Here is a 54,603-nt window from a genome sequence, read left to right as displayed (position 1 = left end):
CTGCCGTTCGACGCGGCCAGACAGGTGGTCGCCGAGTACGGGGACCAGCTCGCCGGGAAGACGGTCGTCGACATCTCCAACCCGGTGGACTTCGCCACCTTCGACTCGCTCACCGTGCCGCCGGACAGCTCCGGCGCCCAGCAGATCGCGGAGGCGGCCGCGCCGGGCACCCGGGTGGTGAAGGCCTTCAACACCACGTTCGCGGGGGCGCTGGTCGCGGGCGAGGTCGGCGGGCTGCCGCTGGACGTGTTCATCGCGGGCGACGACGCGGCGGCCCGCGACCAGGTGGCCGAGCTGGTCTCCTCCGGCGGACTCAACCCGGTGGTCGTCGGCGGGCTGCGGCACGCCCGCGAGCTGGAAGGCATCCAGTTGCTGCACATGGCGCTGCAGACCCGCCCCGAGGGGCACGGCTGGATGAGCGCACTCAAGATCGTCACCCCCTGAGCCGGTGCTGTGCCCGGACCGAGAGACGGCCCGTGGAGAAGGCGTGCCGGCCCGTACGGCACCCCCACCCGTCCCGAGGGCCCGTACGGCGCCCCCCGAACCGGTACGAATGGTGACCGCCCCGCAGGACGCCAACCCCCTCACCGCACCCGCTGGTTGATCATTGCTACCGTGCCCGCGTGTCTGACTCCTCACGCGAATCCGCAGAAGGCGCCGGCTGGGGCGAGGCCGAGCGCGGTGCCTATCGCCGGCTGATGCCGAGCCATGTCGAGAAGCTGTTCTGGTTCAACCCAAGGACCATGTGGGCCGCCCGCAACGGCGTGCTGGCGTCCTGGTTCGGCGACCCGACCGGCCGTACCCGCGGCCGCTGGGTGGCGCAGCGGGCGGCCGCCGGGGCAGCGGCCGACAAGGTGATCCGGCGTGCCGAGGCCGACCGGTTCTCGTTCATGGTGATCGGCGACACCGGCGAGGGCGACGACTCCCAGTACGCCGTCGTGCCCGGCTTCCTGAAGGCGAGTCAGGACACCGACTTCGCGGTGATCGCGAGCGACGTGATCTATCCGGTCGGCGCCACCGACGACTACGGCACCAAGTTCTTCCGCCCGTACCAGGAGTATCCGGCGCCGATATACGCGATACCCGGCAACCACGACTGGTACGAGGACCTCGGCGCGTTCATGCGCGTCTTCTGCGACGACGCCCCGCCACTCCCGCCCGAGCCGAAGCCGCGCCCCCTCTCCCGCGCATGGTGGCGTGCCCTGCTGTGGCACCGGCCGAGCCCCGCGGACGAACAACTCCTCGCGGAGGCACGCAAGTTGCGGCCGACGCCGGAACAGCATGCCGTGCAGCCCGGCCCCTACTGGGCCATCGACGCCGGCCCGGTCCGGATCGTCGGCATCGACACCGGTCTGCTCGGCACGCTCGACGCCGAACAGGGCGCCTGGCTGCGGGAGGTGTCCCGCGGGCCGCGCCCGAAGATCCTGGTCACCGGCTCCCCGCTGTACGTGGACGGCGAACACCACCCCTGCCCGATCGACGGCGGCGGCACCGTCGACGACATCGTCCGCGACCCGGCCCACCACTATGTGGCGGCGATCGGCGGCGACATCCACAACTACCAGCGCTACCCGGTCGACGTGGCCGGCCGCACCATCCAGTACGTGGTCGCGGGCGGCGGCGGTGCCTTCATGCACGCCACCCACACCATCCCCCGGGTCTCCGTGGCGAACGTCACCGAGGACGACTTCCGCTGCTACCCGCTGCGCGGCGACTCCCTGGCCTTCTACAGCCGGCTGTACGGCCGCCGGCTGCGCATGCCCCGGTTCTTCACGCTCACCGCGGCGGAGGCGACGGCCGTGATCTCCGAACGCCTCGGCGTCAAGCCCGGCCGCGCGCCCGGCCCGGACACCCGGGTCACCCGCCGCACCCGGCTGGTGGCGAGCCTGCTCGGCGCGGGCGGCCGCCCGGATCGCACCGCCCGCTTCCGGCTGCCGGTGAAGAAGATCTACACCCAGCTGTTCTCCCCGGGCTCGGCCACCTACAGCCCGCCCTTCTTCAAGTGCTTCCTGCGCCTGGACGTGAGCCCGGAGGCGGTACGGCTGCGCTGCTTCGCGGCGACCGGGAACCGTGTGCAGGAGCTGGATCCGCCGGTCGAGGACGAGATCACCATCCCCCTGACCTGATCCGAAGCTGATCACACTCCCGCAATGTTCGGATGCCACAATCGGGGCAGAACTGACGTACGACCGCTGGAGGACCCGTGCCGTCCACCCCCCGCCCGCTGCGCAGACTGGGCTTCCTCACCATCGGCCTGTTCGACGGGGCCGATCCGGGCAAGGGGCACGAGTCCACGCTGGAGATCATCGAGCTGGGCGAGCGGCTCGGCTTCGACAGCGCGTGGGTGCGCCACCGGCACCTCCAGTACGGCATCTCGTCCCCGGTGGCCGTCCTCGCGGCGGCCTCGCAGCGCACCAGCCGTATCGAACTGGGCACCGCCGTGATCCCGCTGGGCTGGGAGAACCCCCTGCGGCTCGCCGAGGACCTGGCGACCGTCGACATCCTCTCCGGCGGCCGTCTCAACCCCGGCGTCAGCGTCGGCCCGCCCATGCACTACGAGCAGATCAGAGAAGCCCTCTACCCGGACACGGCGGACGCCGAGGACTTCAGCTACGAGCGGGTGCGGCGGCTGCTGGACTTCGTGCGGGGCAAGCCGGCCACCGACTTCAGCGGCGTCGAGGGCTTCGAGGTGTTCTCGGACGTGGTCCAGCCGCACTCCCCCGGCCTGGGGCGGCGCCTCTGGTACGGCGGCGGCAGCCTGAGCTCGGCGCGCTGGGCGGGCGAGCACGGCATGAACTTCCTGACCAGCAGTGTCGTCCGGGCCGGGGGCCCGGAGGACGCGAACGACTTCGCGGCGATCCAGCTCTCGCACATCCGTGAGTTCCGGGCCCACCACCCGGACGGTGACGCGGCCCGGGTCTCGCAGGGCCTGGTCGTCATCCCCACCGACTCCGCCACGCCTGAGCAGCGCGCCAAGTACGAGGCGTACGCGGCCACGCGGCTGCCCCGCACCACGGCCCCGCAGGGTCCGGCGCGGCTGCTGTTCGCACCCGACCTGGTGGGCACCTCGGCCGAGATCGCCGAACAGCTGCACGCGCACGCCGCGTTCCGTGAGGTCGACGAGGTGGCGTTCGCCCTGCCGTTCGCGTTCGAGCACGAGGACTACGTGCAGATCCTCACGGACATGGCGAACCACCTCGGCCCGGCACTGGGCCGGCGGCCCGCGGCCGTCTGAGTCACCAGCGGCCCGCCTCCGTGCCGGTGACCGGCTCCGACGGCCTGCCGTCCACGCCGACCGGCACCTCGCCGTGCAGCATCACCCGGTGCATGACCCGGGGGAAGCCGAGGTGGGCGTTGTCACCGGGCGCGAGATGGATGGTGGCCCGGTTGTCCCAGAAGGCGACGCTGCCGGGCTCCCAGCGGAAGCGGACCGTGTACTCGGGCCGTACCGCCTGTTCGAGCAGCATCTCCAGGAGTGCGGCGCTCTCCGGGCGGGAGACGTCGGTGATCTGCTCGACGTAGTAGCCGTTGACGTACAGGACCCGCTCGCCGGTCTCCGGATGGACGCGCACCAGAGGGTGCACCGAGGCGACCTGATGGTCGAGGAGATGGCGGAGGTAGGAGTCGTCGCCGGGCCGCGACTGGTAGCCGACGCCCAGGCGGTGTTCGGCGCGCAGTCCGTCGACGAAGGCGCGCACGGGTGCGGAGAGCCCGGCGTAGGCGGCGGCCAGGTTGGCCCAGGTGGTGTCGCCGCCGTACGGCGGGACGGTCTCGGCGCGCAGGACGGTCGCGGCGGGCGGGTCGACGCGGGCGCCGTGGTCGCAGTGCCAGCCGCGCAGCAGGGTGTGCCGGCGCCGCTGGAGCCACTCCTCGTGCTCCATGCCGAACCGTCCGCCCAGCTCCAGCCGGTCGGCGGTGGTCTCCACCTCGGGGAACCCGGCGGGCGAGGCGCTGCCCCGCCGTCCCGGCACGACCGGCTCGCCGAACCGCCGGGCGAAGGCGACATGCCCGGCGTGGTCCAGCCGCTGCTCCCGGAAGAAGACGACCTTCCAGCGAAGCACCGCCTCCCGGATCAGCGCGACCACGGCGTCGTCGAGGTCCTTGCCGAGGTCTACGCCGGTGATCTCGGCCCCGATGTGCCCGGCGACGGGTTTCACCTCGGCCCCCGCGACGCGCTCCGCCTGCTCCGCCGTGCCCCTGTCCGCCGTCATGCGTGCTCCGATGCTCGCCGGTACCGCTTTCCCCGAAGATCGTGACAGCCCGGCGCACCCGGCGACAGCCGTCACGGAGACCGGGGTACTGCCGTCGGTGAACCAGGTGGAGCTGCATCCGTTCCTCCCGCAGGAGGAGCTGCGCGCCTTCCACGCCGGGAAGGGCATCGTCACCGAGAGCTGGAGCCCGCTCGGCCGGGGCGACCGGCTGCTCCGGGACCCGGCCGTCGTCGGCGTGGCGGAGGCGCTCGGGGTGACGCCCGCGCAGGTGATCCTGCGCCGGCACGTCCAGCTCGGTGCCGTGGCCATCCCGAAGTCGGCGGACGCCGAGCGGCAGCGGGCGAACCTGGACGTCTTCGGCTTCCGGCTCGGTGCCGCGCAGCTGGCGGCGGTCTCCGAACGGCCCCACCAGCGCCTCGGCGGCGATCCGGACAGCCGCGAGGAGTTCTAGCCGCGCGGGTACTCGGGGCGTACCTCCGACGAAGGGAGCCGCGGTGGGTACCGACGAGCGGCTGCGCACGTACCGTGACAAGCGTGACTTCGGGCGGACCCGGGAGCCGTCGGGGCAGCCGGGGCCGGGCGGCGGGCGGCCCCGGTTCGTGGTGCAGATCCATGACGCGCGCCGGATGCACTTCGACTTCCGTCTGCAGGTCGACGACGTCCTGAAGTCCTGGTCGGTGCCGAAGGGCCCGTCGGCCGACCCCGGCGACAAGCGGCTGGCCGTGCCCACCGAGGACCATCCGCTGGAGTACGAGGACTTCGAGGGCGTGATCCCTAAGGGCGAGTACGGCGGCGGCACCGTGATCGTCTGGGACCACGGCTGGTACGAGCCGCTCAGCCACGACCGCAAGGGCCGGCCGGTCGGCTTCGCACCGTCGCTGGAGCTCGGGCACGCCACGTTCCGGCTACACGGCTCCAAGCTGCGCGGCGAGTACGCGCTGACCCGGTTCAGGGGCGGCCACGGCGAGGACGCCTGGCTGCTGGTGAAGAAGGGGACCGCGCGGTCGGGCGGCCACGGCACGCCCGATCCCCGGCGGGCCCGCTCGGTGACCTCCGGCCGCACCCTCGCCCAGGTCGCGGCGGACGCGGGCGCGGGGTGACGGGCGGGCCGTACCCGGTCTCCGTCCTCGCCTGCCGGGGCACCTGGTCCGACGGCCCGGAGAGCGCGGACCGGTGCACCGGGATTGCGGCGTTCCCGCCCCGGGCGACCCCGTGGGGGCCTATGTTCACGGAGGTACTCGATCTTCGGCTCAGGAGGCCCTCCGTATGCGCACCGCGCTCCGTACCGCGCTGGCCGGGGCGGTCGCCGCCGGCACTCTGCTGACCTGCGGCACCGCCTACGCCACCCCCGCCGGGCCCGGTGTGACCGGCCGGGTGATCAGCCAGACCACGATCGGCGGCACGGACTACGTGCTCCGGGAGATCACCGTCCCGCCCGGCCAGACCACCGGCTGGCACTTCCACGACGGCCCGGTCTACGGATACGTCCACAAGGGCACGCTCAGCCACTTCCACTCGGACTGCGCGGCGGACGGCGTCTACCGGCAGGGCGGCACGGTGTACGAGCCGGGCGGGGCGGGCGATGTGCATCTGCGCGCGAACCTGGGCGACACCGACCTCGTCCTGGACGTGCTGTACATCCTCCCGCACGGCTCGCCGTACTCCGAGTCGGTGCCGAACCCGGGCTGCGACTTCGAGTAGACCGGCTGCCGCGTCAGGCGTCGATGACCGGCAACGACCCTTCGGGCAGCGGCTGTTCGGCCCAGATGGTCTTGCCGGTGCAGGTCTGGCGGCTGCCCCAGCGCTGGGTGAGCTGGGCGACGAGGAGCAGGCCGCGGCCGCCCTCGTCGTAGGCGTGCGCGCGACGCAGGTGCGGTGAGGTCGAACTGCCGTCGGACACCTCGCAGATGAGCGCGCGGTCGCGGATCAGGCGTAGCTGGATGGGCGGTTCGCCGTAGCGGATGGCGTTGGTGACGAGTTCGCTGACGACGAGTTCGGTGACGAAGGCGGCCTCGTCCAGGCCCCAGGCGGCCAGGCGTTCGGTGGCCGCCTGCCGGAAGTGCGCGACCTCGGCGGGGTCGGGCGGGACGTCCCAGGTGGCGACCCGGTCGGCGCCGAGGGCACGGGTGCGGACCAGCAGCAGGGCGACGTCGTCGGAGGGCTGTTCCGGCAGGACGGCCTTGATCACGTTGTCGCTGAGGGCCTCCAGTGAGTCGGCGGGCGCGCTCAGCGCCCGGCACATCTCCTCGATGGCGCGGTCCACGTCCCGGTCCCGGTCCTCGACCAGGCCGTCCGTGTAGAGGGCGACGACAGCGCCCTCGGGCAGGTCGAGCTCCACCGCCTCGAAGGGCAGACCACCGACCCCGAGCGGCGGTCCCGCGGTCATCGGGACCAGCTCGGCCTCGCCGCCGGGCAGCACCAACGCGGGCGCCGGATGGCCCGCGGTGGCGAGGGTGAGGCGGCGCGAGACCGGGTCGTAGACGGCGTACAGGCAGGTGGCGCCCAGTTCGGCGACCTCCTCGCCGCTGCCGTCCGCGGCCAGGTGGGTCACCAGGTCGTCGAGGTGGGTGAGGAGCTCGTCGGGGGGCAGGTCGACGTCCGCGAGGGTGCGGACGGCCGTGCGCAGTCGGCCCATGGTGGCGGAGGAGCGGATGCCGTGGCCGACGACGTCGCCGACGACCAGGCCGACCCGGCTGCCGGAGAGCGGGATCACGTCGAACCAGTCGCCGCCGATGCCGGCCAGTGATCCGCAGGGCAGATAGCGGTGCGCCACCTCGACGGCGGCCTGACCGGGCAGGCCGCTGGGCAGCAGGCTGTGCTGGAGCGCGAGGGCGGTGGAGCGCTCGCGGGCGAAGCGGCGGGCGTTGTCGATGCAGACGGCGGCACGGCTGCCGAGTTCCTCGGCGAACACGGTGTCGTCGACGGCGTAGTCGTCGGGGTGGCGCATGCGCACGCCGACGACCACGCCGAGCAGGACGCCCCGGGCCCGCAGGGGTACCGCGACCATGGAGTGGACGCCCTGACGGTACCTGCGGCCCTGGGGCGCTCGGGCGTTGCGCTCCGCGACCCAGCGGCGGAACTCCGGCTCGCCGGCCTGGCTGACCACCGCGCGCCCCTCCCGCAGCGCCCGGGCCGGCGGTGACGACGCCAGATGCACCTCCGTCCCGCCCAGCCGTACGGCCGCCTCGGGGGTGCCCTCGTTCGCCGAGCCGTGGGCGACGCGCCGCAGTTCGATGTCCCCCTCCGGGATGGTGGGCAGTTCCTCGGCGGAGAGGACCCAGTCGAGCAGGTCGACGCTGGCGAAGTCGGCGTAGCGCGGGACGATGAGTTCGACGACCTCCTCGGCGGTACGCACCACGTCCAGGGTGGTGCCGATGGAGGTGGCCGCCTCGTTGAGCAGGGCGAGCCGCAGCCGGGCCAGGTACTGCTCGGTGCTGTCGAAGGCGGCGATGGCGACGGATGTCAGCTCGCCGACCTGGTCGTGCAGGGGCCACATCTCGATGCTCCAGGCGTGGTCCCGGTCCAGGGCCGGGGCGGCGGTGAAACTCTCGTAGCGGGTGGGCCGGCCGGTCTCGACGACCTGACGCAGGTGGCTCAGGAAGCCCTGGCTGTGCGGGACGTCTTCGATGGTGTCCAGAAAGAAGCGGCCGCGCAGGGCCTCCTCGGGGACGCCCATCACACGGCAGGCCTCGTCGTTGGCGCGGAGGTAGCGCTGGCGGACGTCGAAGACCGACATGGACATGGAGGCCTGCTGGAAGGCCTGTTCGGCCAGGGTGGGCTCGGCCTGCCGGGGCGGGTCGGCGGTGAGGACGTATCCGGTGGTCTGACCGTCGGAGCCGAGGACCGGGCAGGCGGTCAGGGCGATCTCCGTCCGGTGCCCGTCGGCGTGACGCAGGGCGACGGTCCCGGAGCGGGCGGCGAGCACCGCCGCCGGGACCGCCTCGGCGAGCAGGTCGGCGGCGGGCCGGCCCACGACCTGCTCCGCCGGCCGGCCGGTGAGTACCCGCGCGCCTTCGCTCCACCCCGTCACCCTGCCCAGGGCGTCAATGATCGCCGCGGCCGCGACACGCTCCATACGCCCCAGGATGGGACCTGTGTCCCACCGCATCAAGCGCGGGGACGGGCTGTCTCAGCCCTGCTGACCGCGCAGTGCGGCGAGCGCCCGGTCGGCGTGCGTGTTCATGCGCAGTTCGCTGCGGACGACCTCCAGGACGGTGCGGTCCTGGGCGATGACGAAGGTGGCCCGCTTGGTGGGGGCGAGCGCGAATCCGCGCTTGACGCCGAACCGCTCGCGGATCGTGCCGTCGCTGTCGGAGAGCAGCGGCATGCCGAGCGTGTGCTTACCGGAGAACTCCTGCTGGCGCTCGACGCTGTCCCCGCTGATCCCGACCGGCCGGGCGCCGGCGGCGGCGAACTCGGCCGCCAGGTCCCGGAAGTGACAGGCCTCGGTGGTGCAGCCGGGCGACAGCGCGGCCGGGTAGAAGAAGAGCACGACCGGCCCGTCGGCCAGCAGTTCCGTGAGCGTCCGCGTAGTGCCGGTCTCGTCCGGCAGCGCGAAGTCCTCGACCTTGCTTCCGACCTCGACGGTTCCCGCCATTTATCGGCCCTCCTCGTTGTGCGCGACGTTGTGTGCGACACCGCGTGCCCACAGCACCAGAGGGATCTGGAGCGGCAGGCGGACGAGGGCCGCGGTCCTGAGCGGCTCGGGCCGCTGCTGCCAGTCGACGGCCATCTGCACGTTGGCCGGGAAGACGGCGACGAAGAAGGCGGCGGCCGCCCGGGCCGCCGCCTTGCGGGTGCGCGGCAGGGCGATCCCGGCCGCCAGCGCGAGTTCCACGGCCCCGCTGCCGTACGTCCAGGCCCGGGGTGAGCCCGGCAGTGCTTTCGGGATCGTGGCGTCGAACGACTTCGGCGCCGCGAAGTGCGCCGCTCCGGCGGTGGCCAGCAGCCCCGCCAGCAGCAGGGGTGAACGTTCGGACCGGGCCACGCCGCCTCCTCTGAAGACCTGGCGCCGCATATTACCGGGCGGTACCGGCCCGCTCCCCGCCGGGGCGTGCGTGCACGCCGTGCACTCACACGGCGCGGCCCGAGGACACCGACTCGCCGGGCTGCGGACCCGGCTCGTCCTCGACCGCGTAGGCCAGGAAGTCGTCGACCATACGGTGGAACAGCGTGGCCAGCTGCCGCAGCTCCTCCGGCTTCCACTCGCCCAGGGCCAGCTGCATCCCGCGCGCCCCCGCGTCCCGGACCCGGTGGACGGCCTCCCGTCCGGCGTCGGTGAGCTCGATCCGCTGGGCGCGGCGGTCGTCGGGATCGGGGACCCGGGTGACATGGCCGGATCTCTGGAGCTGCTGCACCGTGCGTGTCACATGGGACGCCTCGACACCGAGCCGTTGGGCGAGTTCCCCCGGGCGCAGCGGCTCGGAGTCGGCGACCTGGCGCAGCAGAGCCACCGCGGCGCGGTCCAGCGGGACGCCGGCGAGGGCCATCAGCCGCTCGTGCTGCCGGGCCCGGGTGCTCAGGTACGTGATGCGCGTCAGCGCACGCTCGATCTCGACGACCTCCGGGGTGGCGGCGGGGACGGCCGGCAGGGGTTCTGTGGACATACCGACCAGTTTACCATATCGTTGCGTAACTCAAGTAAGTTGCGGTGTGCGTTCACGCACCGTACTGCGCGGCATGCACGGACCGGGCCCGCGTGATCGTCTCCCAGGACGCCTGCGGGCCCCGCCCCCGGCTCACACCGGTACTGCCACACCCAGCCGCTCCGCCTGTTCCGTCAGCTCCCGCCACACCTTCGGCGTCACCGGAATCCCCTTCCTGCCCCGCTCCCCGGCCACCGCCGCACTGCGCTCCCCCGGGTAGAACACCCCGTCCGCGCCGTCCGCGACCGGCAGGTCCTTCAGCGTGGCCAGGGTGTCGTCGACCGCCGCCACGAAAGCCTCCGGGTCGCCGAAGGCGGCCGGGTCCAGGGCGATGAGCAGGGCGTTCTGCCGGTGCTTGCGGTCGCCCGCGTGGAAGGAGGCGAAGATCGGCGCCCCGACCAGCACGCTGGTCAGGAGTTCGAAGGCCAGGGACATGCCGGAGCCCTTCGCGCCGCCCAGCGGCAGCGGCATGACCGCCTCTTCCGGGTCGGTCGTCGGAGTGCCGTCCGCCGTCGCGGCCGCGCCCTCGGGCAGCGGGGTGCCGCTCGCCTTCGCCTGGCGGATCCTGCCGAGGGCGATGGTGGCGGTGGCCATGTCCAGCAGCAGGGGGGCGTGTTCGCGGGCCGGTACGGCGATGGCGAGGGGGCTGGTGGCGACGGCCGCGCCCCTGACGCCGGTGTAGCCCATGTTGGGCATGCCGGCCACGAACCCGAGCCCGACCAGGCCCTGGCCGGCGATCCGGGAGACGTAGTAGCCGATGGCGCCGGTGTGCACCGTGCGGCGGACGCCCACCGAGGCGATGCCGGTCTCGCGGGCCCGCCGTACCGCCTCGTCGGCGGCGGCCGTCAGGGCCACCGGGCCGGGCGCACGGTCGGCGTCGAGGACGGCGGCGGCCGGTGCCGTGGACTCGACGGTGAGCCGCGGGTCGGCATTGGCGACGCCCTTGGCGAGCAGGTCCAGGTAGGCGGGGACGCGTGCGGTGCCGTGCGAGTCCACGCCGCGCTGCGCGGCCCAGACGAACACGTCGGCGGTGGTGCGGGCGTGCTCGGCACTCAGCCCGGCTTTCTCCAGCAGGGCGGCGGAGAAGGTGCGCAGGTCCTCGGCGGGCACCAGGATCTCGGGGGGTGTGTCGGACATGGCGGTGAAAGCCTCCTGGGCTACGGCGCGCCGTCAGGGGCGCGGGACTGCGTCGATCCGCGGCTACCGCCGCGCGGGCGCGACCGGCCACGGACGGCCACGGACGGCCGGCGGATTTCGAACGAGGCCTACAGCGGTGCGCTCATCGGGTGACAACGGGGCCTACAGCGGTGCGCTCATCGGGTGACGAGGACGTCGACCACGGCGGTCGTCCCCTCGGCCACAGCCTTCAGCGCGCGCTCCAGCGCGGGCGCGAGTGCCTCCGTCGTGTCCACGGTCTCGGTGTGCATGCCGAACGGCTCGGCGAACGCGGCGAGCCGGGGCAGCCGGTGCAGGTCGGTGCCCAGCCACTCGCCGGTGTCGGCGGCCGCGCCGTCGGGGTAGAAGCGGCGGTGGTTGAGGTTCATCGACTTGTACACGCGGTTGTTGAACACCACGATCAACAACGGCAGTTGGTACGCGTTCGAGGCGTCGTACGACGGGATCACCGGGTTGTAGGTGAAGGCGCCGTCGCCGACGGTGAGGACCACCGGCCGTTGCCTCGCGGCGAGTTTGACGCCGAGGGCGACGGCGATGCCCTGACCGAGTCCGCCCTGGACGTAGAAGTAGGAGTCGGGGTCGGCGACTTGGAGATGGCGCCTGACCACCCGGCTGTGCGTGATCGTCTCGTCCACGACGATCGCGTCCTGCCCGTGCAGCAGCCTGCGCAGGGTGGCGGCGACCAGCACCGGATCGATGCCGGTGGCCTCTTCGGCCCTGGTCTCCGCCGCCGCGATCGCCGACCGCTCGGCGGCGCGCCGTTCCGCCTGCGCCGCCCGGCGGACCTCGACCGCGCGCTCGTCGAGATCCTTCGCCCGCCTGGTCAGCTGGCCCAGCGTGTTGGTGACGCCGCCCTCCAGGTAGGTGTCGGCGAACAGCACTTGGTGGACGAGGTGCGGGCGCTGCGGGACCTCGTCGATGACGACGACCTTCGCCCTGCCGGGGCGCCTGGAGGGCGGGTAGAAGGGGGACCGGCAGTTGACCAGGAGGATGAGGTCGGCCTCGTCCAGCCACGGCCCGATGTCGCTGCCGGCGTGCAGCGGGTGGGTGCGCGGGAAGTTGCCGCACACCGCCGAGTCCGGCTCGACGACCGGGATGTCCCAGGCCTCCGCGAAGGCGACCAGGGCCTCGAAGCCGCCCGTCTCGCGCCCCGCCGTCTCCGTGACGATCACCGGGTTGGCCGCCTCGCGGATCAGCCGGGCGACGGAGTCGACCTCTTCGGGCGAGCTGTGGGTGGAGCCCGGCGCGACGACGGGCTTGGGCTCGCGGCCGTCCCACTCCTCGAGGAGGATCTCCAGCGGGATGTTCAGGTACGCCGGTCCGGCCGGTGCCCGCCGGGCCAGCTCCGCCGCCCGGGTGATCATGGCCGGCAGCGTGTACACACTCGCCGCCTCGGTCGACCACTTGGTGAACGGCTGGGCGATGCCGTGCGGGCCGCCCACAACCGAGAGGTTGCGGTACCACTGGCCGCCCGGGTCGTGCCCGGGAGCGTCGCCGTACGTCGTCGACTCCGAGGAGGCGACGACCATCGGCACGCCGGCCAACAGCGCCCCGTGCACGGCCATCGAGCCCTGGAGCAGACCCGGTGCCGCGTGCAGCAGCACGCCCTGCGGGCGGCGCCTGACCAGTCCGTAGCCGGTGGCCATGCCGGCCGCCACCGTCTCGTGCGTGAGGTCGAGGTACTCCGGCGCGGGTTCTCCGTCGCGGTGACGGCGGGCCAGCGCCTCCCACACCGGGGCCCACTCGGACCCCGAGGAGCAGAAGAGGTAGTCGGCGCCGACGGCGTTGAAGGCGGCGACGAGGGCGTCACCGCCGTCGGTTCCTTGAGTGTTGGTCATCGCCGGTGTCCCTCAGCCCTCGATCGGCCAGTTCAGGACCTCGGAGATACCGCGGCCCAGGATCCACTCAAGTTCCTCGGGCGTGAAGTCCCAGTGCTTGGTGAACTGCTCGATCGTGTCGGTGTAGGTGATGCCGTGACCGAGCAGCCGGGTGATGTCGGTGCCGTAGAAGCAGCGTTGCGGGCCCATCCTGTCGACCATCTCGCGCACGTACTTCTGAATGTTGTCGTTCGGGAAGGGCTGGGTGGAGTAGCCCGGCAGCGCCGACACCTTGACGTAGATGTTCGGGTGGACGTGCAGGTCGGCGGTCTCCTGGACCCAGTAGCCGATCGCGTCGTCGACACAGCGGGCCATGATGCCCATGTGGTCGATGATGATCTTCAGCTCGGGGTGCTTGGCGGCGATCTGGCCCAGCTCCCGCTTCCAGATCGGGGCGTGCACCATGGTCGGGATGCGCAGTTCCTCGGCGACCGGCCAGTACCAGTCGTTGGTGCCGTCGATCATCCAGTTCCGGTCCTGCGGCCGGTGGAAGGTCAGTCGGGTGCCCTTCACATGCGGGTTCTGGGCGAAGTCCCTGAGCATCGCCCTGCCCTCTTCGGGCTTGTTCTGCGGGATCCGGGCCATGATGCCGAACCGGTCCGGGTGCGCCTCGCAGGCCTCCAGGGCGTAGTCGATGCGGTCGCCCTCCCAGGACGGCGGCAGGATCAGCGCCCGGTTCACACCGGCCTCGTCCATCAGCTCCAGGGCCTCCTCGTAGGAGAAGGGTTCCTCGCGGTGGCCGTTGAGCCGGATCCGCTCGCGGGCGCCGGGCACCCAGGGGCGGTCCGGGGTCTCTTCCTTCCAGATGTGGATCTGTGTGTCGACGACGAACATGGCGCGAACTCTTTCTCTAGGAGGGGGGTTCGGGGTGCTGTGGAAGGAACGCTAGGCGGCCGGTGAGCTCTTGCGGAGATCCCGGAGCGCAAGCTGTTGTTGCGCGGAAGTGCGCTGTTCGCGGCGCATGTTCGGGCGCCGCGAACAGCTCGTTCAGGAGTCGCCGAAGACGGCCGCGGTGATGTGTTCGGCGATCGCCATGGAGGCGGTGGCGGCCGGCGAGGGGGCGTTGCGTACGGCCGTGATCCGGCCGACCCGATGGATGCGGAAGTCGTCGACGAGCGTGCCGTCGCGGTCCAGGGCCTGGGCGCGCACGCCCGCCCCGCCGCGCACCACGTCCCGGGCGCCGACACCGGGGACGTAGAGCCTGGCGTCCTTCATGAAGGCGGCGGCGAAGAAGGAGCCGCGGTACTCCTTGACGCCGGTACGCCAGTGCCGGGCGGCCATCTTCCAGGCCCCCGGGTAGGCGGCGAGCCCGACCAGGTCCCGGGGCGAGACCCTGCTGCGCCGGTAGCCCTCCCTGGCGAGGGCGAGGACGGCGTTGGGGCCGACCTCCACGGAACCGTCGACACGCGGGGTGAAGTGCACGCCGAGGAAGGGGTAACGGGGGTCGGGCACCGGGTAGACGAGCCCGCGCACCAGATCCGTCCGGTCCGGTCTCAGCAGCATGTACTCGCCGCGGAACGGGACGATCCGGGGCTCCTGGCTGTCCTGCGCGAGCCGGGCGACGGAGTCGGACTGGAGGCCGGCGCAGAGGATCAGCCGGTCCACGCGCACGCGGTCCTGCCCCGAGGCGACCTCGATGCCGCCGGGCACGGTGGTGATCGAGGTGACCGGGAAGCCCAGTCGTACCTCGCCGCCGGAGTCGGTGATGTCCTCGGCGAAGGCCCGGGCGACGGCCGGGTAGTCGGTGATCGCGGTGCGCGGTGAGTGCAGGGCCGCGATACCGCCGACGTGCGGCTCCAGTTCCTTGATCTCCTCGCGGGAGACCTTCCGCAGTTCCGGCACGTGGTTGTTCCTGGCCCGCTGGTACAGGTTCTCCATCCGGCCCAGCTCGTCCTCGCGGACGGCCACCACCAGCTTGCCGATCTCCTGGTACGGCAGTTGCCGGTCCTGGCAGTACGCGCGCAGCAACGCCACGCCCCGCACACACAGGTCGGCCTTGAGGCTGCCCGGTGTGTAGTAGATGCCCGCGTGCACCACACCGGAGTTGTGGCCGGTCTGGTGCCGGGAGACCTCCTGCTCCTTCTCGAACACCACGACCCGGGTGCCGGGGCGGCTCAGGGCGATCTCGCGGGCTGTGGCGAGACCCACGATGCCGGCGCCGACCACGCCGATCGTCTCGTCAGCCATCGGCGTCCTCCTCTCTCTCGTACGGTGGTCACGTCTCTCCTACGGTGCTCACGCCCCGAAGTGGACGGCCACCGTCTTGACGCGGGTGGAGAACCTCAGGACTTCCTCCCCCTGCTCCTTGTAGCCCGTGCCGGAGTCGTGGAACCCGCCGAACGGCAGGTGGACGTCCCACCCGGTGGTCGTCGTGTTGACGGCGACCTGCCCGCACTCGGCCTCGTCGGCGAAGCGGTACGCCGAGGCGAGGTCGCGGGTGAACACGGCGGCGGCGAGGCCGAAGACGGAGTCGTTGACCGCCGCGACGGCCGCGTCGAAGTCGTCGACCGCGCGCACGGCGAGGACCGGCCCGAAGACCTCCTCGCGCCAGACGGCCATGTCCGGGGTGATGCCGGCCAGGACGGTGGGCTGTACGTAGCAGCCGTGCGGCCGTTCGGTGTCCGGCCCGCCGCCGGTGAGGACGGTCGCACCCTGCTCGACCGCACGGCTCAGGTCGGCGAGGACACGGTCGCGCTGCTTCGGGCTCGACAGCGGGCACAGGGTGGTCGCCGGATCGCTGCCCGGGCCGACCGTCAGCGCCGCCACCTCCGCGACCAGCAACGCGACGAACTCGTCGGACACCGGCCTCTCGACGATCACCCGGCTGGTGGCGGTGCAGCGCTGCCCTGCCTGGCCGAAGGAGGCGGCCACGACGGCCTTCGCGGCGGCCGGCAGACCGGCGTCACGCAGCACCACCGAGGCGTTCTTGCCGCCGAGTTCGCCCTGGAATCGGACGTTGCGGTCGGCCAGGCGACGCCGGATGCGGTTGCCGACGGCGTTGGAACCGGTGAAGGTGATGCCGGCGATCCGGGGGTCGTCGAGGAGCGCCTCCTCGATCTCGGCGGTCCGGCCCGTGACGACGTTGAGGACTCCGGCGGGCAGGCCGGCGTCGTGCAGGGCGCGGGCGAAGTGCAGGCCCGACAACGGCGTCTCGGTGGCCGGCTTGAACACGGCCGCGTTGCCGGCGGCGAGCAGCGGGGCGAGCTTGCGGGCCGGGGTGATCAGCGGGTCGTTCCAGGGGCTGATCACCAGGATCACGCCGATGGGCTCGCGCTGGGTGTGCGTGCGGTGGTTCGGGCGTACGTCGTGCAGGAGGGTGCCGTAGCCCTGGCGGGCCAGACCGGCGTAGTACTCCAGGAAGTCGGCGGCCTTGAGGGTCTCGCCGGTCGCCTCGGCCAGGGTCTTGCCGTTCTCGGCGGTGACGTCGGCGGCGATCTGCCCGGACCGCTCCCGGATCAGCCGGGCGGCCTCGGTGAAGACCCGGGCGCGTTCGAAGGGGCTGGTGCGCTTCCAGCCCGCGAAGCCGCGCTCGGCGTGGTCGTAGGCACGGGTGACGTCCTTGGCGGACAGGGCCGGGACCCGGGCGAGCGGGGTGCGTACGTCGGCGGGGTCGTGGACGTCGATCCATTCGCCGGTCCTCGTCCACTCCCCGCCGGAGAGGGTTTCCAGGGTGCGCATGGAGATCACTTCCTTCGTCGTCCACGGCTCCGCCGGTGCGGGCCGGATGCGACGACACACCATGTGGGAGGGGGTCCACCAGCCCCGCGGGGGCAGGCATTGGTTGCGCCGTGCGCGGGTCGGCGGACGCATGATCCATGCTGGAATCGGCAGACCTGACAGGACCCTGGGAGGAACCGCATGGCATACGCAGTCGTCGCCCGCTACCGCTGCGCACCCGCCGACGAGGCGGCGGTACGCGCCGCGCTGCTGAAGGCGCGGGAGGCCACCCGCACGGAGCCCGCGAACCTGATGTACGAGGTGCACGCCGTGGAGGACGAGCCGGGTGGGTTTCTGCTGTACGAACGGTATGCCGACCGGGAGGGGTTCGAGGCGCACAAGGCGGCCGAGCACTTCAAGGAGATCGTCGTGGGGGTGGTGTGGCCGTTGCTCACCGAGCGCACGGTGACTTTTGCCGAGGTGATTCAGCGTCTGCCGGGCTGATGCGGGTGGAGAAGGCGCGGGTGGTCTGTGGCTGCTCGCGCAGTTCCCCGCGCCCCTTTCAGGGACGCTCTCGTCGACAGCGCCCCGAAGGGGCGCGGGGAACTGCGCGACCGGCCACGACGGAGCCGCAGACGGCAGATCGTGGCACTTCCAGCGGAGCGGAGCGCTCAGAACTCGTTGCCCCAGCAGTACCGGGCGATGGTCTCGACCAGGACCAGTTTGCGGCGCTGGTCCTCTGCGGTCAGCAGTGGCCTCGACGCCACGTTCGCGAAGCCGCGCGACGGCGAAACCGCCCCGTCCTCCAGGTCCTTGACCTCGCCGACCGCGTCGATACGGGACATCACGGTGTCGACGTCCTCCAGCTCCGGTACGGTCGCGTCGACCACGCCCAGGCAGAAGTCGCGGTCGTCCGGTAGCGCCTTGACGAGGTCGAGCTCGGCCGGCGTGCCCTGGTCGAAGGGGAGGATCCAGCGGTCGGCGTCGATTTCGGCGAACAGCCGCTCGGCGCGGGCCCGGACCACCTCGGCGGGGGCGGTCCAGCCGGGTGCCATGCCGATCCGTACGCCCTCGGGGCGCTCGTCCAGGCGTACCGCGAGCGCGTCGACGGCGAGCGCGTCCTCGAAGGAGAGCGCGCCGGGGTCTCCCGGGTCGGTGCTCAACTGGTCGAGGAGGAGCGGGTTGTCGAGCTGGATCAGGCGGACGCCCCGCGCCACCAGCAGCGCGATCTCCGCCCGGACGATCTCCGCGAAGGCCTCGCCCAGGTCACGCGCCGAGGAGACGCCGAGCCCCGGCCGGTAGGTGGTGGCCGCGAGATACGCCGGGGAGGGCAGCGAGGCCTTCGGGGCGATCACCGTCAGCTCGGCGAGCCGGGCGGCCGAGTCGGCGACCAGCGGGCCGTCGGCCTTGGGCAGCGACTCGGCGACCCAGCGCACCAGGCCGTCCGGGCCCGCCTCGTCGGTGCGGCGGAGGCCCGACACACCGTCGAGGACCGCGCTGCGGAAGTCCTCGCGGGGGAAGTCGCCGTCGGTGACGACGGTGGAGCGCAGCCTGCGCTGGTGGGCGACCGCCTCCCGGACCGCCGCGGCCACGGCCTCCGGGTCGTCGGTCGACAGACCGGCCGGCCGGACCAGGCTGCCGTGGTGGTCGATGCGGTAGTTGAACGTGTCCGCCATGGTGTCAGTCCTTTCCGCCGGTGACGCCCCACGCGGCGAACTCCAGCTCGTAGCCGAGGTCCTTCAGGACCTCCTCGGCGATCCGCTGGTCCTCGTCCGCGGTGCCGCCGGCGATGCCGAGGCCGCCGATGATCTCGCCGTCCTTCTTGATGGTGACGCTGCCCTCGGCGGCCATGATCGGGAGAGCGGCGCCGGGGAGCTGGGAGAGCTGGGAGAAGAAGACGGGCTGGCTCTCCTGCCACTTCTTCAGCATGGGGCCGGGGCGCTGCATGACGGCGGCGGTGTAGGCCTTGGCGCGGGCGATGTCGGGAGTGAGCGGCCGGGCCCCGTCGGGGCGGCGGATGGCGACCGGGAAGCCGCCGGAGTCCACGACGGCGACGCTCACCGCCTTGCCGATATCCCGGGCGCGCCGGTGGGCGGCGTCGATGATCTCCTCGGCGGCGGCCAGGGTGAGGCTGCTCATGCTGCTTCCTTCGATGCGGTGAGGGTACGGCGGAGCCGGGCGACGGCCGCGTTGTACGGCTGGGGTGTCTCCCAGTACATGGAGTGCGGGGCGCCCGGGACCATCTCCAGGTGGGAGCCGGGCAGCAGTTCGTGGGCGCGGGTGACGGTCCTGGCGCTCAGGACGGCGTCCTTCTCGCCCGCGAGGAAGGCGACCCTGACGCCGGAGCCCTGGATCTCCTCCAGGGAGGGGCCGTCGGTGTCGAGGTTGCGCAGGTCCTGCATCCTGGCGACGTTGAACGTGCCCATCTGCTGGAACAGGAAGGTGAGATCGGCCCGCTCACGCTGGAACGTCCTGGTGAGCAGCCGGTCGATCACCGGCAGCTGCACGGCCTCGGCCCGGTCGGCGGCGGCCAGTTCCTTCAGCTCGGGGTGACTGATACCGCCGAGGGAGTGGCCGAGGACGACCGCGGAGACCCGCTCGGGGCGCAGCAGGCCGGCGCGCAGCGCGGCGACGGACCCGATGGACTGGCCGACCAGCATGGCGCCGGTGAGGTCCTCCTGGTCGAGGACGGCGACCACGTCTGCGGGGAAGTCCTGGCCGTCGAACTCCCGCATGGCGGAATCGGATTTGCCGAAGCCGCGCAGGTCCACGGTGACGACCGTGAACTCCTCGCGCAGCGCGGCGACTTGCTGCCACCAGGCGGCGTGGTGACCGCCGCTGCCGTGCACGAACAGGATCGCCGGGCCGCTGCCGTGGCGCTCGTAGTAGATGGCGGTGCCGTCGGAGTCGGCGAAGGGCATGGGGTGAACTCCCGTACTTGCGCGTCTAGTTGGGACGGCGGCCGTGGTGGACCAACTCGATCATGGTGTGGTCGGGGTCGTGGATGTAGCAGAACTTGGACTGGTTCTCGGGGCGTTCGATCGGCCGGGTGTGCCGGATGCCCAGCTCCCTGAGGTGGGCGAGGAAGTCGTCCCAGTCGTCGACCTCGACGGCGAAGTGGTAGGGCGCCATGCGCTCCATCTCTTCAACAGGGGTGAAGTGCAGGTCGAAGGTGCCCCGGGTCATGAGGACGACCCGTGTGTTGGACTTGGGCATGATGCGCTTCATCCCGAAGACCTTGGTGTACCAGGCGGCGGTCCGGTCGGGGTCGGTGGTGGGGAAGTTGACGTGGTGGATGTAGCGGGGTTCCGCGCTCATGAGTGGTTCCCTTCCAGGTGTACGGGGTTGGACAGCACGCCGATGCCGCTGATCTCGACGTCCACGGTGTCGCCGGGCTCGATCTGGCAGGTGGATTCGGCGCCCATCCACAGCACGTCCCCGGGGTACAGGGTGATGTGCTTGGTGATCTCGACGATGTGGTCGAAGGGGTCGAAGAGCATGTCGCCGGTCGGGAACGCGGCACGGACCTCGCCGTTGACGCGCAGCGTGGTGGTCTGGGCGAGGGCGTCGACGTCGGTCTCGATCCAGGGGCCCATGGGCTTGAACGTGTCGCTGTTCTTGCTGCGCCAGAAGGTGCGGTCCTGGTGCTGCCAGGTGCGGGCGCTGACGTCGTTGCCGATGCTCCAGCCGAAGACCGACTTCCGGGCGTCGTCGTGGGTCGCGTACCGGACCGTACGGCCGATGACGGCGACCAGTTCCGGCTCGGCCTCGAACCGCCCGGTCACCCCGGCCGGCTTGACGATCGGCGAACGGTGGCCGGTCAGGGCGTTGTTGGCCCGGTAGCCGACCTCGGGACGGTCGGGCGTCGAGGCGCCGGCGTGCTCGATGTGCCGTGGGTAGTTGTGGCCGACGGCGTAGAACACGCCGGGTACGACGGGCGGCAGCCAGCCGGCCTCGGCGACCGGAACGGTGCCGAGGACAGCGGGGTCGGCCGCGAGCGGCGAGCCGGAGAGGAGTTCGACGTCCGTCTCCCCCACCCGGCCCCACACCGCCCGGCCGTCGACGGACACCCGTGCGTACCTCATGGCGTCAGCAGGTGGGAGACGCGCTTGGTGACCAGGTAGGCGTCCAGCGCCTCCGGCCCGCCCTCCCGGCCGTACCCGCTGTCCTTGACCCCGCCGGAGGGTGCCTCGTGCACCGAGCCGCCGCAGTGGTTGAGGGAGAGGATGCCGGCCTCGAATCCGTCCGACAGCTTCTCGGCGGTCGCGGCCGACCTGGTGAAACCGTAGGCGGCCAGGCCGTACGGCAGGGAGTTGGCGACGCCCAGGGCGTCGTCCAGGTCGTCGAAGGGCACGATCGGCGCGACGGGCCCGAACGGCTCCTCGGACATCAGCTCCGCGTCCGGCGGTACGTCGGTGAGCACGGTCGGCGCGAAGAAGTACCCGGGGCGGTCCGGGCGTTCGCCGCCGGTGAGCACCGTCGCCCCCTTGCGCACCGCGTCCGCGGTCAGCCGCTCGATCGACCGCAGCCGGCGCTCGTTGGCGAGCGGGCCCATGGTGGTGCCCTGGGCCAGGCCGTCGCCGACGACGACCGACTCGGCGGCCTTCACGAACTCGGCGGTGAAGTCCTCGACCAGGGACTCGTGGACGAGGAAGCGGCTGGGCGAGGTGCACACCTGGCCCGCGTTGAAGAACTTGGCCTGGGCGGCGCGCCGGGCGGCCTGACCGGGGTCGGCGTCGGCGCAGACGATCACCGGGGCGTGGCCGCCGAGTTCCATCAGGGACGGCTTCATGACCCGGCCGGTCTCGGCTGCCAGGAGTTTGCCTACGGGCACCGAACCGGTGAAGGCGATCATCCGGGTGACCGGGGAGGCGATGAGGTGCGCGGAGACCTCGGCCGGCTCCCCGAAGACGAGGCCCAGCACCCCGGCGGGCAGGCCCGCGTCCGCGTAGCACTCCACCAGCGCGGCGGCCGTCGCCGGGGTCTCCTCGGAGGCCTTGATGATGAGTGAACAGCCCGCCGAGAGCGCCGAGGAGATCTTGCGGTTGGGACCGCCGACCGGGAAGTTCCAGGGGACGAAGGCGGCGACGGGGCCGATCGGTTCGCGGCGGACGGTGAGGACCGTGCCGGGCGCGGACGGGATGATACGGCCGTACGCGCGGCGGGCGTCCTCGGTGTGCCAGCGCAGGGTGTCGGCGGTGCGCCTGGCCTCGCCGGTGGACTCGGCGAGGGGCTTGCCCTGCTCCAGGGTCATCACCCGGCCGATCTCGGCGGCGCGTTCGGCGATGAGGTCGGCGGCCCGGCCGAGGATCGCGGAGCGCCTGGCCACGGAGGTCGCGCGCCATACCCTGAAGCCCTCGGCGGCGGCTTCGAGTGCCCGGTCGAGGTCGGCGCTGGTCGCGAGGGGGACCTCGCCGATCGGCTCCTCGGTGGCGGGGTTGACGACGGGGGCGGTCCGTCCGGTGCCGCCCTGGCACCACTCGCCCGCTATGTACATGCGGACGGCGGGATAGCCGTGCTCGGTGGTCATGAAGGGGTGCCCTCTCAGGGTCAGGACGTGGTGGGGGCTTCCTGGTCGCGGTTGGTGCGCAGGGCCCAGATGTGGTGCGGCGGGGTCGTCTCGTGGACCCGGGTGCCGTAGTTCCCGTCGGCCCGGTCCATGTCGGCGGCGTACTCGACGCGGCCGCCGCACGGGGCGTGCAGGAAGCGGAAGACGTTGGAGCCGATGGTGTGCCGGCCGAGTCTGCGGGCCTCCCGCCAGCCGTGCTCGATCATGTGGTTGCCGCCTTCGATCACGTCGTCGAAGCCGGGCACCTCGTAGGCGATGTGGTTGATCCCCGCCTTGTCGGGCCGGTGGCACAGCAGCATGGTGTGCTGGTCGTCGTCGCCGGGCGCCTGCATGAACACGCCCATGGGTTCGACCACGTCGGTCGGGTGGAAGCCGAGCCGGTCGACGTAGAAGCCGACGGCCCGCTCTCGGCCCTGCTTCGGGATGTTCAGGGCGACATGGCACATGCGCAGCGGGCGGACCCGGGTGATCGGCTCCAGGGCGGTGTTCCACCGGCCGACGGTGCCGAGGGTGTTGGCGGCGCGGGGCGTGACGGAGGCCGGCCTGGGGCGGGCCAGGGTCAGGCCGACGCCGAAGCCGGTCTCGTCGACGGTGTGGTGGACGCCGTCGGCGCTCTCCCGGATCTGGCGGTCCCGGCCCGCCACCGCGACCAGCCGCTCCAGTTCGGCGGGCGTGTCGACGCCCCAGACGACCTCGCGCAGCGTGGGCCCGTCCTCGACCGGGACCGGCAGCAGCGGTCCGGGGAGGGTGTCGAGACGCAGGGTCTGTCCGGTGCGCGTCTCGAACACGGCGTGTTCGTCGGTCCGTTCCACCGGGAACAGCCCGAAGTCGTCGAAGAACCGCGCGCAGGTGTCGAGGTCGTCGATACCGTAGGTGACCGATTCGATTCTCTGGATTCCCATGGATTCCTCGTTTCCAGGTCGCCTCGCGAGCGTAGATATCGGCCGGCGAGGGCCTCAATGGCCTGAGCTCTACGGAATACGCAAGCGTTTCTTGCGGCCCCGGCTACGCCCGGATCGTGGGAATCGGGTTCCGCGAGAACCACTCGGCGAGGAAGTCCAGGAACACGCTGATCTTGCGCGGGGTGTCCTGTCCGGGACCGTAGATCGCGTACAGCGGGCGGTCGGGTACGGCGAGGTCGGGCAGCAGCACCCGGAGGGCGCCGGAGACCAGGTCGTCGTAGGCCGGGCGCTGGGGCAGCAGGGCGATGCCGCGGCCGTGCACCGCCGCCTTCTGCAGGGCGAGGTAGGAGTTGGACGAGAACGCGATGTTGCGGATCTTGTGCAGGGTGCTGGCGTGCCCGTGGCCGATCCGCCAGACCGGGTCGTTGAGATGGACCAGGCAGTCGTGGGCGGCGAGGTCGTTCGGGTGGGCGAGCGTGCCGCACCGCTCGACGTACTCCTCGGAGGCGCACAGTACGAACGGCAGCGAGGCGATCTTCTTCAGCCGGACGCTGGAGTCCCTCAGGTCCCGGGTGTGGAAGGCGACGTCGAATCCGCTGTCCAGGAAGTCGTAGGTGCGGTCGGACATCCCGCCGAGTTCGAATCGCACCTGGATCTTCGGGTGAGCGGCCGAGAACGCGGCGATGGCGTCCCCGAGGTCGAGGCTGCCTATCCACTTGGGACAGATGACACTGAGGGTGCCCTCGGGCCGGTCGTGGAGCTGGGCGATGCCGGCGTCCTCGGCCTCGATCTCGTCGAGGATGCGCGCGGCGAACTCGGCGTACCGCTGCCCCGGCTCGGTCAGGCTCACGGAGCGGGCGGTGCGGTTGACCAGGCGGACACCGATCTGCCGCTCCAGCTCCGCCACGTGCCGGGAGACCAGGGAGCCGGAGGAGCCGAGTTTCTTGGCGGCTCCGCTGAAACTGCCGACCTGGGCGACGGTGACGAAGCTGTGCATGAGGAGCAAGCGATCCATTTTTCCCTCCGAACGCGCGTGCGGCTCGCCCGCGCCGGTCCCCCACACAAATCGAATGTCGGCAATCCTGTCAACATCTCTTCACTTAAAAGATCGGCCGCTTTTCTCATGGTCAGGCCGTGGGTCAGGCCCTGGATCAGGCACCGCCGGGGGTGATCCGGCGGTAGCCGCGGACGTCGGGGAACGGCGGCTCCCGATCGGCCTGGAGGTCCACCTGGAAGGTGTTGAGGCACATGCCGAGCATGGTGAAGTTGCCGAGCGCGCCGATGGTGTCGACCAGTCGCTTGGGGCCGAAGTGCGCCAGCGCGCGGGCGAAGGTCTCGTCCGTGACGAAGTGCTCCTCCAGGACCTCCCGGCAGAACTGGTAGAAGGCCTGGTCGGCCTCGTCGTCGAAGACCGCCGGGCGGTTCTCGGCGACGGCCTTGACGGCGGCCTCCGGGATGCCGGCCTCGATCGCCTTGTGGACATGGGCGTTCCAGGAGTACTGGGCGTCCCAGTTGCGCGCGGCCATCAGCAGGGTCAGTTCACGCAGGCGTTCGGGCAGGCTGCAGTCGAACCGGGCGAACGCGCCGAGCGATTCGGCGCGTTCGCACATCTCGGGGCTGTGCAGCCAGACCCGGAACGGGCCGCGGACGGCGCCGCGGCGGCCCGCGATCCGGGCGGCCAGCTCCCGCTGCCGCGGGTCCATGTCTTCTTCGCTGAGTACGGGGAGCCTCATGGGGGCCGGTACCTGCTTTCTCTCTCCGGCGGCCGTGGGATGCCAGGTGACGCTACAGCCGGATCCGGGCGGCTCACCCCTCCCGGAACGCAAGGTAAAACTGCACGCCAGGGGACGCCCGTTCGCGCGGACGCGGCCTAACGTCGGTCGGCGTATCGCATCGCAGTGGAGAGGAATTCCCGGATGACCACGATCATCAAGGCCGCGTCCGTGCCCCTGCTCGACCGGGGCGGCTCGGTCGTGACGACACCGCTGATCACCACTCCGTCGGCGGGCGGGGAGAACCTGATCACGAGCGGGATGAGTGTCTATCCGGTGGGTTCCGGGGCGCCGTCGCACTCGCACAACTGCGACGAGCACGTGACCGTCCTGGAAGGCGAGGCGGAGGTGTGGGTGGACGGTGAGGTGACCCGGCTGGAGCGGTTCGACACCACGTACGTCCCGTCCCCCGTCCCCCACCTGTTCCGCAACGTCGGCGACACCCCGCTGCGGATCCTGTGGGTGTATTCGTCGGGGTATGTCACCCGGACCTTCACGGAGACGGGAAAGACGGTCGAGCACCTCTCCGCCGACGACCAGATGGGCTGAGTCCCGTCCCCGGGGACGTCCCAGGCGTCCCCGGGCACGCGGGGACGACATGACGGCCCTCGGCCATGGCAATCCTCCGAATCGTGATCGCGCTTCGTGGTCACGAGCACGACAGCACGGAGGTTTCCATGTCCCGTCGGATCCTGAAGAGCGGCCTGCTGGCCACGGTCGCGGTGTTCGCGTTCCTGCCCACGGCGGGGGCCGCCACCGCGAGCGCCGCCACGATCCCCGCACCGCAGGGAATCGTCCAGTACTACGACTACACCACGCTGCCCGCCCCCGCGGTCCAGCGCCACCACAGCTACCGCACCGTCGGCCGGGTGACCACGCGCCACGTCCGGCTCAACGTCCGCTCCGGCCCGAGCACCCGCTACCGCGTGGTCGGCCACCGTCACAGCAACCGGCTGGTCCCGGTGGCCTGCAAGACGTACGGCGGCTCGGTGCGCGGCAACCACACCTGGTACCGGCTCCCGCACCGCAAGGGGTACGTCTCCGGCCGCTACGTCCGGGTCGGCCACGCCGTTCCGTGGTGCTGACGGGTCCGCCCCGCCGTACTCCCTGACCGCCGAGGCCTGTTCGGGAACCCCGTTCCCGAACAGGCCTTCGGCATGCACCCCCTGATTCACCGTCTTCACACCTGTTCGCCGATTGCGGCCCCGGTATCCATGGGAAGCCATCCCGACAACAGGGGCGAAACGCCCATAGCGTAATGAAGTCGAGGCACGCGACATGCGGCACTCCGAAGGAGCGACCACCACCCAAGCCGACGAGTCGCCGGCGGCGAGCCTGCGCGAACTGAAGGAGCGCACGGGACTGAGCCTGGCGGCGCTGGCCGCCCGCACCCCGTACAGCAAGTCCGCCTGGCACCGCTATCTCACCGGCGCCAAACGGCCGCCGCGTCCGGCCGTGGAGGCCCTGGCCCGGCTCGCGGGCGTCGACCCCGCGGCCGTACTGGCGCTGTACAAGGCCGCCGAGGAGCAGCCGGCCGCGGCGCCCGCGCCGGCGACGCCGCGAGCGCGGCGGTGGTGGCGGCTGCCGCTGACCGCGCTCGCACTGCTCGCCGTGGCCGGGGTGACGGCGGCGGCCGTGAGCGTGTCCGACCGGCGCGCCGCCCAGGGCGCGCAACCGGTGTCGGGGGCACCGCGCTGCCACGGGCGGTCCTGTCAGGGCGAGTTGCCGGACGCCTCGGCGTGCGCCCGGGACGCGCAGACCAAGAGCAGGGTCACCGGCACCGCGTACGACGTCCGGCTGCGCTACTCCCCCGCCTGCGGCACGGCCTGGTCCGAGGTGCGGATGCACGCCCCGCACGCCCGGGAGGTCTCGGTCCGGACCGGGCAGGACGTGCTCTCCGCGAGCTATCCCGCCGAGGACTCCGTCGGCTACACCAGCCCGATGCTCGCGGTGCCGACGCCCCGGGGGGTGGAGGCGTGTGCCGACGTCGGGGGGAAGCTGGCGTGCACCGGGCTCGAGGCCGAACCCGGCGACCTGGAGGAGTGAGAAGTGGCGCCGCGCCCGTGGCAGGAGCGCGGCGCCGGACCGGCCGAGGACACCGGTCAGTGTGCGGCGAGCAGTTCCTCCTGGTCGTGGCTGCGTCGCGGCTGCTTGGCCGAGCGCAGGGCGGCGATGCCGATGAACACCATCGAGGAGACACCCGCCAGCGCGAAGGCGGTGAAGCCCCAGTCGCCGTTGCCCGCCGCGAGCAGCTGGCCGCCGAGCCAGGGGCCGAAGACGGCACCGAAGCGGCCCATGCCCGAGGTCCAGCCGACGGCGGTGGCCCGGTTGTCCGGGGTGGAGCGGATGGAGACGGTCGCGTAGATCATCGTCTGGGCGCTGTTGAGGAAGACGCCGGTGAGGAAGACGACCACCATGGTCACGCCGGTGGCCATGTGGATGCTGAGCAGGTAGACGCCGACGGCGGTCAGGGCGAACCAGACGGCGGAGATGCGTGGGGCGCCGAACCGGTCGGCGGCGCGGCCGGCGGCCAGCATGCCCACGATGCCGCCGAGGTTGAAGACGACGACGAAGGTCAGGGCGCTGCCGAGCTCGTAGCCCTCGCCGCGCATCAGGGTGGGCAGCCAGGTGGCGACGCCGTAGACCAGCAGCAGACCGCCGAAGGAGGCCAGCCAGTACAGCAGGGTCTGGATCCACTCACCGCCGCGGAACAGGTCGAGCAGCGCGTCCCAGCGGTCGGCGGCGGTCTTCTTGCCGGTGGCGGCGGGCAGTTCGACCTCGTAGCGGTCGGCCAGCGCGCGGGCCTCCTCGCCACGGCCCTTGGCGACCAGGAAGCTCAGCGACTCCGGCAGGAACTTCAGCAGCACGGGCACGAAGACCAGCGGGAGCACGCACACCCAGAAGGCGGCGCGCCAGCCGACCGGCTCGACCAGCCACTTGGCGACGTAGGCGGAGAGGATGCCGCCGGCGTGGTGGGCGGTCATCAGCATGCCGATGGTGATCGCCACCCGGCCGCCTCTGGCGTAGTCCGAGACCATGCTGATCGCGGTCGGCAGCAGCCCGCCGAGGCCGACGCCGGCCAGGGTGCGGCCGAGGCCGAAGACGGCGACGCCGCCCGAGACCGCACAGATGCCGGAGGCGAGCGAGAACAGCGTGACGCAGCCGATCATCAGCTGCTTGCGGCCGATCCGGTCCGCGACGGTGCCCGCGGTCAGGGCGCCCACCAGCATGCCGAAGGTGGCGTAGGAGCCGAGGTCGCCGGCCTGGTCCGCGGTGAGGCCGAAGGTCTTGGTCTCCAGCAGGTGGGGCAGCACCGAGCCGTAGATGAACATGTCGAGGCCGTCGAAGAGGACGGCCAGCCAGCACAGACCGACGACCAGCAGGGCCAGTCTGCTGCCGCGAGCGGACAGGGCGGGGGAGGAGGACATCTTTGTTTTCCTCTCGTCCAGGAGGCGTTCCCTGGAGGGGAAGCGGTGAGGGGGTCGACGCGGCTCGTGCGGCTGACCCGTGGTGCGTAGACGCTAAGGATCGGGACCCAAGAGTGTCAACGTTTTTGTCAACAATCTCAGCAACAATCCAGACACCGGCCCGGCCACCCGGTGGACGGGGTAAACGCCCAGGTGGCAAAGGGGGGTGGGCGACGCACAGCGGCGCGTCGCCCACCCCCCTGATGGCCGAAACGGGTCAGCCGACCGGCGGTGTCCCATGGGTGTGGAAGGACTCGATCGTCTTCAGGCCCCAGGCCTGGCCCTTGGCCCGTTCCGCCTCGGTCCAGGTGATCAGCGGCCAGTCGGGCGCCAGTACCAGCCTGGTGAGCGGGTTGCAGAGCTCGATGCGGTTGCCGCCCGGCTCGTAGACGTAGAGGAAGAACGTCTGCTGGATGGCGTGCTTGTGCGGGCCGGTCTCGATGAACACACCGGTGTCGATGGCGAGATCGGCCGCCCGCAGCACGTCCTCGCGGGTGTCGGTGGCGAAGGCGATGTGGTGCAGCCGCCCGGTCGAGCCCGTCCAGTCCGAGGTGTACACGACGTCGTACGACTTGTTCGTGAAGGTCAGCCAGCGGGCCGCGATCTTCCCGGTGTCGAGCCGGATCTGCTCGGTCGGCCGGGCACCCAGCACCTGTTCCTGGAACTCGGCGTTGGCGAGCACGTCGGCGGCCAGGAAGTTGATGTGGTCCAGACGGCGTACGCCGACGCCCCGGTTGGGCTTGGCCTGCGGCTGGTTCTTCAGCGCGGGCCTGAGCCCGTCGGGGGCCTGGTAGTGCTCGCTCTCCCAGTAGAGGGCGTGCTCGTGGCCGTCCGGGTCGGTGGTGACGTAGAGCTTGCCGAGGCCGGGTTCGTCCTCGACCCAGTGGCCGGTGCCGCCGGCCTCCTCGACCGCCCTGACACGGCGGTTGAGGGCCTCCTCGCTGGAGGTGCGCAGGGCGATCCGGCCGAGGCCGGGCCGGTCGCGGGCGGTGAGGACCAGGCTGTGGTGCTCGTAGTCGTCGAAGGTGCGCAGATAGACCGTGTCGCCGCCCTGGCCGTTGACGGTCAGGCCGAGGTAGTCGGTGAAGAAGGCGACGCTGGCGTCCAGGTCCGGGGTGAACAGCTGGGCGTGGCCGATATGGGCGATGTCACCGAGGGGCGGAGCCATCGTTGCCTCCTTGGGGCTGTGCGGGGATGGCGGCGGCGCGGGGGAAGACCGTGCCGTCGAAGATCTTGCGGGCGGTGCGGACGACCGCGGTGCGGCGGGCGGCCGGCGGGGAGCCGTCGGACCCGGGGTCGACGCTGGTGTCGATCTCCAGGAATCCGGTGGGGTGTTCGACGCGGATCCGGTCGCCGTGTTCCGGGAGCCGGGCGATCCCCTCCCCCACACTGCCGGGCAGCCTGAGGCCCGCGGCCACGCTCGCGGCGCCGAGGACGCCGATCGAGGTGTGGCAGCGGACCGGGATGAAGGTCCGGGTGGTGACCGCCCCGCCGTCGCGGGGCGGGGCGAGCAGGCTGAGCTTGGGCACCGTGGCGGTCTCCACGTCCCCGAGGCCCATCAACTTCCCCGCCGCCAGCCGGATCTCGTGCAGGCGGTCGGCCAGAGCCAGGTCCTCCTCGAGGTCCTTGGGCGTCTCGTAGCCGGTGACCCGGAGGTCGCGCGCTGCGATGAGCACGGTCGGCATGCCGTTGTCGACGCAGGTCGCCGACGTACCGGCGACGGTGTCGCGGACGTTCCCGGTGGGCAGCAGCGGGCTCCGGCCGGCCGGGAACTCGATCACCACCGGGGCGGCCGTGCCGGGCACTCCGGAGATCTCGGCGTCCCCGGTGTAGTCGACGCGCCCGTCGGGTGTGGGGAAGCCGGCGACGGCCAGTTCCCCCGTGTTGAGCATGCGGATCCGTACGGAGGTCGCACCGTCTCCGGGGGCCACGAGCCCCCGCTCCACGGCGAACGGGCCGACTCCGGCGAGGATGTTGCCGCAGTTCTGACGATCGGTCACTTCCGGCCGGTCGACCGCGACTTGGAGAAAGAGGTAGTCGACGTCCGCCTCGGGGTCGGCGGACGGCGCGACCACCGCGATCTTGCTGGTGAGGGGGTGCGCCCCGCCCAGGCCGTCGATCTGGCGCGGGTCGGGGCTGCCCATCACCCGCAGGAGCAGGTCGTCACGGGCGGCGGGGTCCGCGGGCAGGTCCTCGGCCAGGAAGTAGGCGCCCTTGGAGGTGCCGCCGCGCATCAGCATGCAGCGCACCTCCGCGGGCCCGGTCACGGGGCGGACTCCTCGTGCTCCTCGCGCTCCTCGTGGCCCTTGTACTCCTTGTACGTCTTGTACTCGACGCCGAGCCGCTTCAGCGTGTCCCGCAGTCCGTAGCGGTCCAGGCCGAGCTGGCCCTCGACGAACGCGGCGCGGGTCGCGGCCTCCTTGGCCTCGCGCGCCTCGGACCTCTCGACCGTCTCGCGGACCCGCTCCCGGGGTACGACCACGACCCCGTCGTCGTCGGCGAGGATCACGTCACCCGGATTGATCACCTGACCGTCGATCGCGATCGGTACGTTGACCGAGCCGCCGGTGGCCTTGACGGTGCCCTGCGAGGAGACCGCCCGGGACCAGGCGGCGAAGCCCATGTCCCGCAGCTCCTGGGTGTCGCGGATCCCGGTGTTCAGGACGACCCCGCGCACCCCGCGCTGCCGCAGCGCGGTCGCGAACAGCTCGCCGAACAGCCCGTCCATGCACGGCGAGGTGGTGGTGACGACCAGGATGTCGCCCTCGCCGCACTGCTCCACGGCCGCGTGGATCATGAGGTTGTCGCCGGGCCAGCTGAGCACGGTGACGGCCGTGCCCGCGACCCGCACGCCCTGCTGGACGGGCCGGATCCCCGGACCCAGCAGGCCGGTCCGGCCCATCGCCTCGCCGACGGTGGCGACACCGAAGCCGGCGAGGGCGTCCACGTCCCTCAGCTGCGCCTTCGGCGGGTCGGTGACGATCACGCCGCTCATGCCAGCTCCTTCGCGATCTGCGGGAACGGCCGCATGAACGCCTCCGCCATGGTGTCGTGCGCCAGGCCCAGATTGGGGCCTGCGTTCCGCCTGAGCTGGACGCCCCGGCGGACGGCGAGGTCGGTGTAGTAGGCCCAGAGGTGCTGCTGGGCACCGAGGCACTCCATCGCCTTGCGCTTGGTGTCCCAGACCTCGGTGATGTCGAGGAGCAGCTCGGGCCGGAAGCCGCTCATCTCGGGCTGGTGCGGCTCGAAGTAGAAGACCGGCGGGGCGCCGATGATGTCGCCCTCGCCCGGGTACCCGATGGCCTGGGCCAGGATGCGCGCCTCCAGGGCCATCCGGTTGGCGGCCGGGTGGTCGCCGTTGTAGGGGTCCTCGACGGGGTGGGTGAGCACGACGTCGGGCTGGGTCTCGCGGTAGACGGCGACCAGTTGGTCGGTCAGCTGGGCGGAGGCGACCAGCGGGTAGTCGCCGGCGTCGAAGAAGCGGACCTCGGCGCCGAGAGCGGCGGCGGCCTTCTCCGCCTCCTCCCGGCGTATCGCCTTGATCTCCTCCAGGTTCCTGCCCTCGCGCCACGCCTTGGCGGACTCACCGCGCTCGCCGAAGGTCAGACACGCGATGGTGACCTTCTCGCCCCGGGACGCGGCCAGGGCGATGGCTCCGCCCGCCCGCCACACGAAGTCCCCGGCGTGCGCGGTGACGACCAGGGTGGATCGCGGTGGGGACGGGGGTCCCCCCGGTCGCGCGAGTGCGGGGCCGGGGGAAGGCGCGTTGGCGTGCGTCATTGCAGAAATCTCCTTGGTGGACAGGTGTGCGCCCACCCAGCCCCGGGCGTCTCAGTCGCTCAGCGCGTCGATCACGCTCGTGAGGTGGGCGCGGACGGCCGCCTCGGCCGCCTGCGGGTCCCTGGCCCTGATCGCCTCGATCATCGCCAGATGCTCGTTCAGGGATTGCTGCGGACGTCCCGGCCGCAGCGCCAACTGGAAGCGGTGTCGCACCAGTTGGGCGTTGAGCCGCTCCAGCAGTGCCACGGCGGTCTGCTGGCCGGAGATCTCCCGGATCCTGTCGTGCAGCGCGTGGTTCAGCTCGGAGTAGGTGACCGGTTCGCCGTCCGCGACGGCCTTGGTCATGGCCGCCCCGAGGTCGGCGAGTTCGGCGAGGTGCTCGTCGTCGGCCGCGACGGCCGCCTTCGCCGCGCACAGTCCCTCCAGGACCATGCGGCACTCCGTGATAGCGACCGCTTCCTCCACGGTCACCACCCGCACCCGCGAACCACGGTTGCGGATCCGCTCGACCAGTCCCTGGGCCTCCAGATCGATCAGTGCCGCACGGATGCTGGCCCGCGTCACACCGAACTCCTCGGCGAGTTCGTTCTCCACCAGCCGCTGGGCCGGGGCCATCTCGCCGTGCAGGATCGCCTGCCGCAACAGCGCGAGCGCATGCTGCTTGGCCTGCTCTCCGGTGCTCGGACGGGCTTCTTTCGGCATCGTTTGCCCTCCCTGAGTGAGTGCCTGTCGAACGTAAATCTAGCCAAACAAGATTGTCAACAATTTTGTCCGCCGTATCGCCGGGCGATCCGGTGGCCCCGTGCGCTCAGCCGGTGCGATACAGCTCGCTGAGCAGTTCGAGAACGGCGTGGCGCGCCGGGTGCGGATCGTCCCGCCACCAGGCCAGCCGGACGGCGACCGGTTCGGCGTCCCGCACCGGCCGGTAGACGATGCCGGGCCGCGGGTACTGATGGGCGGTCGACTCCGGGGTCACGCCGACACCGCGCCCGGCGGCGATCTCGGTGAGCCAGTCGTCGACGGAATGCGTCTCCTCGACGGCCGGGCGGGATTCGGCCGGCCACAGCTCGGGAGTGGTGGTGCCGGTGCGCCGGTCGGTCAGGACGGTCCGGTCGGTGAGTTCGGCGAGCCGCACGGACCGGCGCCGGGCCAGCGGGTCGTCCGACGCCAGCGCGCACAGCCGCCGTTCCAGCCCCACGATCGCCGTGTCGAACCGCCGGTCCGCAAGCGGCCGCCGTACGACGGCCAGGTCGCAGGCTCCTTCACCGAGTCCGGCGGAGGCCGTGTTCACCCGCACGAGATGCAGGTCGGTCCCGGGGTGTGCGGCGGTCCAGCCCCGCTGGAAGGCCACGGTGTGCCGACCCACCGCCGACCAGGCGTAGCCGATCCGCAGCCGGGTGTGCCCCGAGCCGGCCTCCCGCACCAGGTCGGCGACGTCCGCCAGCACCCGGCGGGCCCGCTCCACCACCCGCAGCCCGGTCGCCGTCGGCGTCACCTCGCGCGAGGTGCGCCGCAACAGCCTTACGCCCAGGGACCGTTCGAGCCCCGCGAGGGTGCGGGACACGGCAGCCTGGGACACCCCCAGGGCGATCGCCGCGTCGGTGAAGGTGCCCTCGTCCACGATGGCGACCAGACAGCGCAGCTGCCGCAACTCGACGTCATCCATACGTCAATCGTATAGATCCAGGGATGCATGCATTTTGCGCAACGCTCCGCCGGGCGGAACCTGCTGTCATGCGACGAGCCCTGGAACGCCCGGCCCTTTCGGCCGCACCTCCCGCCGCCGGGCCGGGACGCCTGGCCGGCGTGGCGACCATGTTCGGCAGCGGCCTGTCCAACCAGACCGGCGCGGCGATCGGCGCCCTGGCCTTCCCGGTCCTCGGCCCGCTCGGTGTGGTGGCGGTACGGCAGTACGTGGCCGCGCTCGTCCTGGTGGCCGTCGGCCGCCCCCGGCTGCGCGCCTTCACCTGGCGGCAGTGGTGGCCGGTGCTGCTGCTGGCGGCGGTCTTCGGCACGATGAACCTGACCCTGTACACCGCGATCGACCGGATCGGCCTGGGTCTGGCGGTCACCCTGGAGTTCCTGGGCCCGCTCGCCATCGCCCTGGCCGCGTCCCGCCGCCGCACGGACGCGGGGTGCGCGGCGTTGGCGGCGGCCGGGGTGGTGGTGCTGATGCGCCCCCAGCCGTCGACGGACTACCCGGGAATGGGCCTGGGCCTGATCGCCGCGGGTTGCTGGGCGTCGTACATCCTGCTGAACGGGGTGGTCGGTCGGCGGATACCGGGGGCGCAGGGGTCGGCGGCAGCCGCGAGCGTGTCCGCGCTGACGTTCCTGCCGATCGGAGTCGTGGTGGCGCTACGGCACCCGCCGACGACCGGGGCCGTCCTGTGCGCGGTGGCAGCGGGTGTCCTGTCGTCGGCGGTGCCGTATCTCGCCGACCTCCTGACCCTGCGCAGGGTTCCGGCCCAGACGTTCGGCCTCTTCATGAGCGTCAACCCGGTCCTGGCAGCGGTGGTCGGCTGGGCGGTACTGGGGCAGAGTCTGGGGATGCCGGAGTGGGCGGGGATAGGAGCGGTGGTGGTGGCCAACGCGGCGAGTCTGACGACCCGATAGGGGCGCGGGGCTGTGTCCATGTGCGGCTCCGCCGCGTGGGCGCGACCAGCCGCATCCGGCCCGCGGCTCACCCACCACCGAAACCGCCCCCTCGGTCCACGGTCTCCCCCCACCTCGCGCCGACCGCGATCGCCTGCCGCCACCCACGAAGAACCTTCGGCGCCACCCCCACCGCGAGCACCCCGGTCAGCCGCTCCCCGGTCCGGTACGCGGCGACGAACCGCCCCTCCGCCAACTCCCCCGCCACGACGCGCACTTCGTCGTGCCCCCGCAGATACCCGTACGCCTGGATCTTCATGTCGTACTGGTCCGACCAGAAGTACGGCACCGGCGTGAACGGCTTGCGCGCCTCGGGGTTGAGGAGATTGCGCGCCGCGGCCATCCCCTGCTCCGCCGCGTTCGTCCGGTGCTCGATCCGCATCGACACCCCGAACAGCGGGTTGTACCAGCGGGCGACGTCTCCGGCCGCGTACACGTCCCTCGCGGCCTCGCAGTACTCGTCGCAGAGCACCCCGTCGCCCACGGTGAGCCCGCTTCCGGCCAGCCACTCCACGTTCGGCAGCGAGCCGACCGCGACCAGCACCTCGTCGGCGTCGATCGTCTCCCCGTCGGCGAGCCGCACCCCGTCCTCGGTCACCTCGGTGACGGCGACCCCGGTGCGCAGGTCCACGCCGCGCCGGAGATGGGCCCGGGTCAGCACCCGGCCCACCTCCTCACCGACCGCGTGCGCGAGCGGGACCGGCGCCGGTTCGAGGAGGGTGACCCGCGCCCCGAGCCTCCAGGCGACGGCGGCGGCCTCGGCACCGAGGAACCCGGCGCCGACCACCACCAGCCGCTGTCCCGGCCCGATCCGCTCCCGGAGGGTCAGCGTGTCGTCGAGGGTGCGCAGCACATGCGCGCCCTCCCCGGGCAGCCGGCGCGGCCGTACGCCCGTGGCCACGATCAGCCCGTCGTACGACAGCGGGGACCCGTCGGCCAGACGTACCGTACGGTCCGCCACGTCCAGCCCGGTCGCCGCCACCCCGAGCCGCAACTCCAGTTGCAGGGAGTCCAGTTCGGCCGGCGCCCGCAGGACCACCCGGTCCGGCGCCCACTCCGCCGACAGCACCTGCTTGGACAGCGGCGGCCGGTCGTAGGGCGGGTGGAGTTCGTCGCCGACGAGGGTGAGCGTGCCGTCGTAACCCTCGCGGCGGAGCGTCTCGGCCGCCGCGAGTCCCGCCGCCGAGGCGCCGACGACCACGATCCGGTTCATCGCTCCACCAGTCGGATCGCGGCGGCTGGGCAGATGGCCACGGCCTCGCGGACGTCGTCGAGGATCTCCTCGGCGGGTTTCTCGTCCAGCACGAAGGCGATCCCGTCCTCGTCCCGCTGGTCGAAGACCTCGGGGGCGACGAGCACGCACTGCCCGGATGCGACGCACTTCGGTTCGTCCAGTTCGACATGCATGGCGTTCTCCCTGCTCTTCCTGCTTCTTGTGGGGGGTGGGTTACCAGGCGACCGGGAGTTCGTGGACGCCGTACACGCCGCCGTTGTGCTTGAAGGGGAGGTCGGCGAGGTCGGCGGCAAGCCCGAGGGTGGGGATGCGCCGGTAGAGCGTGCCGTAGACCACCTGGAGTTCCATCCGGGCCAGCGGCTGGCCCAGGCACTGGTGGACGCCGAAGCCGAAGGCGACGTGACGGCGGGCGTCGCGGCTCAGGTCGAGCCGGTCCGGGTCGGGGAAGGCCTCGGGATCGCGGTTGGCGATGTCACTGGCCATGATCACGCCTTCGCCGGCCCTGATCACCTGTCCGGCGACCTCGATGTCCGCGAGGACCGCACGGCGGCGGCCGCTGTGCACGATGCTCAGGTAACGCAGCAGCTCCTCGACCGCGCCGGCGATCACCTCGGGGTCGCCGCTGTCGCGCAACAGGGCGAGCTGATCGGGGTGTTCGAGCAGGGCGAGGGTGCCGAGGGTGATCATGTTGGCGGTGGTCTCGTGTCCGGCGAGCAGCAGCAGGACGCCCATCTGCGCGGCGTCCAGCCGGGTCAGCTCACCGGCCTCGACGCGCGCCACCAGCCCGGAGAACAGGTCCTCGGCGGGGTTCTTCATCTTCTCCCCCATCAGCCGGTCGAGATACCCGACCAGCCTGCCGTGCGCCGCCGTCCGGTCTTCGACGGAGGAGTCCCGGCTGATCAGGAGCTTGCTGTTCTCCTGGAAGAAGTCGTGGTCCTCGTAGGGCACTCCGAGCAGGGCGCAGATGACCAGCGAGGGAACCGGAAGCGCGAAGGCCTCGACCAGGTCGACGGGGTGGGGGCCGGCCAGCATGTCGTCGATCAGGTCGTCGACGATCTGCTGCACGGCGGGCCGCATGGCCTCGACGCGCTTGACCGCGAACGGCGCGGTGACCATACGGCGCAGCCGGGCGTGCTCGGGGTCGTCCATCATGATGAAGCTGATGTTGTTCTTGCCGTTGCTGGGTGCCTGGAGCGGATATCCGGGACGGTCGGGTTCGGCGCTGACCCTCGGGTCGAGCAGCACGGCGCGCTGGTCGGCGTACCGGGTGACCAGCCAGTAGCCCTTGCCGTCCCAGAGCCGGACCTTGGCGAGGGGGCCCGCCTCCTGGGCGGCCTTCAGCGCCGGGGGCGGGTCGAACGGGCAGCGCATGGACCGGGCCATCGGGAAGTCGGGGGGCTGCGCGGCGGCGCCGGGTGCCGCGCCGGTCAGGGGGTCGGCCATCTCTGTCTCCTCGGGGTGGGGGACTCCGCTCGGTGCGGAGCGCCGGGACGATGCGTACGAGGCTTCGATGAGCACATGCAAACAGGATGGGCTGTCCGCTTCCGGTCAGTTTCCTGACATGAAGCTGACGTGAGCCAGGTCACATGGCGACACTCTCGCGGTATCGCGCACGGCATCGGCGGCCACTGTAACTTCCTTACAGGAATGGACGGTTGAGGTGACGAAGGGTTGCCGTGCGGCCGCCGGGAAAGTCGGCGTCCGTCCGCTCCGGTGACGCCACCCGACAGGCGACGGGGAGCGCTGCGGGTTTGCTCCCGGATTCCAACGCGAAGCAGTCACACATCCCCCGGCGACTCCCCCAGCCAGTAGCCGAAGCCCCGCCGGGTGTGGATCAGCGCGGGGCCGCCCGGGTTCACCTTGCGCCGGAGCCGGGAGACCAGTTGCTCGATGGCGTTGTCGCCCCGGAACTCGCCCCAGACGTACCGGCTGATCTGTTCCTTGGACAGCACCCTGCGGGCGTTGACGAGCAGGTGGCGCAGCAGCCGGTACTCGGCTGGCGTGAGGTCGAGGATGCGGCCGCCCCGGCGGGCTCGGCAGGTGCCGTCGTCCAGGACCAGGTCGGCGTGGTCCAGCCTGCCGCCCCACCGGCCGCCGTCGCCGACGTCCCGGAGCAGCACCTTCACCCGGGCGAGGACCTCGGCGATCCGGAAGGGTTTGGTGACGTAGTCCCGCTCGCCGGCGCCGATCTCGGGCACCAGCGTGGCCAGGGACTCGCAGGCGGCCAGCAGCAGGACGGGCGGGCGGTACACCGGCTTGAAGCGACCCTGGGCCAGGTCGTCCAGGCCGGGCAGTTCGGCGTCCATGACGACCAGGTCGAACCGCTGCGCCACGAGTCGCCGCGCCACCTCGGCCCCGCCGCCCGCGGCACCGGTCCGGTAGCCGGCCAGCTCCAGGGTGGTGACGAGGAGGTCGGCGGTGTCCGGGTCACTGGCGGCGACCAGGAGCCGCTGTCCACTGCCGCGGGCCGGCGGTCGGAATGACGGAGAGCTGTCGTACATGGGCTTACCCATTCGTTCGAGCTCGGTCAATTCGCTTGCTTGACTCAAGTAAGCCACATGTGCTTGCCTAACTCAAGTAACCGGGGCGCCGCTGAGCGGAGGCCGCCCCGGGGGTCTGCCCCGGCGGACAGGCCCTGGCGCCGGACCCGTGGGGACGGAGACCGGCGCAGCCCTCGGGCCGGAACACCGGCCCACTCCCCCCGGCCCGGCACCCGGCCCGAGGGCACCTCCCCGGTCGCACCACCGTCGGGCGAAGCCGAGACGCCCGCCCGCGTCAGCACCCCCAGAAAGCGAGAGTCAGCCCATGGCCACGATGAAGTCCGTACAGACCGGCGGCGTCGGCAGGATCGAGGTCGTGGACGTCGAACGTCCCGTACCCGGCCCCAAGGACGTGCTGCTGAAGATCCGGGCGGGCGGCATCTGCGGCACCGACGTCACCTTCCTGCACATGGGCGGCATGCCCTCCCGCGCCCACCTGGGCGGCGACCTGGTCCCGATCGCCCTGGGCCACGAGCCGGCCGGCGAGATCGTCGAGGCCGGCGCCGAGGTCACGGGGCTGAAGGTGGGCGACCGGGTGGTCGTGAACCCGCAGGCCGCGCCCACCGGGATCATCGGCTGCGGTGGCCGGTACGGCGCGCTGAGCGAGTATCTGCTGATCGAGAACGCCGAGGCCGGCCGGAGCGTCGCGGTGTTCCCGGACACCGTGCCCTACGAGGTCGCCTCACTCAACGAGCCGATGGCCGTGTCCCGGCACGCGGTCAACCGCTCCGGCGCCGGACCCGACGACAGGGTGGTCGTGTTCGGCGCCGGGCCGATCGGGCTGGGCGCGGCGATCTGGCTGAAGCTGCGGGGCGTCGGACACGTGGTCGTCGCCGACGTCATCCCGGCCCGGCTGGAGAAGGCGCTGGCCGTGGGCGCGGACGCGGTCGTCGACTCGGCCGAGGAGGACGTCACCGCACGGCTGACCGAGCTGCACGGGCAGAGCGCCAACGCGCTGGGCCAGCCCCGCCCGGGCACGGATGTCTTCATCGACGCGGCCGGTGCGCCGGCCGTCTTCAACACCGTGGTGGCCAACGCCAAGTGGCACGCCAGGCTGGTCATGGTCGCCGTACAGAAGAAGGGCGAGATCGACCTCGGCGGCATGCTGCGCAGCGAGCTGACCCTGGTCGCCTCGCAGGGCTACCCGACCGAGATCTTCGAGGTCACCCCCGAACTGGTCGAGCACCACGATCGGTTCGCGAAGCTGATCAGCCACCGCGTCCCCTTCACCGAGGTCCACCACGCCTTCGAGCTGGCCCTGACTCCCGGCGCCGCGGAGAAGGTCGTCGTCACCTTCGATGCGTAGCGGTGACGGGCGCCAGCCACAGCCCGAGGAGCGCGTCGGTGAGCCCGGTGGCCGCGTCGCTCCAGGTGGCGCGGGGTGTGTCGGTGCCCTCGGCGAGGGCGCGCTCGCGCTCGGCGCAGGTGTGCAGGATCAGCGTCCGGGCCATCTGGCCGCGTTCGGCGCGGACTTCGGGGGGCAGTTCCGGCAGCCGCCGGTTGAGCCCGGCGACGGCCTCACGGAGCGACGGCGAGGCGAGGGACTCCTCGACCATGATCTCGTAGAGGGCCGGGTCGGTCGCCACCTGGGCACAGAAGCGGGCGTACCAGGTGGGGCTGCCCAGGCTCGCGAGGTGTTCGGTGACCGGCCGGACCAGGCAGTCCACCCGGTCGCGGACGTCGTCGGAGTCGCCGACCGCCGCCAGCAGGCGGACCCGGATCTGCTCGATCCGGTCGAAGTGCCGGGCGGCGATCGCCCGGACCAGGTCGGCCTTGGTGCCGAAGTGGTAGCCGACGGCGGCGTTGTTGCCCTGGCCGGCGGCCTCGCTGACCTGGCGGTTGGACACGGCGTACACGCCCTGTTCGGCGAAGAGCCGTTCCGCCGTGCTCAGGATGGCCTCCCGTGTCGCGCCGGCCTGCTCCGCCCGCGCCGCCCTGCCCGCCATGCCCACCACCGCTCGGGGACCGCACACCGCCCGGTGCGGCCGGTCCCGCGAGCCGTACCGGGGCCCCGCCCGGGGCGGCGAGGTCCAGCCGGGAAAGCGTACGCGGCAGCGGCGCACGGTGCCTGCCGTCCCGCCAGTAAGGTAAGTCAAGCGACTGACTTAAAGTACGCCGTGTCACTCCGTGTCGTGTCGTTCCGTCTCCCTGCGCCGCTCCCTGTTCTGTCAAGTTCCGCCCGGTTCGACCTAGTTCAGCTTAGTTCCACCTAGTTCCGCCTACGGAGGCCCTCTCCCATGTCCGAAGCCCCTGTCCTGCCCGCCGGGTCCCCGAAACCGGCACGCCCGAATCCGAACGCGGTGGTGGCGGTGCTGGCCCTGGCCGGTATCACCGTCTCGCTGATGCAGACCCTGGTGATCCCGATCGTCCCGGAGCTGCCGAAGTACCTCGACGCCTCCGCGTCCAACGCGGCCTGGGCGGTGACCGCGACCCTGTTGGCCGCCGCCGTGGCCACCCCGGTGGCCGGCCGTATCGGTGACATGTTCGGCAAGCGGCTGATGCTGCTCATCAGCCTGGTGCTGCTGGTCTCGGGCTCGGTGGTGTGCGCGCTGAGCGACGAGCTGGTCCCGATGATCGTCGGCCGGACCCTCCAGGGGCTGGCGGCCGCCGTGGTACCGCTGGGCATCAGCATCATGCGCGACGAGCTGCCGCCGGAGCGTCTCGCGGGCTCGACGGCGCTGATGAGCGCCTCACTGGGCGTCGGCGGCGCGCTGGGCCTGCCCTCCGCGGCCTTCATCGCGGACCACTTCGACTGGCATGTGCTGTTCTGGACCTCGGCCGCCCTCGGTGTCGTCGCGTTCGCGCTGGTCCTGCTCCTGGTGCCGGAGTCCAAGGTGCGCTCGGGCGGCCGCTTCGACGCGGTCGGCGCCGTGGGCCTGGCGGTCGGCCTGGTCTCGCTGCTGCTCGCCGTCTCCAAGGGCGCCGACTGGGGCTGGGCCAGTGGCACCACGCTCGGCCTGTTCGCGCTCGCGGTCGTGGTCCTGGTCGCCTGGGGCTTCTTCGAACTGCGCACCACCCAGCCGCTGGTCGACCTGCGCACCACGGTCCGCCGCCAGGTGCTGTTCACCAACCTCGCCTCGATCGCGTTCGGCTTCTCGATGTTCGCGATGTCCCTGGTGCTGCCGCAGCTGCTCCAGCTGCCGGCCCAGACCGGCTACGGCCTCGGCAGGTCGATGATGACCGTCGGTCTGGTGATGGCCCCGCAGGGTCTGGTCATGATGGCCTTCGCCCCGGTCTCGGCCGCCATCACCAAGGCCAGGGGCCCGAAGACCACACTGATGATCGGCGCGGTGATCGTCGCGGCGGGCTACGGCCTGAACATCGTCCTGATGTCCGAGGTCTGGCACCTGATCCTGGTCTCCTGCATCATCGGCGCCGGTGTCGGCTTCGCCTACGGCGCGATGCCCGCGCTGATCATGGGTGCCGTCCCGGCGTCGGAGACGGCCGCCGCCAACAGCCTCAACACGCTGATGCGGTCCATCGGTACGTCGGTGGCCAGCGCCGTCGCCGGTGTGATCCTGGCACAGCTGACCATCAGCCTCGGCGGCGCCACCCTGCCCTCCGAGAACGCGTTCAAGGTCGTCATGGCGGTCGGTGCGGGCGCGGCCGTGCTGGCCTTCGTCCTCGCCTCCTTCCTGCCCGGCCGCCGGCCTGTGGACGCGGAGCCCGCGCCGGCCCCGGTCGAGCCCGAGGCCGAGTCGGTGCACTGACCGACCCGTAGGGGAGCGGGCCGAGCCTTCGCAGGGCGGCCCGCTCCACCCGCACACCTCCCGACGGCGAGCTGTCGGCCGACGGGACGACGGACGGCGGCGCGCGTACCGCGCCCCCAGCAGGCGGGCGGGTCGGCAGCCGCACGGCAACGGGCGGTGGTGGCCCGGAGCAGTCCGGGCCGGTCCCCGAGAGCGGCACAGGTGGAGACCACCGTCCCGGCCCCCGGCCGTCTCGCGAATCACGCGCACAGGAGACCGACCGAACCGACCGGAGCAACCGGACCGACCGGAGCAACCGGAGCAACCGGAGCAACCGGAGCAACCGGAGCAACCGGAGCAACCGGAGCGACCGGAGCGACCGGAGCGACCGGAGCGACCGGAGCGACCGGTGAGCATCCCCTGGCAGCGGTAAGTCGAAGCCCACGCCCGCACCGTCGACACGATGGCGGCGGTGCTGCTGTTCGCCTCGTTTGCGCCGGAGGCCCAGAACGGCTCCGACGAGGAGATCGCCGGGAAGCTGTTCGTCCCCCCGCTGACCGTGCGTACCCACATCCACCGGGCGATGACCAAGCCGGACGCCCGCGACCGGGCGCAACTCGTGGTGATGGCCTACCAGTCGGAGTTGGTGCGGCTGCCGCCCCCGGCGAGCGGCTCCTGACGGCTGTTCGGGGGAACCGGCGCCGCGGGACGCGTGCCGCCGCCTTACCCGGTTCACATCTTCTGCCGTGACCACCGCCCTGCCGCTGATCCCGCCCATGCTCGCCACACCCGGCAGGCTGCCGCCCGCCGCACAGGACGCCCGGTGGGCGTACGAGACCAAGCAGGACGGCCAGCGCGCGGTCGTCTATCTGCCCGGTGACGGCGGTCTGCGGCTGCGCGCCCGGTCCGGTGAGGACATCACCGCCGCGTATCCCGAACTGCGCCCACTGGGCGGCATGCTGGGAAGGGTTCCGGCGGTCCTGGACGGCGAGGTGCTGGCCCTCGACGAGCACGGGCGCGCCGACTTCCAGCTGCTGCAGAGCCGGATGGGTCTGGCCCACGCCCCGGCCCGGGCGGCGCGGATGGCGGCCCGGGTCCCGGTCCATCTGGTGCTGTTCGACGTGCTGCACCTGGAGGGCGGCCCGCTGCTGCGGGTGCCCTACGCGCAGCGGCGCACCCGGCTGGAGGCGCTGGGGCTCGACGGCCCCTACTGGTCGACGCCCGGGGCCGTCGTCGGGCACGGCGCCGAGGCGCTGCGGGCCACCCGGGAGCACGGCCTTGAGGGCCTGGTCTGCAAGCGGCTGGACTCGCTGTACGAACCGGGGGTGCGGTCCCGCGCCTGGATCAAGATCCGGAACATGCGCGCCGAGGACGTGATCGTCGGCGGCTGGCTGCCGGGCAAGGGGCGGCTGGCCGGGCTGCCGGGCGCGGTACTGGTCGGCCAGCGGTCCGCCGACGGACGGCTGCGGTACGTCGGCGGGGTGGGCACCGGCTGGAGCGAGGCGGAACGGACCGAACTGGCCGCGCTGCTGCGGGTCGCCGCAACCGACGCATGCCCCTTCGACCCGGTCCCGCCGGTCCCGGGCGCGCACTGGGTGCTGCCCCGGCTGGTCGGCGAGGTCAACTACAGCACCCGTACCCGGGCCGGACTGCTGCGCCAGCCGTCCTGGCTGAGGCTGCGCCCGGACCTCACGCCGGAGGAGTCCGCGGCGGACCTGCCGGCCGGCATCGACTGACCGTCGCCGACGCTGATCCGGCGCACACCGACCGGCTGTTGGACGGGGCTTCACCGGCAGGACGCCCAGGCCGGCCTGGCAAGGTCTTGACCGAAGGGAAAGCTGAACGTCCCTTCCTCCCACAGCAGTTGGAGGCCCCGTGTCGTCACGGCCGTTGCCTGCGACCCGGGAGCCCGACCCCGGTGGCCGGCCGAGCGCCGTGACCTGCGGCGCACCCGTTGCCCGCCGCGCACGGCGCCCGGCGCGGCCGCGTCGGCCGTGCGCGGCGGCCGACAGCGTGTCGGAATCTGCCGTCGGCACGAAGGTCTATCGTGTCCCCATGTCCGTGCCAGAGTTGATCCGTATCGTCTCCCGCGACTCTCCGATGGCGCTCGCTCAGGTGGCCCGCGTCCGGGCCGAGTTGGCCGCCCTTCATCCGCGGGTGCGCACCGAGGTCGTGCCGGTGAAGACGACCGGCGACAAGTGGCTGGGCGATCTGTCGCAGGTGGAGGGCAAGGGGGCGTTCACCAAGGAGGTGGACGCCGCGCTGCTGGCCGGCGAGGCGGATCTCGCCGTGCACTGTGTGAAGGACGTGCCGGCGGACCGGCCGTTGCCCGCCGGCACGGTGTTCGCGGCGTTCCTGAAGCGGGACGACATCCGCGACGCCCTCGTCCACCCGGGCGGTCTGACCCTGGACCAGCTGCCGCCGGGTACCCGGATCGGCACCTCCGCGGTTCGCCGGATCGCCCAGCTGGCGGCCACCCATCCGCATCTGGAGTGCGTGCCGTTCCGCGGCAACGCCAACCGGCGCCTGGAGAAGCTCGCCGCCGGGGACGCCGACGCCCTGCTGCTCGCGGTGTCGGGCCTGGAGCGGATCGATCGTACGGACGTGATCAGCGAGGTCCTCGATCCGGAGACGATGATGCCGCCGATCGGTGCCGGCATCCTCGCGCTGCAGTGCCGGGAGGGCGACACCGAGCTGATCGACGTGGTGAGCGAGCTCGGTGACCCGGACACCTACCGGGAGGCCGCCGCCGAGCGGATGTTCCTGCACGTCCTCCAGGGGCACTGCAACAGCCCCATCGCCGGGTACGCCCGGGTCGACGGCGGCGGTGAACTGTCGCTGCGCGCCTGTGTGTTCACCCCGGACGGCAAGACCCGGCTGAACGCGCACGAGTGGGCGGGCCGGCTGGACCCGGCCACGCTCGGCACCTCGGTCGCCGTGGCCCTGCTGCGCCAGGGCGCCCGCGAGATCATCGACGGCATCCCGCACTAGGCGCTCGGCTGGAAATACCGCCGTCGTTCGTCCGCGGCGCCGTCGCGACTGGTCGCGCGCACGCGGCGGTAGCCGCACGTTCAATCCCACGCGGCGGTAGCCGTATATCCAATACAGCCCCGCGCCCCTTCGGGGCGCTGCCGAACAGCGTGCGGACTTCACCCGGCCTGCTCAGGAAGCGGTGGGGCCCGGTTCCGTCTGGTCCTTGAGGAAGGCGGTCACCTGGTGGGCCAGACTGCCCGGTGCGGCGCTCTGGCAGGCCGTGGCGGTGGTCGACTCCAGCACGCCGATGCCGCCCGCCCACAGCCGGCGTTCCGTCCACTCCTCGTCGACACGCAGGTGGACCTGGATGTCCACCTGGGTCAGAGCGGCCTCCGGGCCGGCGGCGTAGAGGACGGCGGTGGCGCGGCGCAGCGGGTAGACGTCGAAGCCCTCGATGAACTCGGAGTTGCGCCAGTCGATGAACGCGCCCTCCCCGTCGGGGCCGACCCGGACGTCGATCTGGCCGTCCTCCAGCTGGACGCCGAGGTGGCGGGAGCCGCGGTTCTCGATGGTCACCCGAGCACTGAAGTACGTCAGCCCGGCCGCGGCGTCGTCCCGGCCGCGTGGCGGCTCGGACTCCTCCAGGCGGTGGACGCGGACCCGCAGACCGGCATGCTCGTCGTACTCGTGCCAGTCCCCGACCACGTTCGGCTCGTACACAGTGCCCCTCTCGACCCCCGCTGTTTATCTGTGCGCTCAGCGCACTGTCAAATGAGCGGAATGCGCTGTGGCCAGGGGGTTCGCCCGCTTTGATCGCTGATCAAGCGTTGCGCAGCGGTTATCCCGCCCCGGGGGTTCGGGGCGGGTCGCGGCGCGTGCCGCACATCACGTCGGCGTCCGTCCTCCCCGTGACCGGCTCAGCGGGCCAGCCGGCCGAGCAGCGAGGAGGCCGCGGTGATGCCGAGTGCGGCGGCGACCGCCAGCACCGCGAAGTCGAGGCCGAGGTGCGAGGGCGTGCCGAGCAGCAGCCCGCGCAGGGCGTCGACCTGGTAGCTCAGCGGGTTGATCTTGCTGACCACCTGGAGCCAGCCCGGCATGATCGCCACCGGGTAGAGGGCGTTGGAGCCGAAGAACAGCGGCATGGTGATCGCCTGTCCGATGCCCATCAGCCGGTCGCGGCTGAGGACGATGCCCGCGATGCTCATCGACAGGCAGGAGAAGAACGCGGAGGCGAGGACGACGGCCAGCCCGACCCCGAGCAGCTTCAGCGGGTTCCAGGTGAGCGAGACCCCGAGGATCGCGGCGATGACGATCACCACGACGGCCTGGATCAGGGACTTCACCCCGGCCGCGAAGGCCTTGCCGGTGATGAGGGCCGAGCGCGGGGTGGGGGTGACGAGAAGCTTGTTGAGGATGCCGGCGTCGCGCTCCCAGATGATCTGGATGCCGTAGAAGATCGCGATGAACATCGCGGACTGGGCGATGATGCCGGGCGCGAGGTAGTCGATGTAGGGGATGCCGCCGGTGGGTATCGCCTTGATCCGGGTGAAGGTCTGCCCGAAGATCAGCAGCCACAGGGCGGGCTGTATCGCCCGGGTGTAGAGCTCGGTGCGGTCGTGGCGGAGCTTCTGCAGCTCGACGGCGCACATGGCGACGACCCGGGCCGGCAGCAGCCGCCACCCGGAGCGCGGCTCGGGCGGCGTCAGCAGCAGGGATGCTGCCACCGTGCGCTCAGCCGACACGCTTCGCGGTGCGGCGGGTGCTTCGGACATCGCGGAAACCTCCTGACTGGTCGTCGAGGCCGCTGCCGGCCACGTCGCGGAAGACGTCTTCGAGGGTGGGCAGGGTGTCGGTGCCCTGGCGTTCGGCGAGGCCGCGCCTGAGCTCGTCGGGGGTGCCGAGGGCACGGATCCGGCCCCGGTGCATCAGCCCGACCCGGCCGCAGTGCTGGTCGGCCTCGTCCATGTAGTGGGTGGTGACCAGGACGGTCATGCCGGTGGCTTCGCGCACGGCGTTGATCTGGTCCCACACGCTGGTGCGGGCGATCGGGTCGAGGCCGATGGTCGGCTCGTCGAGGATCAGCAGCCGGGGCGCGCTGACCAGGGCCTGGGCCAGCTCCAGCCGGCGGACCATACCGCCGGAGTAGGTGCCGGCGAGCCGGTCGGCGGCGTCGGCGAGGTCGACGGCCTCCAGCGCCTGCGCGACCCGCTCGGCGCGCTCGCGCCGGGAGACGTCGAAGACCCGGGCGAACAGGGCGACGTTCTCGCGCCCGGTGAGCCCGCTGTCGGCGGACAGCTGCTGCGGGACGTAGCCGAGCAGTCTGCGGACGGCCATCCGCTCCCGGCCGGTGTCATGGCCGAAGACGCGGACCATCCCGGCGGGGACCGGAAGCAGGGTGGTGATGCAGCGGATGGCGGTGGTCTTCCCGGCGCCGTTGGGGCCGAGCAGTCCGAAGACCTCGCCCTCGCCGACGGTCAGGTCGAGCCCGTCCACGGCCCTGGTCTCCCCGAAGGTGTAGGAGAGCCCTGTGCAGGCGACTGCGGCGGTGTCCGGCGTCATGATTCCTCGGCCTCCTCGTGCAGGGTGACGGCCAGCTTGCGCAGCGCCGGAAGCGCGGCCTCGAGCGCCGCCCGGTCCGCCTCGTCGAGCCGCGAAACATGGCTCACGACGAGGTCCGCGCGACGCCGCTGCCAGTCGGCGAGCCGCTTCTCGGCGGCCTCGGTCAGCAGCAGCCGGGCGGCCCGGCGGTCCGCGGGGTCGGTCTCGCGGAGCAGATAGCCGTCCTTGGCCAGCTGGTTGACGAGGGTCGACACCGAGTTGCTCGCCAGGTACAGCTCCTTGGCCGCGTCCGAGATGCCGATCCCGGGCCGCGACTCGACCAGGCGCAGCAGTTCCACCTCGGCACCGCGCAGCCGGGGCAGCGCGAGCCCGCGGCGTAGTCGGCGGCGGATCAGCCGCTGGATCCCGACGAGCGCGTCGGCCAGCTCTTCCGGAAAGGTCTCCGATTTCACACCTGGAAGATTACCTCTGCTACAGAGGTAATCCCACCCAAGTAACGGTCAAGAACCAGGACGTGAAGCACTGAGAGCAATCTAACCTTTCGGTTGAATTGTTTGGATTTACGCCATTCAGGGCATTGGCTGATCAGTGCTTCGGACCGGAGGCACGTGCGTGGGAGCCGCCTTCCGTCGGTGCCCCCGTGATCTCCCCGGGGTCCGAGGTGCGTTCCTCCCACGGTGTCCGTCCACACAGCACCCGTTGAGGGAGGTGCGCCCCATGCGTGCCACCACCGCCACCACGAAGCCCCATCCACACGACGACGCCCCCGACACGGCCGCGGACTTCGTGCGGCTGGCCGGGCTGCCCGAGGGCCCGGAGCGCCGGGTCCTGCGGGACGAACTGGTCGAGCTCTGGCTGCCCATGGCCGAGCGGATCGCCGTACGGTTCCGCGGCCGCGGGGAGGCCCTGGAGGACCTCTGCCAGGTCGCCGCGCTGGGACTGGTCAAGGCCGTCGACCACTACGACCCGGCGCGCGGGCGGGCCTTCGAGGCGTACGCCGTGCCGACGATCACCGGCGAGATCAAGCGCCACTTCCGTGACCACATGTGGACCCTGCACGTACCGCGCCGGGTCCAGGAGCTGCGCAACCGGGTCCGGGGCGCACTCAAGGAGCTGGACCAGACCTCCCCGGGCGGCGTGCCCACCGTCGCCGAGATCGCGGAGCGGGCCCAGCTCACCGAGAGCGAGGTGCGGACCGGGATGGAGGCCCTGGACTGCTTCTCGGCGCTGTCGCTGGACGCCGAGGTGTCCGGAGCCGACGGCTACGCGCTCGGCGACACGCTGGGCGGCCCCGACCCCGGCTACGACCTGGTCGTCGACCGCACCGCGGCCGAGCCCTGCCTGCAGAGCCTTCCCGAGCGCGACCGGCTCATCCTCTACCTGCGGTTCTTCCGCGGTATGACCCAGAGCCGGATCGCCGAGCAGCTGGGCGTGTCGCAGATGCACGTGTCCCGTCTGCTCACCGCCTGCTTCGAGCGGCTGCGCGAGGAGCTGCTGGCCGAGGCGGGCTGAGTCTCATCCGGACGGTGCGCCGGGGATCTGCGTGGGCCCGTACCGGTCGAGGGCGTCCTCCAGTCGGGCACGGATCTCGGCGGGCATGTCCCCGGTGCGCCCCCAGATGAGAATCAGCTCCGCGATGTTGCGGAGCTTGATGTTGGTGTGCTGGGACACCTCCTTGAGCACCTCCCACCCCTCGTCGGGGGTGACCCGGCCGAGCGCGACCACCATCCCGATCGCCTGGTCCACCACGGCATGGGAGGCGACGGCTTCCTTGAGCTGGTCGATCTCCTCCTGGAGGCGGAGGACCGAGTCCCCCTCGCTCTCGCTCACTCCCCCATCGTCGTCACTCGCCTGGCGGAGTGCCACCGGGGTACTCGGCAGGCACCCCGGCCGCTTCCGGTTGGAGACTGGTGACAGACCGGTTCCCCCGCCGGCCCCGACCCCAGGACGCGAGTGCCATGAACAACGACACGCCTGCCCCCGGCCCCGTGAAGAAGCAGCGAGAGGTCATCTCCACGCACTCGGTCTTCGGCGCCCCGTGCTGGGTGAGCCTGACCAGCCGTGACCTGCAGACGACCGAGGACTTCTACAGCGCCGTGCTCGGCTGGCGATGGCGCAGTGTCCGGCTCGGCGACCACTTCCGGATCGCCCTGGCGGACGGGGTGCCGGTCGCCGGCATCGCCGCGGTCGCCGCGATGTGGCAGATGGCGGTGGCCTGGACGCCTTACTTCGCCGTCGAGAACGCGGACGACGCGGTCGCCCGGGCCCGTGAGCGCGGCGGCACGCCGGCGGTGGGGCCGCTGTCCTTCCCGCCCGGCCGTGCGGCGCTGCTCGCGGACCGGGACGGGGCGATCTTCGGCATCTGGGAGGGCCAGCTGGTCTCCAACTGGGAGATCTGGCGGCAGGCCGCACCCACCTTCATCCGCCTGCACACCCGCAACGCCTTCGACTCGGCGATCTTCTACGGCGAGGTGCTCGGCTGGGCCTCCGACAAACAGGGCTGCTGCGAGGTGGAGTACGAGGGCGGCGAGGTCGTACTGCGCAGCCGGGGCGATGCCGTGGCCCGGATCGACTCCGGGGCGGTGGAGGCGGCCCCCGATCCCACCGTACGGCCGCACTGGCAGATCCACTTCGCGGCCGGCGACGTCGGCGAGTGTGCCAGGGCGGCCGAGAAGCACGGCGGCAGCGTCCTGCAGGAGAAGGACACCGAGGCCATTCTGCGCGACCCGGACGGGGCGCAGTTCACCGTGACCGCGCGCCCCTTGCTCCCCTGAGTCCTCAGGTTCCTCAGTCCTTGCCGCGGTTCCTCAGTCCTTGCCGCGGGAGGGCCGGGACAGCAGGACCAGGCTGCGGCCCTCGGCGCGCAGCCTGGTCCCCGCCTTGCGCTCGCGTTCGTCGGGGATGCCGTCGGGTTCGGCGGTGTCGATGAGGGCCGTCCAGCGCTCGCCGTAGGAGTCGTCGGGCAGCCGGAAGTCGACCGGTTCCCAGAAGCTGTTGAGGAGCAGCAGGAACGAGTCGTCGACCAGGCGCCGGCCGTAGGGGTCGCGTTCGGCGATGGCGTCGCCGTTGAGGAAGACACCGACCGAGTGCGCGTCGGGACGCTGCCAGTCCCGGTCGGTCATCTCGCTGGCGTCGGGCAGCAGCCAGACCAGGTCGGGCAGCGGCTGTCCGGGGTGCACGGCGGTCTCGCCGCGGAAGAAGCGGCGTCGGCGCAGCACCGGGTGGGCGGCGCGCAGCCCGATGACGTACCGGCAGAAGTCGCTGAGCGTCCGCTGTTCCTCGGTGAGATCCCAGTCGGTCCAGGAGACCTCGTTGTCCTGGCAGTAGGCGTTGTTGTTGCCGCGCTGGGTGCGGCCGAGTTCGTCGCCGTGGCTGAGCATCGGGATGCCCTGGGACAGCAGCAGGGTGGCGAGGAAGTTGCGCTGCTGACGGGCCCGGAGTTCGAGGACGGCCGGGTCCTTGGTGTCGCCCTCGGCGCCGCAGTTCCAGGACCGGTTGTGGCTCTCGCCGTCCCGGTTGTTCTCGCCGTTGGCCTGGTTGTGCTTGTCGTTGTACGACACCAGGTCGCGCAGGGTGAAACCGTCGTGCGCGGTGACGAAGTTGACGCTCGCGCGCGGCCGGCGCCCCCGGTGCTGGTACAGGTCGGAGGAGCCGGTGAGCCGGGAGGCGAACTCGCCGAGCGAGCCCGGCTCGGCCCGCCAGAAGTCCCGTACGGCGTCCCGGTACTTGCCGTTCCACTCCGACCACAGCGGCGGGAAGTTACCGACCTGGTAGCCGCCCTCCCCCACGTCCCAGGGCTCGGCGATGAGCTTCACCCGGCTGATCACCGGGTCCTGCTGGATCAGGTCGAAGAACGCCGAAAGGCGGTCCACCTCGTGGAACTGCCGCGCCAGGGTGGCCGCGAGGTCGAAACGGAAGCCGTCGACATGCATCTCGGTCACCCAGTACCGCAGCGAGTCCATGATCAGCTGGAGGACGTAGGGGTGACGCATCAGCAGGCTGTTGCCGGTGCCGGTGGTGTCGTAGTAGTGCGCCCAGTCGCCGTCGACCAGCCGGTAGTAGGAGGCGTTGTCGATGCCCCGGAAGGACAGCGTGGGACCCATCTCGTTGCCCTCGGCAGTGTGGTTGTAGACCACGTCGAGGATCACTTCGAGGCCGGCCGCGTGCAGCGCCTTGACCATCGCCTTGAACTCGTTGACCTGCTGGCCCCGGCTGCCGAAGGCGGCGTAGGCATGGTGCGGGGCGAAGAAGCCGATGGTGTTGTAGCCCCAGTAGTTGGACAGGCCCCGGTCCTGCAACACCCCGTCCTGCACGAACTGGTGGACCGGCATCAGCTCGACCGCCGTGACGCCGAGCGAGGTCAGGTGCTCGATGACCGCCGGATGCGCGAGACCGGCGTAACTGCCCTGGAGCCGTTCGGGTACCTCCGGATGGCTGCGGGTCAGGCCGCGGACATGGGCCTCGTACACCACCGAGTCGGAGTAGGCGCGCCGGGGCGGGCGGTCGTCGCCCCAGTCGAAGTAGGGGTCGGTGACCACGCCGAGCATGGAGTGCCCGGCGCTGTCGGCCGGGGCCGGCCCGTCCGGTGCGCGCTCGTACAGGGACGCGTGGTTGTCGATCTGGCCGTCGACCGCCCGGGCGTACGGGTCCAGGAGCAGCTTCGCCGGATTGCACCGGTGGCCGACCTCCGGGTCCCAGGGGCCGGTCACCCGGTAGCCGTAGCGCTGCCCGGGGCCGACGCCGGGCAGGTAGGCGTGCCAGACGAAGCCGTCGACCTCGGTCAGCTCCACCGGCCGCTGGGTGCCGGCGTCGTTCACCAGGACCAGCTCGACCCGCTCGGCGACCTCGCTGAACAGGGCGAAGTTGGTGCCCTGTCCGTCGAAGGAGGCACCCAACGGGTAGGGGTGCCCGCTCCACACGGGCACCCCTTTCCGGGACTTCCGAGCCGTCACCGGGCGCCCTCCAGGACGCCTTCGGCGGATGCGGCCAATTGGGCGACGGGGACGGTGCGGGGCACCCGGAGCGTCCGGCGCAGGCTGGGTGCCGGCGCGGTCTTGACCAGCGGGACGCGCTCACCGGACCGGGCTCGCTGCGAGAACCAGATGATCTTGCTGCCGGTCTCCGGGGCACAGCACCCCCAGCCGTCGCTGGTGGCGGCGAGGTGCGCCAGGCACGACCGCAGGTCCTGATCGGGGCGCAGATCACGGTCGTCGTCACCGATGGCGGTGATGAGGTGCTGCCCGTTCCACCACATCTCGATGGACGTGTGCTTGTCCGTCGCATGCTGGTAGATGGCGGTCAGCAGCAGTTCGGCACCGCGGCAGACGGGGTCCACGAGGTTGTCGAGATCCCAGTAGCGCAGATGGGCGGCCAAGATGCGGCTGACCTGTCCCACCCGTTCCGGGCTGACCTCCACGTCGAGGTGGTAGTAGCAGGGCACTGCGGTCTTCATTGTCGCTGGCTCCTCACCCGGCGCGGCTCCCGCTCCCCTCACCCCTCCGGAAATCCGTTCCGGACGCTCAGCGTGAGCACTCATCGCTTCTGAGTCACCTCCCACAGTGCGGTCGCTACGCCATTCGTGCAACCTGAGAGAAGCATGAGGTTGTTGAAGTTCCAACAAGACGCTCCGTCGTCATCCGTGCACCATGAGTGAAAGCCTCGATTCGCCGTAACGGCTCCGTGCCCTTCCGTGCCCGGACGCTCCCCGACCGTCGGGGACACGTGCCCACTCGAGAGCGTCGGAAGGAACGACACGGCCATGCTGCTACCCGCGAAGGCCGAGGTGGCCCGGCAGCTGCGGCGCTACCGGGCGTGGGAGCGCGTCATGCTCGCCTCGCCGCAGGACCGCGAGGTGCGGTCCACCTTCGAGGACTCGGGCTACACGCTGTGTGTGCTGATGGGCAAGCGCTGCGCCCGGGAGGCGGTGGACGCGGCCGAGCGCTATCTGCGCACCAGCCTCGTCACCTATCTGCGGGAACAGGGCGGGCGGGCCCAGCTGAGCGGGAAGGTCCGGCGGGGTCCGCCCTCGGACCGGAGTTCCGCGCGGCAGTGATCCGCAGGCGGACCCCGCGGGAGGACACCTGGTCCGCCCGCGCACTACGGACCGCGGAGCCGGGCCACGGGCCCGGCTCCGCGCATGGCGGAGGTGAGACCCATGAAGGCGACAGAGGCCATCGGCCGTGTTCCGGTGCGTGACGTGCAACCGGCCGTGGACGGCGGCGGGCGTCCGGCGAAGGCGGTCCCCGGCGAGACCTTCCCGGTCACCGCCACCGTCTTCCGCGAGGGTCATGACGCCGTCGGCGCCAATGTGGTGCTGTGCGACCCCGAGGGCCGGCCCGGTCCCTGGACGCCGATGCGGGAGCTGGTCCGCGGTACCGACCGCTGGGGCGCCGAGGTCACCGTCGAGGGGAAACCGGGCCGTTGGACGTATCACGTCGAGGCCTGGAGCGCCCCGCTCACCACCTGGCGGCGGCACGCGCGGGTGAAGATCCCGGCGGGCATCGACACCGGCCTGGTGCTGGAGGAGGGCGCCGAGTTGTACGCGCGCGCGGCCGCCCGGATGCCCGCGGGACCGGAGCGCGAGCGGGTGGCGGCGGCGGCCCGGGCCCTGGGCGACGAAACCCTGCCCCTGCACACCCGTCTGGCGAACGCGCTGGCTGCCGAGGTGGACGAGATCCTGACGCGGTATCCGCTCAGGGAACTGGTCACCTGCTCCGAGCCGTTGCCGCTGCTGGTCGAGCGCGAGCGGGCCCTGTACGGCTCCTGGTACGAGTTCTTCCCACGCTCCGAGGGCACCCCCGAACGCCCGCACGGCACCTTCCGGACAGCGGCCCGCCGGCTGCCGGCGATCGCGGAGATGGGCTTCGACGTCGTCTACCTCCCGCCCATCCACCCCATCGG

The 54,603-nt window shown here is 71.8% G+C and carries 56 protein-coding genes and 2 pseudogenes (1 of these 58 only partly in view); 20 read left to right on the top strand and 38 right to left on the bottom strand.

Annotated features, from left to right (window positions below):
• The 3 genes from ABZ642_RS39590 to ABZ642_RS39580 form a co-directional block, all read left to right on the top strand.
• A protein-coding gene (locus ABZ642_RS39590) for an NADPH-dependent F420 reductase (RefSeq protein ID WP_360494200.1) crosses the window boundary here: on the top strand, positions 1-444 show its 3' portion. It extends 207 nt beyond the left edge of the window; only the last 444 of its 651 coding nucleotides appear in the window; the start codon falls outside the window, past its left edge; the stop codon is at positions 442-444.
• A 179-nt stretch (positions 445-623) separates the two neighbouring features.
• Complete coding sequence (locus ABZ642_RS39585; protein ID WP_360494197.1) at positions 624-2,126, top strand: metallophosphoesterase; 1,503 nt, start codon at positions 624-626, stop codon at positions 2,124-2,126.
• A 77-nt stretch (positions 2,127-2,203) separates the two neighbouring features.
• Positions 2,204-3,235, top strand: a complete 1,032-nt coding sequence (locus tag ABZ642_RS39580; RefSeq protein ID WP_360494194.1) for an LLM class flavin-dependent oxidoreductase — start codon at positions 2,204-2,206, stop codon at positions 3,233-3,235.
• A 1-nt stretch (position 3,236) separates the two neighbouring features.
• On the opposite strand, the gene ABZ642_RS39575 is transcribed toward ABZ642_RS39580, so the two are convergent.
• Complete coding sequence (locus ABZ642_RS39575) at positions 3,237-4,211, bottom strand: TauD/TfdA family dioxygenase (RefSeq protein ID WP_360494191.1); 975 nt, start codon at positions 4,209-4,211, stop codon at positions 3,237-3,239.
• Between the two features lie 76 nt (positions 4,212-4,287).
• Here ABZ642_RS39575 and ABZ642_RS39570 point away from each other — a divergent pair.
• The 3 genes and pseudogenes from ABZ642_RS39570 to ABZ642_RS39560 all read left to right on the top strand — a co-directional run.
• Positions 4,288-4,662 (top strand): annotated as a pseudogene (locus ABZ642_RS39570) (aldo/keto reductase); the annotation flags it as partial.
• 43 nt (positions 4,663-4,705) lie between these two features.
• Positions 4,706-5,311 (top strand): DNA polymerase ligase N-terminal domain-containing protein, encoded by a 606-nt coding sequence (locus tag ABZ642_RS39565; RefSeq protein ID WP_360494188.1) that lies wholly within the window; start codon positions 4,706-4,708, stop codon positions 5,309-5,311.
• Positions 5,312-5,477: 166 nt separating this feature from the next.
• Entirely contained in the window at positions 5,478-5,912 is a 435-nt protein-coding gene (locus tag ABZ642_RS39560; RefSeq protein ID WP_360494185.1) for a cupin domain-containing protein, read from the top strand.
• Between the two features lie 13 nt (positions 5,913-5,925).
• Here ABZ642_RS39560 and ABZ642_RS39555 read toward each other — a convergent pair whose 3' ends face one another.
• The 9 genes from ABZ642_RS39555 to ABZ642_RS39515 form a co-directional block, all read right to left on the bottom strand.
• A complete protein-coding gene (locus tag ABZ642_RS39555) occupies positions 5,926-8,286 on the bottom strand; it encodes a SpoIIE family protein phosphatase (protein ID WP_360494183.1) in 2,361 nt (786 codons plus the stop codon).
• Positions 8,287-8,340: 54 nt separating this feature from the next.
• Entirely contained in the window at positions 8,341-8,808 is a 468-nt protein-coding gene (locus ABZ642_RS39550; protein WP_360494180.1) for a peroxiredoxin, read from the bottom strand.
• Positions 8,809-9,198, bottom strand: coding sequence for a hypothetical protein (locus tag ABZ642_RS39545; RefSeq protein WP_360494177.1), 390 nt, complete (start codon positions 9,196-9,198; stop codon positions 8,809-8,811). It abuts the gene before it with no gap.
• A gap of 85 nt (positions 9,199-9,283) precedes the next feature.
• Entirely contained in the window at positions 9,284-9,817 is a 534-nt protein-coding gene (locus tag ABZ642_RS39540) for a MarR family transcriptional regulator (protein WP_360494174.1), read from the bottom strand.
• Positions 9,818-9,949: 132 nt separating this feature from the next.
• Complete coding sequence (locus ABZ642_RS39535; RefSeq protein WP_360494171.1) at positions 9,950-10,993, bottom strand: Ldh family oxidoreductase; 1,044 nt, start codon at positions 10,991-10,993, stop codon at positions 9,950-9,952.
• 176 nt (positions 10,994-11,169) lie between these two features.
• Positions 11,170-12,870 (bottom strand): thiamine pyrophosphate-dependent enzyme, encoded by a 1,701-nt coding sequence (locus ABZ642_RS39530; protein WP_360494169.1) that lies wholly within the window; start codon positions 12,868-12,870, stop codon positions 11,170-11,172.
• 12 nt (positions 12,871-12,882) lie between these two features.
• Complete coding sequence (locus ABZ642_RS39525) at positions 12,883-13,743, bottom strand: amidohydrolase family protein (RefSeq protein WP_360494166.1); 861 nt, start codon at positions 13,741-13,743, stop codon at positions 12,883-12,885.
• 153 nt (positions 13,744-13,896) lie between these two features.
• On the bottom strand, positions 13,897-15,096 hold the full coding sequence (gene lhgO / locus ABZ642_RS39520) for an L-2-hydroxyglutarate oxidase (protein ID WP_360494163.1): 1,200 nt from the start codon (positions 15,094-15,096) through the stop codon (positions 13,897-13,899).
• A 48-nt stretch (positions 15,097-15,144) separates the two neighbouring features.
• Positions 15,145-16,587 carry an aldehyde dehydrogenase family protein gene (locus tag ABZ642_RS39515; RefSeq protein ID WP_360494160.1) on the bottom strand — a complete coding sequence of 481 codons (1,443 nt, stop codon included), beginning with the start codon at positions 16,585-16,587 and terminating at the stop codon, positions 15,145-15,147.
• A gap of 180 nt (positions 16,588-16,767) precedes the next feature.
• On the opposite strand from ABZ642_RS39515, the gene ABZ642_RS39510 reads away from it, so the two are divergent.
• Complete coding sequence (locus ABZ642_RS39510; RefSeq protein WP_360494157.1) at positions 16,768-17,070, top strand: putative quinol monooxygenase; 303 nt, start codon at positions 16,768-16,770, stop codon at positions 17,068-17,070.
• A gap of 167 nt (positions 17,071-17,237) precedes the next feature.
• Here the strand turns inward: ABZ642_RS39510 and ABZ642_RS39505 are convergent, their stop codons facing one another.
• From ABZ642_RS39505 to ABZ642_RS39465, 9 genes are all read right to left on the bottom strand, one after another.
• Positions 17,238-18,242: a methionine synthase II (cobalamin-independent)-like protein gene (locus tag ABZ642_RS39505; RefSeq protein ID WP_360494154.1), complete on the bottom strand. Its 1,005-nt coding sequence runs from the start codon at positions 18,240-18,242 to the stop codon at positions 17,238-17,240.
• Positions 18,243-18,246: 4 nt separating this feature from the next.
• Positions 18,247-18,705: a heme-binding protein gene (locus ABZ642_RS39500; protein ID WP_360494151.1), complete on the bottom strand. Its 459-nt coding sequence runs from the start codon at positions 18,703-18,705 to the stop codon at positions 18,247-18,249.
• Entirely contained in the window at positions 18,702-19,487 is a 786-nt protein-coding gene (locus ABZ642_RS39495) for an alpha/beta hydrolase (protein WP_360494148.1), read from the bottom strand. Before ABZ642_RS39495 ends, ABZ642_RS39500 begins: the two co-directional genes overlap by 4 nt.
• Before the next feature lie 25 nt (positions 19,488-19,512).
• A complete protein-coding gene (locus ABZ642_RS39490; RefSeq protein WP_360494145.1) occupies positions 19,513-19,884 on the bottom strand; it encodes a VOC family protein in 372 nt (123 codons plus the stop codon).
• Complete coding sequence (locus ABZ642_RS39485; RefSeq protein ID WP_360494142.1) at positions 19,881-20,651, bottom strand: fumarylacetoacetate hydrolase family protein; 771 nt, start codon at positions 20,649-20,651, stop codon at positions 19,881-19,883. The genes ABZ642_RS39490 and ABZ642_RS39485 overlap by 4 nt, the downstream gene beginning before the upstream one ends.
• Entirely contained in the window at positions 20,648-22,096 is a 1,449-nt protein-coding gene (locus ABZ642_RS39480) for an NAD-dependent succinate-semialdehyde dehydrogenase (protein ID WP_360494139.1), read from the bottom strand. Before ABZ642_RS39480 ends, ABZ642_RS39485 begins: the two co-directional genes overlap by 4 nt.
• Before the next feature lie 20 nt (positions 22,097-22,116).
• Entirely contained in the window at positions 22,117-23,037 is a 921-nt protein-coding gene (locus ABZ642_RS39475) for a VOC family protein (RefSeq protein ID WP_360494136.1), read from the bottom strand.
• 103 nt (positions 23,038-23,140) lie between these two features.
• Positions 23,141-24,052 (bottom strand): LysR family transcriptional regulator, encoded by a 912-nt coding sequence (locus ABZ642_RS39470; RefSeq protein WP_360494133.1) that lies wholly within the window; start codon positions 24,050-24,052, stop codon positions 23,141-23,143.
• A 136-nt stretch (positions 24,053-24,188) separates the two neighbouring features.
• A complete protein-coding gene (locus tag ABZ642_RS39465) occupies positions 24,189-24,740 on the bottom strand; it encodes a carboxymuconolactone decarboxylase family protein (protein ID WP_360494333.1) in 552 nt (183 codons plus the stop codon).
• 213 nt (positions 24,741-24,953) lie between these two features.
• Between ABZ642_RS39465 and ABZ642_RS39460 the strand changes: the two genes are divergently transcribed.
• From ABZ642_RS39460 to ABZ642_RS39450, 3 genes are all read left to right on the top strand, one after another.
• Positions 24,954-25,358, top strand: coding sequence for a cupin domain-containing protein (locus ABZ642_RS39460; protein WP_360494130.1), 405 nt, complete (start codon positions 24,954-24,956; stop codon positions 25,356-25,358).
• Positions 25,359-25,486: 128 nt separating this feature from the next.
• Positions 25,487-25,894 (top strand): SH3 domain-containing protein, encoded by a 408-nt coding sequence (locus ABZ642_RS39455; protein ID WP_360494127.1) that lies wholly within the window; start codon positions 25,487-25,489, stop codon positions 25,892-25,894.
• Between the two features lie 193 nt (positions 25,895-26,087).
• The gene (locus ABZ642_RS39450) at positions 26,088-26,855 is read left to right on the top strand and encodes an XRE family transcriptional regulator (RefSeq protein ID WP_360494124.1); all 768 of its coding nucleotides are present in this window, start codon (positions 26,088-26,090) and stop codon (positions 26,853-26,855) included.
• A gap of 56 nt (positions 26,856-26,911) precedes the next feature.
• On the opposite strand, the gene ABZ642_RS39445 is transcribed toward ABZ642_RS39450, so the two are convergent.
• From ABZ642_RS39445 to ABZ642_RS39415, 7 genes are all read right to left on the bottom strand, one after another.
• Positions 26,912-28,237 carry an aromatic acid/H+ symport family MFS transporter gene (locus ABZ642_RS39445; protein WP_360494121.1) on the bottom strand — a complete coding sequence of 442 codons (1,326 nt, stop codon included), beginning with the start codon at positions 28,235-28,237 and terminating at the stop codon, positions 26,912-26,914.
• Positions 28,238-28,493: 256 nt separating this feature from the next.
• Complete coding sequence (locus tag ABZ642_RS39440) at positions 28,494-29,444, bottom strand: catechol 2,3-dioxygenase (protein WP_360494118.1); 951 nt, start codon at positions 29,442-29,444, stop codon at positions 28,494-28,496.
• The gene (locus ABZ642_RS39435; RefSeq protein WP_360494115.1) at positions 29,425-30,543 is read right to left on the bottom strand and encodes a 4-oxalomesaconate tautomerase; all 1,119 of its coding nucleotides are present in this window, start codon (positions 30,541-30,543) and stop codon (positions 29,425-29,427) included. The genes ABZ642_RS39440 and ABZ642_RS39435 overlap by 20 nt, the downstream gene beginning before the upstream one ends.
• Complete coding sequence (locus ABZ642_RS39430) at positions 30,540-31,271, bottom strand: 4-carboxy-4-hydroxy-2-oxoadipate aldolase/oxaloacetate decarboxylase (RefSeq protein WP_360494112.1); 732 nt, start codon at positions 31,269-31,271, stop codon at positions 30,540-30,542. Before ABZ642_RS39430 ends, ABZ642_RS39435 begins: the two co-directional genes overlap by 4 nt.
• On the bottom strand, positions 31,268-32,056 hold the full coding sequence (locus ABZ642_RS39425; protein WP_360494109.1) for a PIG-L deacetylase family protein: 789 nt from the start codon (positions 32,054-32,056) through the stop codon (positions 31,268-31,270). Before ABZ642_RS39425 ends, ABZ642_RS39430 begins: the two co-directional genes overlap by 4 nt.
• Positions 32,057-32,107: 51 nt before the next feature.
• On the bottom strand, positions 32,108-32,758 hold the full coding sequence (locus tag ABZ642_RS39420) for a GntR family transcriptional regulator (protein WP_360494106.1): 651 nt from the start codon (positions 32,756-32,758) through the stop codon (positions 32,108-32,110).
• 106 nt (positions 32,759-32,864) lie between these two features.
• Positions 32,865-33,722 carry a LysR family transcriptional regulator gene (locus ABZ642_RS39415; protein ID WP_360494103.1) on the bottom strand — a complete coding sequence of 286 codons (858 nt, stop codon included), beginning with the start codon at positions 33,720-33,722 and terminating at the stop codon, positions 32,865-32,867.
• A 149-nt stretch (positions 33,723-33,871) separates the two neighbouring features.
• On the opposite strand from ABZ642_RS39415, the gene ABZ642_RS39410 reads away from it, so the two are divergent.
• A complete protein-coding gene (locus ABZ642_RS39410) occupies positions 33,872-34,669 on the top strand; it encodes an EamA family transporter (protein ID WP_360494330.1) in 798 nt (265 codons plus the stop codon).
• Positions 34,670-34,736: 67 nt separating this feature from the next.
• Here the strand turns inward: ABZ642_RS39410 and ABZ642_RS39405 are convergent, their stop codons facing one another.
• The 4 genes from ABZ642_RS39405 to ABZ642_RS39390 form a co-directional block, all read right to left on the bottom strand.
• Positions 34,737-35,921, bottom strand: a complete 1,185-nt coding sequence (locus tag ABZ642_RS39405; protein WP_360494100.1) for an FAD-dependent oxidoreductase — start codon at positions 35,919-35,921, stop codon at positions 34,737-34,739.
• Complete coding sequence (locus ABZ642_RS39400; RefSeq protein WP_360494097.1) at positions 35,918-36,115, bottom strand: ferredoxin; 198 nt, start codon at positions 36,113-36,115, stop codon at positions 35,918-35,920. Before ABZ642_RS39400 ends, ABZ642_RS39405 begins: the two co-directional genes overlap by 4 nt.
• 40 nt (positions 36,116-36,155) lie before the next feature.
• Positions 36,156-37,385 carry a cytochrome P450 gene (locus tag ABZ642_RS39395; protein ID WP_360494094.1) on the bottom strand — a complete coding sequence of 410 codons (1,230 nt, stop codon included), beginning with the start codon at positions 37,383-37,385 and terminating at the stop codon, positions 36,156-36,158.
• A gap of 335 nt (positions 37,386-37,720) precedes the next feature.
• Positions 37,721-38,443 carry a response regulator transcription factor gene (locus ABZ642_RS39390; RefSeq protein WP_360494091.1) on the bottom strand — a complete coding sequence of 241 codons (723 nt, stop codon included), beginning with the start codon at positions 38,441-38,443 and terminating at the stop codon, positions 37,721-37,723.
• Positions 38,444-38,747: 304 nt separating this feature from the next.
• Between ABZ642_RS39390 and ABZ642_RS39385 the strand changes: the two genes are divergently transcribed.
• Positions 38,748-39,788, top strand: coding sequence for a zinc-binding dehydrogenase (locus ABZ642_RS39385; RefSeq protein ID WP_360494088.1), 1,041 nt, complete (start codon positions 38,748-38,750; stop codon positions 39,786-39,788).
• Here ABZ642_RS39385 and ABZ642_RS39380 read toward each other — a convergent pair.
• On the bottom strand, positions 39,772-40,428 hold the full coding sequence (locus ABZ642_RS39380) for a TetR family transcriptional regulator (protein ID WP_360494085.1): 657 nt from the start codon (positions 40,426-40,428) through the stop codon (positions 39,772-39,774). The genes ABZ642_RS39385 and ABZ642_RS39380 overlap by 17 nt on opposite strands.
• A gap of 291 nt (positions 40,429-40,719) precedes the next feature.
• Here ABZ642_RS39380 and ABZ642_RS39375 point away from each other — a divergent pair, with 291 nt between their 5' ends.
• The 4 genes and pseudogenes from ABZ642_RS39375 (at position 40,720) to hemC (ending at position 45,162) form a co-directional block, all read left to right on the top strand.
• On the top strand, positions 40,720-42,192 hold the full coding sequence (locus tag ABZ642_RS39375) for an MFS transporter (protein ID WP_360494082.1): 1,473 nt from the start codon (positions 40,720-40,722) through the stop codon (positions 42,190-42,192).
• A gap of 481 nt (positions 42,193-42,673) precedes the next feature.
• Positions 42,674-42,850 (top strand): annotated as a pseudogene (locus ABZ642_RS39370) (helix-turn-helix transcriptional regulator); the annotation flags it as partial.
• Between the two features lie 97 nt (positions 42,851-42,947).
• Entirely contained in the window at positions 42,948-43,907 is a 960-nt protein-coding gene (locus ABZ642_RS39365; protein WP_360494327.1) for an ATP-dependent DNA ligase, read from the top strand.
• A 319-nt stretch (positions 43,908-44,226) separates the two neighbouring features.
• A complete protein-coding gene (hemC, locus tag ABZ642_RS39360; RefSeq protein WP_360494079.1) occupies positions 44,227-45,162 on the top strand; it encodes a hydroxymethylbilane synthase in 936 nt (311 codons plus the stop codon).
• Between the two features lie 171 nt (positions 45,163-45,333).
• Here the strand turns inward: hemC and ABZ642_RS39355 are convergent, their stop codons facing one another.
• The 4 genes from ABZ642_RS39355 to ABZ642_RS39340 all read right to left on the bottom strand — a co-directional run bounded on the left by ABZ642_RS39355 (position 45,334) and on the right by ABZ642_RS39340 (position 48,155).
• A complete protein-coding gene (locus ABZ642_RS39355) occupies positions 45,334-45,864 on the bottom strand; it encodes a hypothetical protein (RefSeq protein WP_360494076.1) in 531 nt (176 codons plus the stop codon).
• A 197-nt stretch (positions 45,865-46,061) separates the two neighbouring features.
• On the bottom strand, positions 46,062-46,916 hold the full coding sequence (locus tag ABZ642_RS39350; RefSeq protein ID WP_360494074.1) for an ABC transporter permease: 855 nt from the start codon (positions 46,914-46,916) through the stop codon (positions 46,062-46,064).
• Entirely contained in the window at positions 46,876-47,703 is an 828-nt protein-coding gene (locus tag ABZ642_RS39345) for an ATP-binding cassette domain-containing protein (protein WP_360494071.1), read from the bottom strand. Before ABZ642_RS39345 ends, ABZ642_RS39350 begins: the two co-directional genes overlap by 41 nt.
• On the bottom strand, positions 47,700-48,155 hold the full coding sequence (locus ABZ642_RS39340) for a MarR family transcriptional regulator (RefSeq protein ID WP_360494068.1): 456 nt from the start codon (positions 48,153-48,155) through the stop codon (positions 47,700-47,702). Before ABZ642_RS39340 ends, ABZ642_RS39345 begins: the two co-directional genes overlap by 4 nt.
• A gap of 265 nt (positions 48,156-48,420) precedes the next feature.
• On the opposite strand from ABZ642_RS39340, the gene ABZ642_RS39335 reads away from it, so the two are divergent.
• On the top strand, positions 48,421-49,215 hold the full coding sequence (locus tag ABZ642_RS39335) for a SigB/SigF/SigG family RNA polymerase sigma factor (RefSeq protein ID WP_360494065.1): 795 nt from the start codon (positions 48,421-48,423) through the stop codon (positions 49,213-49,215).
• A 3-nt stretch (positions 49,216-49,218) separates the two neighbouring features.
• On the opposite strand, the gene ABZ642_RS39330 is transcribed toward ABZ642_RS39335, so the two are convergent.
• A complete protein-coding gene (locus ABZ642_RS39330; protein WP_360494062.1) occupies positions 49,219-49,533 on the bottom strand; it encodes an ANTAR domain-containing protein in 315 nt (104 codons plus the stop codon).
• Between the two features lie 128 nt (positions 49,534-49,661).
• Here ABZ642_RS39330 and ABZ642_RS39325 point away from each other — a divergent pair, with 128 nt between their 5' ends.
• Positions 49,662-50,477: a VOC family protein gene (locus ABZ642_RS39325; RefSeq protein ID WP_360494059.1), complete on the top strand. Its 816-nt coding sequence runs from the start codon at positions 49,662-49,664 to the stop codon at positions 50,475-50,477.
• 33 nt (positions 50,478-50,510) lie between these two features.
• On the opposite strand, the gene glgX is transcribed toward ABZ642_RS39325, so the two are convergent.
• Complete coding sequence (glgX, locus tag ABZ642_RS39320; RefSeq protein ID WP_360494324.1) at positions 50,511-52,628, bottom strand: glycogen debranching protein GlgX; 2,118 nt, start codon at positions 52,626-52,628, stop codon at positions 50,511-50,513.
• 23 nt (positions 52,629-52,651) lie between these two features.
• Positions 52,652-53,155 carry a pep a2 gene (locus tag ABZ642_RS39315; protein ID WP_360494056.1) on the bottom strand — a complete coding sequence of 168 codons (504 nt, stop codon included), beginning with the start codon at positions 53,153-53,155 and terminating at the stop codon, positions 52,652-52,654.
• A gap of 306 nt (positions 53,156-53,461) precedes the next feature.
• On the opposite strand from ABZ642_RS39315, the gene ABZ642_RS39310 reads away from it, so the two are divergent.
• Together ABZ642_RS39310 and ABZ642_RS39305 are read left to right on the top strand one after the other, a co-directional pair.
• The gene (locus ABZ642_RS39310; RefSeq protein ID WP_360494053.1) at positions 53,462-53,755 is read left to right on the top strand and encodes a DUF5133 domain-containing protein; all 294 of its coding nucleotides are present in this window, start codon (positions 53,462-53,464) and stop codon (positions 53,753-53,755) included.
• Positions 53,756-53,857: 102 nt separating this feature from the next.
• On the top strand, positions 53,858-54,603 hold a 746-nt coding region (locus tag ABZ642_RS39305; protein WP_360494050.1), incomplete at its 3' end, for a maltotransferase domain-containing protein.

The organism is Streptomyces sp. NPDC007157, from assembly GCF_040634235.1.
Lineage (GTDB): Bacteria > Actinomycetota > Actinomycetes > Streptomycetales > Streptomycetaceae > Streptomyces.
This window is presented reverse-complemented; position numbering and strand designations above follow the sequence as displayed.

Bases quoted from the DNA above. Each gene is read 5' to 3' on its own strand.
- ABZ642_RS39575 (WP_360494191.1), bottom strand. From the start codon at position 4,211: ATGACGGCGGACAGGGGCACGGCGGAGCAGGCGGAGCGCGTCGCGGGG.
- ABZ642_RS39560 (WP_360494185.1), top strand. From the start codon at position 5,478: ATGCGCACCGCGCTCCGTACCGCGCTGGCCGGGGCGGTCGCCGCCGGC.
- ABZ642_RS39555 (WP_360494183.1), bottom strand. From the start codon at position 8,286: ATGGAGCGTGTCGCGGCCGCGGCGATCATTGACGCCCTGGGCAGGGTG.
- ABZ642_RS39550 (WP_360494180.1), bottom strand. From the start codon at position 8,808: ATGGCGGGAACCGTCGAGGTCGGAAGCAAGGTCGAGGACTTCGCGCTG.
- ABZ642_RS39540 (WP_360494174.1), bottom strand. From the start codon at position 9,817: ATGTCCACAGAACCCCTGCCGGCCGTCCCCGCCGCCACCCCGGAGGTC.
- ABZ642_RS39535 (WP_360494171.1), bottom strand. From the start codon at position 10,993: ATGTCCGACACACCCCCCGAGATCCTGGTGCCCGCCGAGGACCTGCGC.
- ABZ642_RS39530 (WP_360494169.1), bottom strand. From the start codon at position 12,870: ATGACCAACACTCAAGGAACCGACGGCGGTGACGCCCTCGTCGCCGCC.
- ABZ642_RS39525 (WP_360494166.1), bottom strand. From the start codon at position 13,743: ATGTTCGTCGTCGACACACAGATCCACATCTGGAAGGAAGAGACCCCG.
- lhgO (WP_360494163.1), bottom strand. From the start codon at position 15,096: ATGGCTGACGAGACGATCGGCGTGGTCGGCGCCGGCATCGTGGGTCTC.
- ABZ642_RS39515 (WP_360494160.1), bottom strand. From the start codon at position 16,587: ATGCGCACCCTGGAAACCCTCTCCGGCGGGGAGTGGACGAGGACCGGC.
- ABZ642_RS39510 (WP_360494157.1), top strand. From the start codon at position 16,768: ATGGCATACGCAGTCGTCGCCCGCTACCGCTGCGCACCCGCCGACGAG.
- ABZ642_RS39505 (WP_360494154.1), bottom strand. From the start codon at position 18,242: ATGGCGGACACGTTCAACTACCGCATCGACCACCACGGCAGCCTGGTC.
- ABZ642_RS39500 (WP_360494151.1), bottom strand. From the start codon at position 18,705: ATGAGCAGCCTCACCCTGGCCGCCGCCGAGGAGATCATCGACGCCGCC.
- ABZ642_RS39495 (WP_360494148.1), bottom strand. From the start codon at position 19,487: ATGCCCTTCGCCGACTCCGACGGCACCGCCATCTACTACGAGCGCCAC.
- ABZ642_RS39490 (WP_360494145.1), bottom strand. From the start codon at position 19,884: ATGAGCGCGGAACCCCGCTACATCCACCACGTCAACTTCCCCACCACC.
- ABZ642_RS39485 (WP_360494142.1), bottom strand. From the start codon at position 20,651: ATGAGGTACGCACGGGTGTCCGTCGACGGCCGGGCGGTGTGGGGCCGG.
- ABZ642_RS39480 (WP_360494139.1), bottom strand. From the start codon at position 22,096: ATGACCACCGAGCACGGCTATCCCGCCGTCCGCATGTACATAGCGGGC.
- ABZ642_RS39475 (WP_360494136.1), bottom strand. From the start codon at position 23,037: ATGGGAATCCAGAGAATCGAATCGGTCACCTACGGTATCGACGACCTC.
- ABZ642_RS39470 (WP_360494133.1), bottom strand. From the start codon at position 24,052: ATGGATCGCTTGCTCCTCATGCACAGCTTCGTCACCGTCGCCCAGGTC.
- ABZ642_RS39465 (WP_360494333.1), bottom strand. From the start codon at position 24,740: ATGGACCCGCGGCAGCGGGAGCTGGCCGCCCGGATCGCGGGCCGCCGC.
- ABZ642_RS39460 (WP_360494130.1), top strand. From the start codon at position 24,954: ATGACCACGATCATCAAGGCCGCGTCCGTGCCCCTGCTCGACCGGGGC.
- ABZ642_RS39455 (WP_360494127.1), top strand. From the start codon at position 25,487: ATGTCCCGTCGGATCCTGAAGAGCGGCCTGCTGGCCACGGTCGCGGTG.
- ABZ642_RS39450 (WP_360494124.1), top strand. From the start codon at position 26,088: ATGCGGCACTCCGAAGGAGCGACCACCACCCAAGCCGACGAGTCGCCG.
- ABZ642_RS39445 (WP_360494121.1), bottom strand. From the start codon at position 28,237: ATGTCCTCCTCCCCCGCCCTGTCCGCTCGCGGCAGCAGACTGGCCCTG.
- ABZ642_RS39440 (WP_360494118.1), bottom strand. From the start codon at position 29,444: ATGGCTCCGCCCCTCGGTGACATCGCCCATATCGGCCACGCCCAGCTG.
- ABZ642_RS39430 (WP_360494112.1), bottom strand. From the start codon at position 31,271: ATGAGCGGCGTGATCGTCACCGACCCGCCGAAGGCGCAGCTGAGGGAC.
- ABZ642_RS39425 (WP_360494109.1), bottom strand. From the start codon at position 32,056: ATGACGCACGCCAACGCGCCTTCCCCCGGCCCCGCACTCGCGCGACCG.
- ABZ642_RS39420 (WP_360494106.1), bottom strand. From the start codon at position 32,758: ATGCCGAAAGAAGCCCGTCCGAGCACCGGAGAGCAGGCCAAGCAGCAT.
- ABZ642_RS39415 (WP_360494103.1), bottom strand. From the start codon at position 33,722: ATGGATGACGTCGAGTTGCGGCAGCTGCGCTGTCTGGTCGCCATCGTG.
- ABZ642_RS39410 (WP_360494330.1), top strand. From the start codon at position 33,872: ATGTTCGGCAGCGGCCTGTCCAACCAGACCGGCGCGGCGATCGGCGCC.
- ABZ642_RS39405 (WP_360494100.1), bottom strand. From the start codon at position 35,921: ATGAACCGGATCGTGGTCGTCGGCGCCTCGGCGGCGGGACTCGCGGCG.
- ABZ642_RS39400 (WP_360494097.1), bottom strand. From the start codon at position 36,115: ATGCATGTCGAACTGGACGAACCGAAGTGCGTCGCATCCGGGCAGTGC.
- ABZ642_RS39395 (WP_360494094.1), bottom strand. From the start codon at position 37,385: ATGGCCGACCCCCTGACCGGCGCGGCACCCGGCGCCGCCGCGCAGCCC.
- ABZ642_RS39390 (WP_360494091.1), bottom strand. From the start codon at position 38,443: ATGTACGACAGCTCTCCGTCATTCCGACCGCCGGCCCGCGGCAGTGGA.
- ABZ642_RS39385 (WP_360494088.1), top strand. From the start codon at position 38,748: ATGGCCACGATGAAGTCCGTACAGACCGGCGGCGTCGGCAGGATCGAG.
- ABZ642_RS39380 (WP_360494085.1), bottom strand. From the start codon at position 40,428: ATGGCGGGCAGGGCGGCGCGGGCGGAGCAGGCCGGCGCGACACGGGAG.
- ABZ642_RS39375 (WP_360494082.1), top strand. From the start codon at position 40,720: ATGTCCGAAGCCCCTGTCCTGCCCGCCGGGTCCCCGAAACCGGCACGC.
- ABZ642_RS39365 (WP_360494327.1), top strand. From the start codon at position 42,948: ATGCTCGCCACACCCGGCAGGCTGCCGCCCGCCGCACAGGACGCCCGG.
- hemC (WP_360494079.1), top strand. From the start codon at position 44,227: ATGTCCGTGCCAGAGTTGATCCGTATCGTCTCCCGCGACTCTCCGATG.
- ABZ642_RS39350 (WP_360494074.1), bottom strand. From the start codon at position 46,916: ATGTCCGAAGCACCCGCCGCACCGCGAAGCGTGTCGGCTGAGCGCACG.
- ABZ642_RS39345 (WP_360494071.1), bottom strand. From the start codon at position 47,703: ATGACGCCGGACACCGCCGCAGTCGCCTGCACAGGGCTCTCCTACACC.
- ABZ642_RS39335 (WP_360494065.1), top strand. From the start codon at position 48,421: ATGCGTGCCACCACCGCCACCACGAAGCCCCATCCACACGACGACGCC.
- ABZ642_RS39325 (WP_360494059.1), top strand. From the start codon at position 49,662: ATGAACAACGACACGCCTGCCCCCGGCCCCGTGAAGAAGCAGCGAGAG.
- ABZ642_RS39315 (WP_360494056.1), bottom strand. From the start codon at position 53,155: ATGAAGACCGCAGTGCCCTGCTACTACCACCTCGACGTGGAGGTCAGC.
- ABZ642_RS39310 (WP_360494053.1), top strand. From the start codon at position 53,462: ATGCTGCTACCCGCGAAGGCCGAGGTGGCCCGGCAGCTGCGGCGCTAC.